The organism is Janthinobacterium sp. BCJ23 (genome assembly GCF_059617945.1).
This window is the reverse complement of the sequence record NZ_JCAQAW010000007.1, coordinates 224,371-282,041: the sequence shown is the minus strand read 5'-3', so window position 1 is coordinate 282,041 and position 57,671 is coordinate 224,371. Positions and strand designations below refer to the sequence as shown.

Genomic DNA, 57,671 nt, shown 5'->3' with positions numbered 1-57,671 from the left:
CGGTGGCGCCTGCGCTGGGCGGCATGCTGATCTTGTCGGGCACCGTGCTGACTGTGCAGCAGTTCGACCTGCTGCCGGCGGCCGAGCAACTGGCTTACCGCGCCAAGGAAGCGGCCTCCGTGCAGGGCCCGTACCTGGTGCTGGCCGCTACCCTGGTGATCCTGGCCGTGCTGTTCGCGCTGGCAAAACTGCCGAAGATTTCGCATGCCGACGATGCGGCCGCCCTGGCGCACGATGGCCACAAGGTCTCGATCTGGTCGCACCGCCACCTGGTGCTGGGCGCGCTGGCCATCTTCCTGTACGTGGGCGGTGAAGTCAGCATCGGCAGCTTCCTGATCAACTTCCTGGGCGAGAGCCATATCGCTGGCCTCAGCCACGCGGACGCCGCCTATTTCGTCAGCTATTACTGGGGTGGCGCCATGCTGGGCCGCTTCGTCGGCTTTGCCGTGATGCGCTATGTCAGCCCGGGCAAGACCCTGGCCTTCAACGCCGCCGTCGTGATCGCGCTGATCCTCGTCGCCGTGTTCTCCAGCGGTCACACAGCCATGTGGGCCTTGATCGCCGTCGGCCTGTTCAACTCCATCATGTTCCCGACCATCTTCAGCATGGCCCTGAACAAGCTGGGCGCGCAAACGGGACAAGGTTCGGGCATCCTGTGCATGGCCATCGTCGGCGGCGCCATCGTGCCGTTCATCCAGGGCTTCCTGGCAGACCACATCAACCTGCAACTGTCCTTCCTCGTGCCGGCCCTGTGCTACACCTTCATTCTGTACTTCGGCTGGAAGTACGCCAGCATGTACAACGACAGCGCCAAGTAAGCAAGGTGGCGTGATCAAGCAAAAGGGTGGCCTCGGCCACCCTTTTTTACGTCAATGCGCGAACGGCGTGCCCAGCACGTCCTGGCATACCTCGAGCCAGGCGCGCGCCGCGTGCGACAGATAGCGCCCGCTCCAGATATGCGCCACCTGCCACGCCACCTCCGGCTCGACGATGCGCACGGCCTCCAGCGGTTCGCCAGCCAGGCGGTGGATGAACGGCTCGGGCAGCAGGGCCACGCCCAGGCCCGCCGAGGCCATCGCCACCAGCCAGTCCCATTGCCCGCTCTGGGCCGCGATGGTCGGCGCGAAGCCCGCTTGCGCGAAATGCTGGCGCAGGCTGCGCGTGAGGGCGAAATCATCCTTTAACAGCACCAGCGGCAAGTCGGCCAGCGCCTTGAAGGGCAGGGTCGTGCGGTTTTTCTGGAACGTGCCCGGCTCGGCCAGGGCCCAGATCGGGTAGTTGGCCACTTCCACGGCCACGAGATCGAGTTCCGGGTCGGCCGGCAGCACCGTCAAGCCGATTTCCAGCTCGCCGGCCGCCACCTGGCGCTCGATCTGCTGGCCCGTGTCTTCCTGCAGCGTCAGGCTGATGTGCGGGTGGCGCGCGCGGAAGGCTTTTAACACAGGTGTGAACAGCACATTGATCATGGGCGGGATGCCGACCGTCAGGCTGCCGCGCTGCAAGGCCTGGGTGTCGCGCACTTCCAGCGTCAGCTGGCGCATATTGGCCAGCATTTCCTGGCCGTGCTGGTAGACGATGCGGCCCGTGTCCGTCAGGGTCAGCTTGCGCCCGTCGCGCACCAGCAGCTGCGCACCCACTTCATCTTCCAGCTGGCGCACCATTTTGCTGATGGTGGACTGGGTCAGGTGCAGCGATTCGGCCGCCTGCGTAAAGCTCGACAGGCGCACGGTTTCGACGAAATAGCGCAGGGAACGGATATCCACGAGGGTGCTCGGCGTTGACAAGACATGAAAATATCGACTGGATGTGGCGAAATTAATTCATGCCATGCATGTAACCGCGATTTTATACTGATTCCACTTATGGGGCTGGTGTATGACAGCCATCCAGTTTGAGAATATTGAGAATATCAGGAGCATCAGATGTACGAGGACCGTATCCGCCACCCAGGCTTGCTCGGCAAAATCATGAGCGCCGATGAGGCAGCCAAATTGTTCCACAACGGCATGCGTGTCGGCATGAGCGGTTTTACCCGTGCCGGCGACGCCAAGGCCCTGCCGCGCGCACTGGCCGAACGCGCCCTGCAAGATCCATTAAGCCTGACCTTGATCACGGGCGCTTCGCTGGGCAATGGCAGCGACGGCTTGATGGCCGAGGCGGGCGTGCTGGCGCGCCGCATGCCGTTCCAGGTCGACCCTGTCTTGCGCGGCAAGATCAACAACGGCGAAGTCATGTTCATCGACCAGCATCTGTCGGAAACGGCCGAGCAGCTGCGTTCGGGCAACCTGGCCGCCGTCGATATCGCCGTCATCGAAGCAACAGCCATCACGGCGGCTGGCGCTATCATCCCGACCATGTCGGTGGGTAACTCCGCCGCCTTTGCCCAGCAAGCCACGCAGGTGATCATCGAAATCAACCTGTCCACGCCGCTGGCGCTGGAAGGCTTGCACGACATCTATATTCCGCACACCTTACCGGGGCGCGAGCCGATTCCCCTCACGCGCGTGGACCAGCGCCTGGGCAGCACGGCCATCGCCATCGACCCGGCCCGCATTGCCGCCATCGTCATTACGGACAGCCCCGACAGCCCGTCGAACGCCTTGCCGCCCGATGCGGAAACGCAGGCGATCGCCGGCCACGTGATCGCCTTCCTGCAGGGCGAGGTGGCGGCCGGGCGCATGGGGCCGGAATTGCTGCCGCTGCAGGCGGGCATCGGCACCATCGCCAACGCCGTGCTGCATGGCCTGATCGGATCGCCTTTCCGCAACATGACGATGTATTCGGAAGTGCTGCAGGACAGCGCCATCGAGCTGCTCGATTCGGGCCAGCTGGCGTTTGCCTCGGCCTCGTCGATCACGCTGTCGGCCGCCGTGCATCAAAAGCTGATGGACAATATCGACCATTACCGCTCGAAAATCGTGCTGCGCCCGCAAGAGATCAGCAACCATCCCGAGATCGTGCGCCGCCTGGGCATCATCGCACTGAACACGGCGCTCGAGTTCGATATCTACGGCAACGTCAATTCCACGCACGTGTGCGGCACGCACATGATGAACGGCATCGGCGGCTCGGGCGACTTTGCGCGCAATGGGCAAGTGTCGATGTTCGTGTCGAAATCGGCGGCCAAGGGCGGACGCATTTCCAGCGTCGTGCCGATGGTCTCGCATGTGGACCATACGGAGCATGACGTCGACGTGCTGGTGACGGAGTGGGGTTTTGCGGACTTGCGCGGCCTGGCGCCGCGTGAACGGGCGCCGTTGATCATCGATCGCTGCACGCATCCCGATTACCGCGCGCAGCTGCGTGCCTATTACGACGCGGCATGCCAGCGTGGCGGCCACACGCCGCACATCCTGCAAGAGGCCCTGGCCTGGCACGTGCGCTACCAGGAAACGCAGAGCATGCTGGCAGCGCAGTAAGCTTCGCCAGCATCAAGACAGGGCAGGGCGGTGCGGCACCGCGCTGCCTTTTTACTTTCCTCAGTACATATGCAGCGCCTTGGCGCCCAAGCCCAGCAGGGCAAACGTGGTGGTGGCCTGTATGCCCATGAACCACAGGAAGTGGGTGTGCATGTGCTTGCGGATGTCGCCCAGTTCCGTGCGCAGGGCGCGGCAGTCGCCGCGCAAGTCGCCGCGAAATTGCGTCAGGTCGGCACGCAGCAGCTGTGATTCGTTGTGCAATTCCGTGCGTACCTTATCGAGGCCTTCGCCAAGACGCTGTTCCAGGGTCTTGAACCATAGCCGGTCATGTTCCCGGTCCGTTTCCAGTTTTGTCAGGCGCGCTTCCATGCGTACAGCATTGTTCGCGCTTTGCTGTTTGTCAAGCCGGTCCGTGGAATAGGCTTCGTTCATCTCGCACTCCTTCGCGCAAGCCGCGCTGCATCGGCGCAGGCGGCTTCACTCGACTGTCCGCCTTTTCCGTCCGCCTGGTTTGCGCTGGATCAAACGTCAGGAGGGCGGTGCGAAGCGCAGGCGGATGCCTGTCGTGACGACGGCGAGCAAGTCGTCGATATGCGCGTTCATTTCCGGGTGCGGCGTCCATGGGTCGCCCGCATCCATGACGATGCGCAGCGACACGAGGCCGTGCAGCGATTGCCAGAAGATTTGCGTCATCGTGTGCAGCGCCGGCTCGTCCTGGCGCACCTGTCCCGTTTGCGCCAGCTCGCCGAACAGGTGCAGCGCGTAGGCATACGGATCTTGCTCGATATTGCCGTGTTCCACGTCGACAGCGTCGACTTCCGCGTGCGGGCGCAGCTCCATGAAGATCAGCGAATACTCGTCGGGGTGCTGGAAGCCGTATTCGATGTAGGCGCGGCCGACCAGGCGGATGCGTTCCCATGGGTCAGTGCTGGTGTCGCAGGCCGTGCGCATGGCGCGTACCAGTTCCAGCAAGTCCTTGTCCATGGCCTGGGCGATCAGGGTGGCCTTGTCGCGGAACAGGGCGTACACGACGGTGGTGGAAAAGCCGGCCGCCTCGGCCACCTTGCGGATGGAGACGGCGCGCGCGCCGCCCTTCTTGATGAGGTCTTTGACGACGTCGATGATGTGCTCGCGCCGCGCCTGCGCCTCGCGTAATTTTCTTTCCTGAATATTGGTCAGCTTCTTGTCCACGACTCTTTCCTGGCGACTCTATGAAAGCAGGAATTATAGGGGGGCGAGGGGCCGCCAATGTTTCCGGCATTGTTACAATTCAGTTTTTTGTCCGGTAGATGCGACAGTGGACCGATTTTTCGCGCTTTTGCCCGGCGGTTTTCCATCGATGCCCCGGAATGGTGCATATATCACCGGACCAGGCTTTGCGAACGGGGCCAAAGGGCGGAAAATAGCGGGATAGCTTACACTGCGTTTTTTAGCGCGACGGCGGTGGCCCACGAGGCGGCGCCGGAACACTTACATTCGGACGGGATCATTACATGACCATTAAAATCAGCCAGAACTTCGACTCGGGCGCCATCGACGTGGTGAGCGCCACCAGCGCCGGCGCCATTGACCTGAACTTGCGCAAGGATAGCCACGCCGACATCCACCAGTGGTTCCACTTCCGCCTGCAGGGCGCGCGCGGCCAGGCATGCACGATGCGCTTCCTGAACGCGGGCCAGGCCACCTATCCGGCCGGCTATGAAGACTACCAGGCCGTGGCCAGCTACGACAGCGAAAACTGGTTCCGCGTGCCGACGGCGTTCGACGGCCAGGTCATGACGATCTCGCACACGCCTGAACTCGACAGCGTGTACTACGCCTACTTCGAGCCGTATTCGTGGGAGCGCCATCTGCGCCTGCTGGGCGAAGTGGCCGAGCACCCGCTGGCGCGCGTGTCCGACCTGGGCAGCACGGTCGACGGCCGCGACATGAACATGGTCACCATCGGCAATCCGCAGGCGGAAAAGAAGATCTGGGTCATCGCGCGCCAGCATCCGGGCGAATCGATGGCCGAATGGTTCGTCGAAGGCTTGATCGACTCGCTGCTTGACGACGCCAACCCGATCGCGCGCAAACTGCTGCAGCGCGCCGTGTTCCACATCGTGCCGAACATGAACCCGGACGGCTCCATCCGCGGCAACCTGCGCACTAATGCGGCCGGTGCCAACCTGAACCGCGAATGGATGACGCCTTCGCTGGAATCGAGCCCGGAAGTGCTGTGCGTGAAAAACAAGATCCACGAAACGGGCGTCGACATGTTCTTCGACATCCACGGCGATGAAGCGCTGCCGTACAACTTTGTGGCCGGCAATGAAATGCTGGAAAACTTCACGCCGGCGCAAGCGGCACACCAGAAGGCCTTCATCGAGCGCTACAAGCAGGCCAGCCCCGACTTCCAGGACAAGTTCGGCTACGCGGCCAGCAAGTACAAGTCGGACATGCTGACCCTGGCGTCGAAATACATCGGCCACCACTTTGGCTGCCTGGCGCTGACCCTGGAAATGCCGTTCAAGGAAAACGCCGACTTGCCGGACCCAAGCGTGGGCTGGAACGGCGCGCGCAGCGCGGCACTGGGCGCGGCCATGCTGCAGCCTATCCTGCTGTCGCTCGATTGAACGGCGTTGATCATGGGCGTCGAGATCGAGCGTAAATTCCTGCTGGCCGGCGATGCCTGGCGCGGCTTGGGGCAGGCGGTGCTGCTGCGCCAGGGCTATCTGTCGTCCGCGCGCGAGCGCGTGGTGCGCGTGCGCATCGAGGGCGAACAGGCGATGCTGACCATCAAGGGCGCCAACGTGGGCGCCACGCGCGGCGAGTGGGAGTATCCGATTCCGCTGGCCGACGCCGTCGAACTGCTCGACGGCCTGTGCGAACAGCCGCTGATCGAAAAGGTTCGCCACCGCATCGAACACGCGGGCATGGTATGGGAAGTCGACGAGTTCCTCGGCGCCAATGCGGGCCTGCTGGTGGCCGAGATCGAGCTGGCATCGGAAGACCAGCCCTTCGACAAGCCGGAATGGATCGGCGCGGAAGTGTCGGGCGACGCGCGCTATTACAACGCGAATCTGATTCGCCACCCGTTTTCAAAGTGGTGATGGCGCGTTAAGCGTGGCTTGAAATGCAAAAAGGCGGAACCTCGGTTCCGCCTTTTTTATGCGCCAACGCTGTTGTCGGATTACGCCGTTCCGGCTAATCCGACCTACGGCCCATACCGGCAGCGTAGGTCGGATTAGCGCGCAGCGCGTAATCCGACAAGCCTGTATTAATGGAAGTGTTCCGTACCCTGCGGCGTATCTTCCGGCATCTCCGCATGCGCCAGCTCGCCGACCGGATCGGCAAACAGGGGCGCGCCGCAATCGTCGCAGTATTCACCGACAAAACGTTCCGCGTGGCGCTTGATCTGCGTCACGCCAGCGGCGTTCAGGTGCTCGATGATTTCATCGACCGGCGTCTTTTGCTTGTCCAGCGCGGCGATGCCGACCTGGATCAGGCCTTCGATCGGCGTGCCATCCTCGTCTTCCTGGCCGTACAAAGGCCAGACGATGCCGTAGATGACGTCCGGCGCCTGGCGCAGGGTGAAGGCGATGCGGTACTCGTCCACCTGGCCATCGGCCGCTTCCTCGCCGAAGCCGGCGATGACGGCGCGCAGTTCCGATGGCTCGATGGCCAAGGTATGCGTCAGGTAGTGCACGGCGGCGCGCACGGAGACGGGGCGTATCAGCTTGTCCGCTTCGCGGCAGGCCACGTAATACGCTTCCGGCAGCAGCAATTCCAGGCCGCAGCCGGGCAGCAGGCGGGCGAACGTCGGCGTCGCCTGCGTGCGCCATTGTTCCAGGGCGGCGCTGCGTTCGGCGATGAAGTCGAGCTGGCTAGCTGGCGTCTGCCAGCGGAACAGCGGTGCGCCGGCGGGCGCCACCACGGCCACCAGCAGGTAGCGCGTGTCGGCCAGGAAGGGCGCCGTTTCCGCTTCTTTGCCCGAGGGCTTGACGGCCGTGCCTTTCAGCGCGGCCAGGGCCAGCTTTTGCGTCTTGGCATAGGTTTCGACATGGCTGCGCGGCAACTGGTCGATCGAGTAGAGCGTTGGCGCCATGGCCATCTTCGTGCCGTCGGCCAGCAGGTGGGCGGCGAAATGCGCCGACAGCACACCGTGCGCGTCGCCGGCCATGGGGCCCGAGGCGATGGAAAAGCGCGTCCACGCGAGGATGGGCACGGCGACGAGCAGGGCGTCGTAGCGTACGTCTTCATGCGTGACGACGGCCGATTCGCTGACGGCTTCAACGCAGTCCATCAGCACGTCATAGGCGTTCAAGTCATCCTTGAACAGGCTGCCCAGGGTGTTGTCGATGGTGTCCTGGTGGCCGGTTTTGAGTAATTTCTGGAGCTGCGTATCCAGGCTGTGTTCCCAGGACCGCTCTTCGAGACGGCTGGCTGCCTGTACGATCGCCTGGGCAAAGGTGACCAGGCGCTGGCTGTCGGCAGTCAGTTTATGGGATGAATCTTTGGAAGGACGACGCATAGCGGGATAAGAGTCTCGGAAAGTGAAAAAAATGGATCAGTCAAACAATGATAAACCCTTATAACCGTATTGTAGAGGATTCAGCCGCACGCAATACGTAAGCTGTCCTTAGATCATGCCAATAGTCGAAATTTCAAGTCGGAACGGGATGCAGGGACGAAAAAAAGCGCCGGTCGAAACCGGCGCTTTGATCTTGCATCACAGCTGGGCTGATTACTCGGCCAGCAGTTGACGCAGCACGAATGGAAGGATACCGCCATGCTTGTAGTAATCGACTTCGATCGGCGTATCGATGCGCAGCAGGACTTTGACTTCCTGGCTGGAGCCGTCGGCGCGGTGGATCACCAGGGTAGCCAGTTGCTGTGGCTTGATTTCGCCTTCGAGGCCTTTCAGGTCGAAGGTTTCCTTGCCGGTGATGCCCAGGGTTTGCACGCTGTCGTCGCCGATGAATTGCAGCGGCAGCACGCCCATGCCCACCAGGTTCGAGCGGTGGATACGCTCGAACGAACGGGTGATCACGGCTTTTACGCCCAGCAGTTGCGTACCTTTGGCTGCCCAGTCGCGCGACGAGCCCGTACCGTACTCTTCGCCGCCGAAGACCATGGTTGGCGTGCCTTCAGCAACGTATTTCATCGCTGCGTCGTAGATCGACATTTCTTCGCCGGAAGGCTGGTGGATCGTGATGCCGCCTTCGACCGCCGAACCGTCTGCCTTGGCAGGGATCATGCGGTTTTTGATACGCACGTTGGCGAACGTGCCGCGCATCATGATTTCATGGTTGCCGCGACGCGAGCCGTAGGAGTTGAAGTCCGCTTTCAGGACGCCGTTTTCCTTCAGCCATTTGCCTGCAGGACCGTTTTCCTGGATCGAGCCGGCTGGCGAGATGTGGTCGGTGGTGATGGAATCGCCGAACACGCCCAGTGCGCGCGCGCCTTCGATGCCGGTGGCCACTGCCGCTGGCGTCATCGAGAAGTTGTCGAAGAACGGAGGTTCCGCGATGTAGGTCGATTTCGGCCAGTTGTAGACTTGACCGGACACGGTCGTGACTTTTTCCCACAGCTTGCCTGGCGCGCCCTTGACGTCAGCGTAGTTGTCCTTGAACACCTTGGCGTTCATGGCGAACTTCATCATGGCCGATACTTCAGCCGAGGTCGGCCAGATGTCGCCCAGGTAGACGTCCTTGCCGCCCTTGCCTTTGCCGACAGGTTCCGTCATCAGGTCGCGCGTCATGTTGCCGGCGATGGCGTAAGCGACGACCAGCGGTGGCGAAGCGAGGAAGTTCGAGCGGATGTTCGGATGAATACGCGCTTCGAAGTTGCGGTTGCCCGACAGCACGGCCGACGCGACGATGTCGTGCGTGGCAATGGCTGCGTTCAGCTCAGGCGTCAGGTCGCCCGCGTTGCCGATACAGGTGGTGCAGCCGTAGGCGGTCACGCCGAAGCCCAGTTTTTCCAGGTATGGCAGCAGGCCGGCAGCGGTCAGGTACTCGGTCACGACGCGCGAGCCAGGGGCCAGCGAGGTCTTGATGTGCGGAGCGACTTTCAGGCCGGCTTCCACGGCTTTCTTGGCCAGCAGGCCGGCAGCCAGCATCACGCTCGGGTTCGAGGTGTTGGTGCACGAGGTGATCGCGGCGATCAGCACGTCGCCGTTCGACACTTTCACGCCGTTCGTCGTTTCGTACACGGCAGCCAGGTCGGCCGGATTCTTGTTGAAGCCGTTTTCCGTGGTTGGCTTGGCGAACAGCTCGGCGAAGTTGGCCTTGACGTTGCCGATTTCGATACGGTCTTGCGGGCGTTTCGGGCCGGCCAGCGACGGAGCGACCGATGCCAGGTCCAGTTCCACCACGCGGGTGTAGTCGATGTCGCCGGCTTTTGGCACACCGAACAGGTTTTGCGCCTTGAAGTAGCCTTCGAACGCGGCGATTTCAGCCTTGCTGCGGCCGGTGCCCTTGAAGTAATCGATGGTGGCTTCATCGACCGGGAAGAAGCCCATGGTCGCGCCGTATTCCGGTGCCATGTTGGCGATCGTCGCGCGGTCCGTCAGGGTCAGCGATTCGGTACCTTCGCCGAAGAATTCGACGAACTTGCCGACGACTTTCTCTTTGCGCAGCAGTTCGGTGATGGTCAGTACCAGGTCGGTGGCGGTGCAGCCTTCGCGCAGCGCGCCCGACAGGTTCACGCCGATGACGTCAGGCGTCAGGAAGTAGACCGGTTGGCCCAGCATGCCGGCTTCCGCCTCGATACCGCCCACGCCCCAGCCGACCACGCCGATGCCGTTGATCATGGTGGTGTGCGAGTCGGTGCCGACCAGGGTGTCCGGGTAGTACACGTCGCCGGCTTTCTTGCCTGCGTGGTGCACGCCGCGTGCCAGGTATTCCAAGTTGACCTGGTGGACGATGCCGAAGCCCGGTGGCACGACGCCGAAGGTGTCGAATGCCTGCATGCCCCATTTCATGAACTGGTAACGCTCGTTGTTACGCGAGAATTCCAGTTTCATGTTCAGGTCCAGCGCTTTCTTTTCGCGGTAGTGATCGATGGTCACCGAGTGGTCGACCACCAGGTCGACCGGTACCAGCGGTTCGATCTTCTTGGCGTTGATGCCCATCTTGGCGGCCACGTTGCGCATCGCTGCCAGGTCGGCCAGCAGCGGTACGCCGGTGAAGTCTTGCAGCACGACGCGCGCCACTACGAACGGGATCTCGTCGGTGCGCTCGGCGGTCGGGCCCCAGCTCGCCAATTGCTTGACGTGTTCTTCGGTGACTTTTTTGCCGTCGCAGTTGCGCAATACCGATTCGAGCACGATACGAATCGACACTGGCAGGCGGGAGACATTGATGCCCAGGCTTTTTTCCAGCGCAGGCAGGGAGTACAGCTTGCCCTTCTTGCTATCCGAAATATTAAAGTCCTTGAGCGTGTTCAGAGTGTTGCGGGACATGACCTCTCCTTGTTGGGTATCGTCTATTTATTGATTATTCAAATTACAAAACATGACTGAGCCCCCGAAGAGGCCCTTGCTACGCACATCAGCCGCCGGCGGCCGGTAGCACGCCCAGCGATGGCGCGGCTTCCACCACTGCCGCTGGCTTGGCTTGCTCCGCATCCTTGCATTCATTGGCCAGCTGGCGGCCCTGCTTGGAATCGAGCAGCATGCCTTTGGCCGGGATGCCGATCCACACGAGGCCGTACAGACGGTTCTCGAAGCGGTTGGCGCCGGTGGTGGTGCCAACGCGGCTCAGGCGGTGCAGGCGCTTCTTCCAGCGCAGGGCGATGTGTTTGTCGTCAGTAGCATTGGTGTAGATGGTAATTTTGTTACCAAGTTCACAATTGAAATCGGTGGAAGCCGAGCCTGCGGTGTCCGGCTCATCGGATTCTTCCTTGTCGGCGACCGACATGGCGAGCGGATGGGCTTCCTTGGCGGCTGCCTTGGCCTTGCTGGTCTTGGCCTTTGGCTTGGCCTTGACAGCCTTGACGGCCTTGGGATTTGCCTCTGCCGTGGCGGCGAAGCTGGCTGGCGCCAGCGTGAGGGTCATGGCGCCCAGCGCGACGCTGCAGGCAATTGCTAATTTGGAGAGGGACATCGTGTAATTCCTGTCAGTTTTCAGTGGTGCTGGAAGAGGGGGTGTTGAGTAATGCAGCGGCCGCCTCGGGCAGGCCGAGGCCTGCCAGTTTGGCGCGTTGCAAAACGGTCCAATAATATCGGTAGCTGGCGCGGTCGTGCAAGCGGCCATTTTGCGCAATCGGTCCCCAGTTGGCGCGCAGCGCTTCGTTGAGGATGTTGCTCGCTTCGTTGACTTCGGACAGGCGCGGCGTAAAGGCCTTGATGATGGGCTTGATCTGGTCCGGGTGGATGCTCCACATGCGCGTGTAGCCGAACTCGGCCGTCGCGCGCTGGGCATCATTCGCCACCACGGCCGAATCGCGCACGTCCGTCGTCACGTTGTGCGACGCCACCTTGCCGTGCGCATGGCAGGCGGCCGCCACTTCGAGCTTGGCGCGCACCACCAGCGGGTGTGTGAACTGGCCCGGCGTGCGCATGGCGGCGGCGGGAATGGCGCCGTAGTGGGCCGACACGAAATCCATGATGCCGAAGGACAGGCATTCGACCTGGGGCAGGGCGGCAATCGCGTAGGCGTCGCGCAGCGCGCCATGCGTTTCGATCAGGATGTGCACGGGCAGGTTGTCGCGGCCGGCGCGGCGCGCGTGCAGGTTGATCAGGTCGATGGCCAGCATGGCATCCTGCACGCCGGCCACCTTGGGCACGGCGATATAGGCCAGGCGGGACGCGGCGCTGCAGATGATTTCCACGTCGCGCGCGAAAAACGGGCTGTCGACGTCGTGCACGCGCACGCCGATACGGTTGAACTGGTTTTCGCCGCTGGCCAGCAGGCCGGCGATCATCAACGCGTGGGCTTCTTCGTTGCCGGCGCTGGCGCCGTCTTCGCAGTCGAACGTGATGTCGAACAGGGGGCCAAGCTCTTGTTGCAAAGCAATCGATTTACGCATCAGCTTTTCAGAGCCGGCGTAGTGGTCGCAAGCGGCGAGCAACAGCGGCTGGCGTTTGCCTTGGAATAAAACCTCGGAAGGGTGCATGCTTAAGGCATTTCTGCAGGTAAAGACTACTTGATAAAACAGCCGCGCCGCGACATGCGCGGGGCGGCCTTCTTTGGCGGGCGGCGCATTGCCGCGCCGCCAAAACTGGACTTAGGCCAGCAGGTGTTTCACGCCTTCGCGCTCTTCGGTCAGTTCTTTCAGGGTCAGGTTGATGCGCTCTTGCGAGAATGCATCGATTTCCAGACCTTGAACGATGGTGTACTCACCGTTGTCCGTGGTGACCGGGAAGCCGAACACGGTGCCTTCAGGGATGCCATACGAGCCATCCGAAGGAACGCCCATGGTGGTCCACTTGCCGGCCGTGCCCAGCATCCAGTCATGGATGTGGTCGATGGCGGCGTTCGCTGCCGACGCTGCCGACGACAGGCCGCGCGCTTCGATGATGGCCGCGCCGCGCTTGCCGACGGTAGGCAGGAACACGTTGGCGTTCCATTCCTGGTCGTTGATCAGGTCTTTGACAGCCTTGCCGTTCACGGTGGCGAAGCGGTAGTCGGCGTACATCGTTGGCGAGTGGTTGCCCCAGACGGTCAGCTTCTCGATGTCTTTCACGGCGGTGCCGGTCTTGGCAGCGACTTGCGACAGCGCGCGGTTGTGGTCCAGGCGCAGCATGGCGGTGAAGTTTTTCGCTGGCAGCGATGGTGCCGATTTCATGGCGATGTAGGCGTTGGTGTTGGCAGGGTTGCCGACCACCAGCACTTTGACATTGCGCGAAGCGACGGCGTCGAGCGCCTTGCCTTGTACCGTGAAGATCTGGGCGTTCGCTTCCAGCAGGTCCTTGCGTTCCATGCCTGGGCCGCGTGGACGCGCGCCAACCAGTACGGCCACGTCGACATCCTTGAATGCGGTCAGCGGATCGGAGTGGGCGGTCATTTCCGTCAGCAGCGGGAAGGCGCAGTCGTCGATTTCCATCATCACGCCCTTGAGCGCCTTCTGGGCTTTTTCGTCCGGGATTTCAAGCAGTTGCAAGATGACAGGCTGGTCTTTGCCGAGCATGTCGCCATTGGCGATGCGGAACAACAGGGCGTAGCCGATCTGGCCGGCGGCGCCGGTCACTGCAACACGCATTGGGGTTTTAGCCATGATGAATCTCCAAAAATGGGAAAGAAAACGGGCTTGAAGCTGGGCTTACGCTTATCCGGAAAAACTGTAATGATACCAAAACCGGCCCGCGCCACCGAATTGCTGGTGTACGCTGCCGTCACGCTTGTGCTGCACGAGGCCAGAGTGGCTGGCCGACAACATAAAACGCTGGCTCACAAGTTTTATCGAGGGCAGTTTAGGCCTCTGATCCCTATCTGTCAATCATATCTTATGTCTTATATAAGACAGATAACTACGTCTGTTTTACTGGACGCGGGCAGTGATTTGTGTTGAAATGTCGGACTATGAATTCCGCCTCGTCCAATCTGACCAACAATGCCACTGCTGCAAGCGGGGCGGTCAGTCCGACCGCGGGCACCCCGGCCACGCCTGCCGCCACTGCGGCCAGCACCCCTGTCGCCAGCATTAATACCACTGCCACCGCCGTGTCCGCGCCTGCCGCGACCGCTTCTCCCACCTTCAGTCCCCTGTACCAGCAGATCAAGGCGCTCATCACGCAGAGCCTGCAATCGGGCGAATGGAAGCCGGGCGAACTGATTCCCAGCGAAGTCGAACTGGCAGGCCGCTTCAAGGTCAGCCAGGGCACGGTGCGCAAGGCCATCGATGAACTGGCCGCCGAGAATCTCGTCATGCGCCGCCAGGGCAAGGGTACTTTCGTTTCCACCCACCATGAGGCGCGCGCGCATTTCCGCTTCCTGCGCCTGGTGCCGGACGAAGGCGTGCCGCATTATCCCGAAAGCAAGTTTATCGAAGTCAAGCGCGTGCGCGCGCCGGCCGACGTGGCGCGCCTGATGGACCTGAAGTCCGGCGACGCCGTCATCTTCATCAAGCGCGTGCAGTATTTCGACGGCGTGCCGACCATCGTCGAAGAGCTGTGGCTGCCCGGCCTGATCTTCAAGGGGCTCACGGCCGAGCGCCTGGTGGAATACAAGGGCCCCATGTACGGCCTGTTCGAAACGGAATTTGGCACGCGCATGATACGCGCGTCCGAACAGATCCGCGCCGTGTGCGCCGACGCGGGCGCCGCGCAATTGTTAAATATCGACCTCGGCACGCCCTTGCTCAGTTCCGAGCGCGTGTCGTTTACCTACGGCGACAAGCCGGTCGAACTGCGCCGGGGCTTGTACCTGACCAGTCGCCATCATTATCAGAATGAACTCAGCTGAAGCGGCGGGGCGCCTGCGGGCGTCCGAACAAGCAGCAAGGCTGAAGTGCATCGCTTGCAAGATGCCTGCCGCAAGGCGGGCAACGGAGACAACGGAAAGCGCAGCGACAGCATGGCCCGCCCCGGCGGGCCGTGTTTTGCCGGCGATTCTGTAATTAAATTACGTGAACTACGGAAAGTAGCGCGGTATTTTGTAGTAAAAAACCATTTTGGTTATATGTAACAATAGATATTGGTATGGGTTGCGAAAATCGGCGAAAATCGCGGCTTCAATATTTAGTTGAAATTCAAAGGGGAGGTTTTTGTTATGTCTGAAGCCGTAAGAGAAGTACCAAAAAAAGAACGGCCGCAATTCCGTAACATTCATGTTACCGAATTGTCGAACTACCGCATGGCTGTCGGCGCCATCGTCTCGATCCTGCATCGCATCAGCGGTTTCATCATTTTCGCCTTGCTGCCATGTATCCTGTACATGCTGGAACTGAGCCTGCGTTCCGAAATGTCCTACGCCTACTTCCAGGGCATCGCCTCGCACTGGTTCGTCAAGCTGATCACCCTGGGCCTCGTCTGGGCCTTCCTGCACCACTTCTGCGCCGGTATCCGTCACCTGTTCATGGACGTGCACGTTGCCATCGAAAAAGATTCGGCACGCAAGACCGCGTCGTCCGTGCTGGTCGTGAGCCTGGTGTTGACGGCCTTGGTCGCTTTGAAACTGTTTGGAGTATTTTAAACATGGCAGACAATAATATCGGACCGAAACGCCTCGTCGTCGGTGCCCATTACGGCTTGCGCGATTGGCTGGCGCAACGCGTTACCGCCATCGTCATGGTGGCCTATGTGGCCATCCTGCTTATTTCTTTCCTGACCGGCAGCAACTTCAGCTATGAAGGCTGGGCTGGTCTGTTCGCACAGCAGTGGTTTAAATTGTTCAGCCTGGTGACCTTCGTCGCCCTGTTCTACCACGCATGGGTCGGCGTACGCGACATCTGGATGGACTACGTGAAAAGCGCTGGCCTCCGTCTGACCCTGCAAATTGCCACCATGCTGTGGTTGATCGCTTGTGCCGGCTGGACGGTACAGATACTCTGGAGTGTGTAATCGTGGCAGCATATAAATCTGCAATCCCTACCCGCCGCTTTGATGCGGTTATCGTTGGCGCCGGCGGTTCCGGCATGCGCGCGTCGTTGCAGCTGGCTGAAGCCGGCCTGAACGTCGCTGTTCTGTCGAAAGTCTTCCCGACCCGCTCGCACACCGTTGCGGCGCAGGGCGGTATCGGCGCGTCGCTCGGCAACATGGCCGAAGACAACTGGTTCTGGCACATGTTCGACACCGTCAAGGGTGGCGACTATCTGGGCGACCAGGATGCCATCGAATTCATGTGCCGCGAAGCACCGAAGGTCGTGTACGAACTGGAACACTTCGGCATGCCATTCGACCGCAACCCTGACGGCACCATCTATCAGCGTCCATTCGGCGGCCACACGGCCCACTTCGGCGAAAAGCCGGTGCAGCGCGCTTGCGCGGCAGCCGACCGTACCGGTCACGCGCTGTTGCACACGCTGTACCAGCGCAACGTCCGTGCGCGTACGCACTTCTTCGTCGAATGGATGGCGCTCGATCTGATCCGTGATGCCGAAGGCGACGTGATCGGTGTTGTCGCGCTGGAAATGGAAACCGGCGAATGCATGATCCTGGAAGCAAAAACGACGGTCATGGCAACGGGCGGCGCAGGCCGTATCTTCGCCGCGTCGACGAATGCGTTCATTAATACCGGCGACGGCATGGGCATGGCGGCACGCGCCGGCCTGCCGCTGCAGGACATGGAATTCTGGCAATTCCACCCGACCGGCGTGGCCGGCGCGGGCGTATTGATCACCGAAGGCGTGCGCGGCGAAGGCGGCATCCTGATCAATAGCGAAGGCGAACGCTTCATGGAGCGCTATGCGCCGACCCTGAAGGATCTGGCGCCGCGCGACTTCGTCTCGCGTTCGATGGACCAGGAAATCAAGGAAGGCCGCGGCTGCGGTCCGAACAAGGACCACGTGATGCTGGACCTGCGCCATATCGGCGCCGACACCATCGCCAAGCGCCTGCCGTCGATCCTGGAAATCGGCCACAAGTTCGCCAACGTCGACGCGACCAAGGAACCGATTCCTGTCGTGCCGACGATTCACTACCAGATGGGCGGCATCCCGACGAACATCCACGGCCAGGTCGTCACCCCGACCGGTCCGGATAATTCGGCCAAGGTTGTCAACGGCCTGTACGCGATCGGCGAATGCGCCTGCGTGTCCGTGCACGGCGCCAACCGCCTGGGCACGAACTCGCTGCTCGACCTCGTGGTCTTCGGCCGCGCGGCCGGCAACCACATCGTCAACAGCGGCCTGAAAGCCAAGGAAAACAAGCCTTTGCCAGCCAATGCAGCCGAATTTGCCATGGGCCGCCTGGCGCGCCTGGAAAACTCGACCGGCACGGAAACCGTGCAGGGCGTGGCGAACGACATCCGCGCAACGATGCAGAAGTACTGCGGCGTGTTCCGTACCGACGAGATGCTGAACAAGGGCGTCGAAGAAATCATGAAGCTCGACGAGCGCCGCAAGCACGTCTCCTTCAAGGATAAATCGATGGTCTTCAACACGGCCCGCGTGGAAGCGCTGGAGCTGGACAACCTGATCGAAACGGCGAAAGCGACCATCGTTTCGGCGGCAGCGCGCAAGGAATCGCGCGGCGCCCACGCCCAGGACGACCATCCGCAACGTGACGACGACAACTGGATGAAGCACACTCTGTGGTATTCGGAAGGCAACCGACTGGAATACAAGCCAGTCGTGACCAAGCCGCTGACGGTTGATACCTTCAAACCGAAACCACGTACTTTCTAAGGCTATACCATGGCACGCACTCTTAAATTCAAAATCTACCGCTACGATCCTGACCAGGATGCCAAGCCGTACATGCAAGACCTGACGGTCGAACTGAAAGACACCGACAAGATGCTGCTCGACGCACTGCAGCGCATCAAGGCGGACGTCGATGACTCGCTGGCCCTGCGCCGCTCGTGCCGCGAAGGCGTGTGCGGTTCGGACGCGATGAACATCAACGGCAAGAACGGTCTGGCATGCACGACCAACCTGAACGAACTGTCGGAGCCTATCGTGTTGCGCCCGTTGCCAGGTTTGCCGGTCATCCGCGACCTGATCGTCGACATGACGCAATTTTTCAAGCAGTACGATTCGATCAAGCCTTTCCTGATCAACGATTCGATCCCGCCTGAAAAAGAACGCCTGCAATCGCCGGAACAGCGCGAAGAACTCGATGGCCTGTACGAGTGCATCCTGTGCGCATGCTGCTCCACGTCGTGCCCGTCGTTCTGGTGGAATCCGGACAAATTCGTCGGCCCGGCCGGCCTGCTGCAAGCCTACCGCTTCATCGCCGATTCGCGCGACGAAGCCACCGGCGCGCGTCTGGACAACCTGGAAGACCCGTACCGCCTGTTCCGCTGCCATTCGATCATGAACTGTGTCGACGTCTGCCCGAAAGGGTTGAACCCGAACAAGGCGATTGGCAAGATCAAGGAATTGATGGTCCGCCGCGCGATCTGATCCTCCTGATCGCATCCGCCGGGCGCCGTTTGCGGGAAGAGGGTATCCTCTCTTGCCTGCAGGCGGCGCCTGCAAAGCAGCACCGTGCCGCAAGGCACACGTAAAGTGGTAAACCAAATGACAGAATCAATTTTGTCCTCGCATCAGGCCGACCCGGCCAACCGCGCCCGCCTGCGCTGGCGTTCACGCCGTGGCCTGCTGGAAAACGACATTATCCTGACCCGTTTTCTCGATGCGTATGAAACCGAATTGACCGATGAAGAAGTTGACGCGCTGACGCGTTTGCTGGATTTATCGGACAATGCGTTAATGGATCTGGTACTGGCCCGTAAAGAGCCGGAAGGCGAAGTCGATCTGCCGCATGTGCGCGCACTGCTGCAACGACTGCGCATTGCCTAGACGCCTGGGCGATATATTGCAAACGGTGCGAGTGGCGCGCTGTAGCACTGCCGAGTGCGGTGCGAATTGCAGCCAGAATTTTTGATTTTAATTTCGACTCACTCCCGAGAAGGAAGAGCCCATGAATATCTCTGACACAAAAGCTACCCTGTCGTTCTCCGATGGCAGCCCATCGCTTGAATTTCCAATCTACAAAGGCACGGTTGGCCCGGACGTCATCGACATCCGCAAACTGTACGCCGGTAGCGGCAAGTTCACCTACGACCCAGGCTTTATGTCGACGGCCGCCTGTAACTCGTCGATCACCTACATCGACGGCGACAAGGGCGAGCTGCTGTACCGTGGTTACCCGATCGAACAGTTGGCCGTCAACGCCGACTTCATGGAATCGTGCTACCTGCTGCTGAACGGCGAACTGCCGAACGCGGCGCAAAAAGCCAAGTTCGTCGACACCGTCACCAAGCACACGATGGTGCACGAACAGATGCAATTCTTCTTCCGTGGCTTCCGCCGCGACGCGCATCCGATGTCGGTCCTGGTGGGCACCGTCGGCGCGCTGGCATCGTTCTACCATGACTCGCTGGACATCAACGACCCGCGTCACCGCGAAGTGTCGGCCATCCGCCTGATCGCCAAGATGCCAACCCTGGTCGCCATGACCTACAAGTACTCGGTCGGCCAGCCGTTCGTGTACCCACGCAACGACCTGTCGTACAGCGCCAACTTCATGCACATGATGTTCGCCAACCCGTGCGAAGAGTACAAGGTCAACGACGTGCTGGTGCGCGCCCTGGACCGCATCCTGATCCTGCACGCGGACCACGAGCAAAACGCATCGACATCGACCGTCCGTCTGGCCGGTTCGTCGGGCGCCAATCCGTTCGCCTGTATCGCTGCCGGTATCGCCTGCCTGTGGGGCCCTGCCCACGGCGGCGCCAACGAAGCGGCACTGAACATGCTGAAAGAAATCGGCACCGTCGAGAACATCCCTGCCTTCATCGCGCAAGTTAAGGACAAGAACTCCGGCGTCAAGCTGATGGGCTTTGGCCACCGCGTGTACAAGAACTTCGACCCACGCGCCAAGCTGATGCGTGAAACGTGCTACGAAGTGCTGCAGGAACTGGGTCTGCAAGACGACCCGCTGTTCAAGCTGGCGATGGAACTGGAAAAGATTGCACTGAACGACGAATACTTCGTTTCGCGCAAACTGTACCCGAACGTCGACTTCTACTCGGGTATCGTGCAATCGGCGCTGGGCATCCCTGTGTCGCTGTTCACCGGTATCTTCGCCATGGCCCGTACGATCGGCTGGATCGCCCAGTGGAACGAAATGATCGCCGACCCAGAGCAAAAAATCGGCCGTCCGCGCCAGCTGTTCGTCGGTTCGACCACGCGTGAAGTACTGCCACTGGACAAGCGTTAATCCAGAGCGGTATCAGCAAACAAAAAACGGGCTTCGGCCCGTTTTTTTATGCCGGGCTGTTATGCTCGGGCCCTGGTTCAACAGGAAACACAACGCGATGAATGAAGAAACCTGCGCCCCCGGCGGCGTGGCCCTCGGCGATACGGCATTCGGCTATACCTTGTCGCTGATCGGCGGCAAATACAAGCTGCTGATCCTGTATGCGCTCGCGGAAAACACGGTGCTGCGGCATAACGAACTCAAGCGCCATCTCGGCGGCATCGCCTTCAAGACCCTCAGCGTCGTGCTGAAGGAGCTGGAAGCGGGCGCGCTGATCGTCCGCAAGGAATATCCGCAAGTGCCGCCCAAGGTGGAATATTCGCTCTCAGGCAAGGGCGCCTCGCTGATCCCCGTGCTGCATACCCTGTGCGAGTGGGGTGAGCGGCACCAGCCAGTCTGACCCCGATATGCACGGCAAAGCGCCATTCGACGGTCGAGTAACTTACTTTTTATACTGTATGAGCAGTAAATGTGCGTACTTGTGAAAAGTACTCAGCATGGTTATGCTGTTTTTGCCTCTGCGGGCGCAACCACGCGCTACGGGGCAGGGTACCGGCTTGCCTGCTTTTCTGTGAACGCGGGGCCGGTGCATCCATCCCATTTCAGGAAAACAGCATGTTGAAAACCCTCGTTATCGTCTTCCATCCCTCCATCGGCACGTCGGTCGCCAACAAGCGCTGGCTGCAGGAGCTGGCGCAGTATCCCGACCGCTACACCATCCACGATGTGCACCAGGCTTACCCCGACGGCATCATCGACGTGGCGCGCGAGCAGGCGCTGGTGGAGGCGCATGCCAATGCGGTCTTGCAGTTCCCCATGTACTGGTTCAACTGCCCGCCCTTGCTCAAGCAGTGGCTCGACGAGGTGCTGGCGTATGGCTGGGCCTATGGCACGGGCGGCGATGCCTTCAGGGGAAGAAAAGTGGCGCTGGCCATCACGGCAGGCATCCGCCAGGAAGATTTCACGCCGCAAGGCAAGTGGAACGTCACCCTGGCGCAGCTGCTGGCACCGTTCGATGTGACCCTAGCGTATATTGGCGCAGACAACCGCCGCTTCTTTGCCTTCTATGGCGCGGAAGACGGGCCGAAGGAGCCGGACTATGCCGGGCGGCTGGCACGCAGTGCGCAAGAGTATGAGCGCTTCCTGGCCGCGCTGTAAGGCAGCGGGTCCAGCCGCAGTTCAATGCTGCTTGCCGCTGGCGGCGATGGTGTGCGCTAACTGCGCCGCACCGAAACGGTTTCCAGGGTACGGGCGCCGCGTGCAGGCATATTGTTCTTTATGTATTGAATGCTCTCCCGCCTTTCGACCAGGCGCGGCAAATAGGGTAGATTGCGGTATTAGTTGCATGGATCGGATGAATCAAGGGAGTATCACCGCATGGACCGTATCACCGCCGCACAAGTATTCGTCGCCATCGCCGAGCGGGGCAGCATGGTGGCTGCCAGCGAGACGCTCGATATGTCGCGCGCCATGGTGACGCGCTACCTGGCCGAGATGGAAGAGTGGGCGGGGGCGCGCCTGTTGCATCGCACCACGCGCCGTCTGAGCCTGACGGATGCGGGCGAAACCACTCTGGCGCGCTGCCGCCAGATGCTGGAAGTGGCCGGCGCCATGGCCGTCACGTCGCCCGAGGGTGTCGATACGCCGCACGGTTTGCTGCGCATCACCTGCTCGCAATCGCTGGCACAGACGGCGCTCGCTGGCGCAGTAACCGCTTACCTGCGGCGCTACCCGCGCGCCGCCGTCGACCTGCAGATGGAGAACCGCGCCGTCAACCTGGTGGAGCAGCGCATCGACCTGGCGATCCGCATCACGAACGCGCTCGAGCCGAACCTGATTGCGCGCCAGCTGGCCAGCTGCGCCTCGGTGGTGTGCGCCGCACCATCGTACCTCGCAGCGCACGGCACGCCGCGCCGGGCGCAAGACCTGGCCCTGCACAACTGCCTGACGTACACGTATTTCGGCAAGAGCCTGTGGCAATTTACGCATGACGGGGAAGCGCTCACTGTCCCCGTCAGCGGCCGCCTGTCGGCGAATGAGTCGCTGGTCCTGCTGGTGGCCACGGTGGCGGGGGCGGGCATCGCCTTGCAGCCGCGCTTTTCGGCCGCACCGCTGATCGCCAGCGGGCAGCTGGTGGAGCTGCTGCCCGCGTACCAGCCGCAGGACATGGGCATCTACGGCGTCTACACCTCGCGCCAGCACATGTCGCCCCTGCTGCGCACCATGCTCGACTTCCTGGTGCAATGGTTTGCCGGCGATGCCGAGTGGCTGGCCGCCATCGCGGCGCCGCCTTCGCCGGGCAGACCAGTTGGCCGCAAGCGGCACGCCGGCAGGGCCGCCGATGTGCCGTAAGCACAACAGTGACAGGCTTGCAAGCCCGGGAAAATCAACAACACAGCTTACATTTGCTTGCCAAATAAAATTCAACTAGTCGTTGTTGCGTTACAATACCGCGTGCTATTCTAAATGACGGTATGCAGAATGCTGGTGCAATAAAAAAGCCCTTCCCCACAACTTGATGTGCAATCCGCTAACCGGTCAGGCCGTGTCGCGGAAGGTTAGATTAACCCGCTAATTCCTCGCGAAGCGCGAAGAAAGGTGAGCAATATATGCAGCAATTAACGACCAACTCCTACCTGTTCGGTGGGAATGCTCCGTACGTGGAAGACCTGTACGAGGCATATTTGAACAACCCAGGCTCGGTACCCGATAACTGGCGTTCCTACTTCGACGCAATGCAGCACGTGCCTGCCGTCGATGGCACCAACAAGCCTGACGTGGCGCATGCCTCCGTCGTCGCCTCGTTCGCCGAGCGCGCAAAAGCTGGTCCGATCCGCACAGTGACCGCTTCCTTCGATGCTGAAATGGGCCGCAAGCGCGTCGCCGCCACGCAGCTGATCGCCGCTTACCGCTACCTCGGTTCGCACTGGGCCAACCTGGATCCGCTGCAACGCCAGGAACGTCCGATGATCCCTGAGCTTGAGCCGAGCTTCTACGGCTTCACCGACGCTGACATGGACACCGTGTTCAACATCAGCAATACCTATTTTGGCCCCGAGACCGCCACCCTGCGCGATCTGCTCAACTATCTGCGCGATACCTACACGCGTTCGATCGGCGCCGAATTCATGTACATCTCCGACCCGGCCGAAAAGCGCTGGCTGCAAGAGAAACTGGAATCGATCCGCTCCACCCCGAATTTCACCCCAGAGAAAAAAATCCACATCCTCGACCGCCTGACCGCGGCTGAAGGCCTGGAACGCTATCTGCACACCCGCTACGTGGGTCAGAAGCGCTTCTCCCTGGAAGGCGGCGAGACCTTCATCGCCTCGATGGATGAAACCATCCAGCGCGCCGGCGAAAAAGGCGTGCAGGAAATCGTCATCGGCATGGCCCACCGCGGCCGCCTGAACGTGCTGGTCAACACCCTGGGCAAGGCGCCGCAGGAACTGTTCGAAGAATTCGAAGGCAAGCATGGCGACGACCTGCCTGCCGGCGACGTGAAGTACCATCAAGGCTTCTCGTCGGACATCTCCACCGCAGGCGGCCCGGTCCACCTGTCGCTGGCGTTCAACCCGTCGCACCTGGAAATCGTCAACCCTGTGGTCGAAGGTTCCGTCAAGGCTCGCATGGATCGCCGCGGCGACGCGCAGGGCGCGCAAGTGCTGCCTATCCTGGTGCACGGCGATGCCGCTTTCGCCGGCCAGGGCGTGGTCATGGAAACGCTGAATCTGGCGCAAACCCGCGGCTACCATACCGGCGGCACGGTGCATATCGTGATCAACAACCAGATCGGTTTCACCACCTCGGATCCGCGCGATGCCCGCTCGACCCTGTACTGCTCGGACGTCGTCAAGATGATCGAAGCACCGGTCCTGCACATCAACGCCGATGATCCGGAAGCCGTGGTGCTGGCGACGCAGATCGCGCTCGACTACCGCATGGAATTCAAGAAGGACATCGTCCTCGACATCATCTGCTACCGCAAGCTTGGCCACAACGAGCAAGATACGCCGGCACTGACGCAGCCACTGATGTACAAGAAGATCGGCCAGCATCCAGGCACCCGCAAGCTGTACGCGGACAAGCTGGTAGCGCAAGGCGTGATCCCTGCCGATGGCGGCGACAAGATGGTGGCCGCATTCCGCGACGCCATGGACGCCGGCAAGCATACCGTCGACCCAGTCATCTCGAACTTCAAGAACAAGTACGCCGTCGACTGGCTGCCGTTCCTGAACAAGAAATGGACCGATTCGGCCGACACCGCCGTGCCGATGACGGAACTGAAACGCCTGGCCACCCGCATCACCACCGTGCCGGAAGACTTCAAGGTCCACTCGCTGGTTGAAAAAGTACTGGGCGACCGTGGCACCATGGGCCGTGGCGAAATGAACCTGGACTGGGGCATGGGCGAACACCTGGCCTACGCTTCGCTGGTATCGTCCGGCTATGCCATCCGCCTGACCGGACAGGATGCCGGCCGCGGCACCTTCGTGCACCGCCACGCCGTGCTGCATGACCAGAACCGCGAGCGTTGGGATGCAGGTACCTACATTCCGCTGCAAAACGTGTCGGACAACCAGGCGCCGTTTACCGTCATCGACTCGGTGCTGTCCGAAGAAGCCGTACTGGCCTTCGAATACGGCTACTCGACCGCTGAACCGAACACGCTGACGATCTGGGAAGCCCAGTTCGGCGACTTCGCCAACGGCGCGCAAGTGGTGATCGACCAATTCATCAGCTCCGGCGAAGTGAAGTGGGGCCGCGCTTCGGGCCTGGTCATGATGCTGCCGCACGGTTACGAAGGCCAGGGTCCTGAGCACTCGTCCGCACGTCCTGAACGTTTCCTGCAGCTGTGCGCAGACAACAACATGCAAGTGGTGCAGCCGACGACGGCTTCGCAGATCTTCCATTTGCTGCGCCGCCAGATGGTGCGCCAGTTCCGCAAGCCGCTGGTCATCCTGACGCCGAAGTCGCTGTTGCGCAACAAGGATGCCGGTTCGCCGCTGACCGACCTGGCCAAGGGCGGTTTCCAGACCGTCATCGGCGAAGTCGACGACAAAATCGACGCCAAGAAAGTCAAGCGCGTGGTCGCCTGCTCGGGTAAGGTCTATTACGACCTGGTCAACGCACGCAAGACCCGCGGCCAGACCGACACGGCCATCGTGCGGCTGGAACAGCTGTATCCGTTCCCGCACAAGTCGTTCGCTGCTGAACTGAAGAAGTTCCCGAACCTGGTCGAAGTCGTCTGGGCACAGGACGAGCCGCAAAACCAGGGCGCCTGGTTCCAGATCCAGCACAACATCTTCGAAGGCCTGGAATCGGGTCAGCGTCTGGCCTACGCCGGCCGTCCTGCTTCGGCGTCGCCTGCTGTCGGTTACTATGACAAGCACTACGCCCAGCAAAAAGATCTGCTGGAAACGGCATTCTCGAAGCTGAAGGGTTTTATCCTGACCAAGTAAGTGGCAGGATAAGGGGCGCCATGCACATGCATGGCGCCTGCTTGCATACATCATGACGGAGCGCCGCCCTTGCTACGCAGGGGCGGCGCCGCAATAACAAAATAAACGGAGTTTTACATGGCACAAATCGAAGTCAAAGTTCCCCAGTTGTCGGAATCGGTTGCAGAAGCGACCCTGCTGGCATGGCACAAGAAAGTCGGCGAAGCAGTTGCGCGCGACGAAAACATGATCGATATCGAAACCGATAAAGTCGTGCTGGAACTGCCGGCGCCAGCCGCTGGCGTGATCGTTCAAATCATCAAGGCTGACGGCGCCACCGTTGTCGCCGGCGAAGTCATCGCCATCATCGACACCGACGGCTCGGCCAAGGTCAGCCCGATGGAAGTGTCGGCCGTGCCTGCGCCAGCCCTGGCTGCCGCCGCCCAAGATACCGCTAGCGCTTCGGCGCCAGCCGTCGCGACCAAAGGCGATGTCGCCATGCCTGCCGCTGCCAAGATCCTGTCCGAAAAAGGCCTGTCCGCTGGCGACGTCGCCGGTTCGGGCAAAGACGGCCGCGTGACCAAGGGCGACGCCCTGGCCGCTTCCGCCAAGCCAGCTGTCGCGCCGCTGGCGCCAGCCGCTGCCAAGCCAGCGCTGCAACAAGTTGCCACGCCATCGGCCGCCAACCTGGGTGACCGTCCTGAAGAGCGCGTGCCGATGAGCCGCCTGCGCGCACGTATCGCCGAGCGCCTGCTGCAATCGCAATCGACGAACGCCATCCTGACCACGTTCAATGAAGTGAACATGCAGCCGGTCATCGACCTGCGCAACAAGTACAAGGACAAGTTCGAGAAAGAGCACGGCGTCAAGCTGGGCTTCATGTCCTTCTTCGTCAAGGCCGCCGTCGCCGCCCTGAAAAAGTACCCGATCATCAATGCCTCCGTTGACGGCAACGACATCGTCTACCACGGCTACTTCGACATCGGTATCGCTGTCGGTTCGCCACGCGGCCTGGTCGTGCCTATCATCCGCAACGCGGACCAGCTGTCGATCGCCGACATCGAGAAAAAAATCGGTGAATTCGGCGCGAAAGCCAAGGAAGGCAAGCTGACCCTGGACGACCTGACGGGCGGCACGTTCTCGATCTCGAACGGCGGTACCTTCGGCTCCATGCTGTCGACCCCGATCATCAACCCGCCACAATCGGCCATCCTGGGCGTGCATGCGACCAAGGACCGCGCTGTTGTCGAAAACGGCCAGATCGTGGTACGTCCGATGAACTACCTGGCCATGTCCTACGACCACCGCATCATCGACGGCCGCGAAGCCGTCCTGGGCCTGGTGGCGATGAAAGAAGCGCTGGAAGATCCTGCACGCCTGCTGCTGGACCTGTAAGCACTGTAGTCCCCCGGCGTAGCCGCCGGGGCAATGTAGCTGATACCCCTTGCCAGAAGACGCAGCTGGCTGATCTCAATGAAAGAGGATTCCTATGAACATCTCTGAAGAAATCAAGCGTCTGCACGAGTTGCACCTGGCGGGCGCTCTGAGCGACGCGGAATTCGCGCAAGCGAAAGCCAAGCTCCTGAGCAATATCAACCTGGACAAGCCGGGCAGCACGTCCGGCGCCGGCGCCGATGCGGCTGCCGGTCCGGCGAACGACCTGGTGCAGGAATTCAACCGCCTGCGCCGTTCGCGCAACGACCGCTGGCTCGGCGGCGTCTGCGGCGGCCTGGGACGCGCTTCCGGCATGGAAGCGTGGATCTGGCGCCTCGTCTTCGTCCTGTTTACATTGACCTTCGGCTTCGGCGTGGTGATTTACCTTCTATTGTGGATTTTCGTACCAGACGAAGAGATTGGAATAACAAAACATGAGTACTAAACAATTTGACGTAGTTGTCATCGGTGCGGGCCCTGGCGGCTACATCGCCGCCATCCGCGCAGCGCAGCTGGGCTTTTCCGTCGCTTGCGTCGACGAGTGGTCGAACGCCAAGGGCGGCGCCGCTCCTGGCGGTACCTGCACCAACGTCGGCTGCATCCCGTCGAAAGCGCTGCTGCAATCGTCCGAGCATTTCGAACACGCGGGCCACAGCTTCGCCGAGCACGGCATCGACGTCGCCGGCCTGAAGCTGAACCTGGGCCAGATGCTCAAGCGCAAGGACACCGTCGTCAAGCAAAACAACGACGGCATCCTGTACCTGTTCAAGAAGAACAAGATCGCCTTCTTCCACGGCCGCGCCGCTTTCGCCGCTGCCGCCGCTGGCACGTATGACATCAGCGTGACGGGCGAAGCCAACGAAACCCTGACGGCCAAGCACGTGGTCATCGCCACGGGTTCGAACGCGCGCGAACTGCCGGGCGCACCATTCGACGAGAAACTGATCCTGTCGAACACGGGCGCACTGGCCATCGACGCCGTACCAGCCAAGCTGGGCGTCATCGGTGCCGGCGTGATCGGTCTGGAAATGGGCAGCGTCTGGCGCCGCCTGGGTTCCGACGTCACCGTACTGGAAGGCCTGCCGGTCTTCCTGGGCGCCGTCGACGAGCAGATCGCCAAGGAAGCGTCGAAGCTGTTCACCAAGCAAGGCTTGAAGATCAACCTCGGTTGCAAGATCGGTGCGATCACGCCAGGCAAGAAAGACGTCACCGTGGAATTCGTGGACGCCAAGGGCGAAGCGCAAAAAGCCGTGTTCGACAAGCTGATCATCTCGATCGGCCGTACGCCGAACACCAACGGCCTGGGCGCTGACAAAGTCGGCCTGCAGCTGGACGAGCGCGGCTTCATCGCCGTCGACGGCGACTGCAAGACCAACCTGCCGAACGTCTGGGCTGTGGGCGACGTTGTGCGCGGCCCGATGCTGGCGCACAAGGCGGAAGAAGAAGGCGTTGCCGTGGCCGAGCGTATCGCCGGCCAGCATGGCCACACCAACTTCAACACGATTCCTTGGGTCATCTACACCTCGCCGGAAATCGCGTGGGTCGGCAAGACCGAGCAAACCCTGAAGGCGGAAGGCATCGCCTACAAGGCCGGCACTTTCCCGTTCATGGCCAACGGCCGTGCGCGCGCGCTGGGCGACACCTCGGGCATGGTGAAATTCCTGGCCGATGCGACCACCGATGAAATCCTCGGCGTGCACATCGTCGGCCCGATGGCGTCCGAACTGATTTCCGAAGCCGTCGTGGCGATGGAATTCAAGGCCTCGGCCGAAGACATCGCGCGCATCTGCCACGCCCACCCATCCCTGTCGGAAGCGACCAAGGAAGCGGCATTGGCTGTTGACAAGCGTACGTTGAACTTTTAATTGTAGTTAGTCCTGCAGGGGCGCTCGCGGATTTTTTCCGCCGGCGCCCTTGTGCGTTAAAGCGAATCCCATGAACGTAGAAGAGTTTTACCAGCACGCGCTGCAGAAGCGTGATTTCAAGGCCGATGCCGCCCAGCGGCGCGCGGTCGACCGCCTGCAGCTGTGCTATGACGAGTGGGTGGCCTACAAGGGCCAGCGCTCGAGCACCTTCAAGCGCCTGCTGAACCGTCCTGCCGTGCCGAAAGGCGTGTATATGTGGGGCGGGGTGGGGCGCGGTAAATCGTTCCTGATGGACAGTTTTTACTCGGTCGTGCCCCTCGTGCGCAAGACGCGTTTGCACTTCCACGAATTCATGCGCGGCGTGCACCAGCAGCTCGATGAATTGAAAGGCGTGGCCGACCCGCTCGACGAGGTGGCCAAGCGCATCGCCAAGAAATACCGCCTCATCTGTTTCGATGAATTCCACGTCTCCGACATCGCCGACGCGATGATCCTGTACAACCTGCTGTCGGCCCTGTTCGCCAATGGCGTGTCCTTCATCATGACGTCGAATTACGATCCGGACCTGCTGTATCCGGACGGCCTGCACCGCGACCGCATGCTGCCGACCATCGCGCTGCTCAAGGACAAGCTCGACGTGATGAACGTCGACGCCGGCGTCGATTACCGCGGCCGCGCGCTGGAACAGGTGGAAAGCTACTATACCCCGCTGGGCGCGGAGACCGACAAGGCCCTGCGCGACGCCTACACGCGCATCGCCGAGACGGCCGACGAAGACGCGCGCATCCGCATCGAGAGCCGCGAAATCCATTGCCTGCGCCGCGCCGGCGGCATCATCTGGTTCGATTTCGCCACCTTGTGCGGCGGCCCCCGTTCGCAAAATGATTACCTGGAAATCGCCAGCCGCTTCCATACGGTGATATTGTCCGGCATACCGGCCATGTCGGCGGCGCAGTCGTCCGAGGCGCGCCGCTTCACGTGGTTGATCGACGTGTTTTATGACCAGAAGGTCAAGCTGATCATGTCGGCCGAAGTGCCGCCGGATGAGCTGTACACGAACGGCATGCTGGCCAACGAGTTTCACCGCACCGTTTCGCGTATCATCGAGATGCAATCGCGCGAATACATGGAAAAAGAACAGCGCGGCGCGGCCGACGCGATCGTTTGAGGCAGGGATAATGAACATGATGGCAAATACACTATACAAGCTGGGTGCGGCGCTGGGCCTGGTCCTGGCGTTGTCCGCCTGCGCGCACCAGGGCGCCGCGGCATTGGATGAGGTCGGCGCACCGCAAGTGCCCGCCACCCTGTCAGTGGAAGAGGCGGACGCCAAGCTGAAGCAGTCGGCCAGCGAGCGCGAAGCGGCGGAAAACGAGTTTGCCGCGCGCGAACTCGCGTGCTACGACAAGTTTTTCGTGAATAACTGCCTCGACAAGGCCAAGGAAAAGCGCCGCCTGATCCTCGTGCGCCTGCGCGCCGTCGATGCGGAAGCGAATTACTTCAAGCGCGCCGAATCCGTGCGCCTGCGCGATATCGACCTGGCCAGGACGCAGGAAAGTGCGCGCCTCGACGCCGAGCAGCGGGCCGCCGCCGTGCCCAAGCCCGTGAAAGTGGTTACGCCCGAGCCGGCGCCGCCCAAGCCGCAAGGCAAGAGCCTTGCCGAACGCGAGGCCGAGCAAGCGGCGAAGGTGGCGAAACAGGCTGCCGACGATGCGGCCGAAGCGCCGCGCCGCGCTGCCCGTGAAGCCGCCTATGCGAAAAAACAGGCGGATGCTGTGGAGCGCCAGAAACGAGTGGCGCAACGCCTGGCCGAGCGCCAGGCCGAAGCGCAGGCCAAGGCTGCCAAGGCGGCGGCCGCCGCTGCCAGCGCGCCGGCCGTTGTGCCTGTGCCGCCGGCCAATTAAGACTGCCGTGCAAGGGTGCGCCGGAAATGGCGTGCCCTAAGGCGCGCGGCAGGTTAAACTACGCACCATGGCTGCCTGCGCGCGCCGGTTTCCCAACATTGTTACTAACACTGCCTGGAACGCAACACATGAGCGATGCACAGCAAATAGAGCGGCGCCTGATTGAACTCAACGTGGAACACCGCGACCTCGATGCCGTCATCGAGTTGCTGATACTCGATGGCCACCATGACGAGCTGCAGCTGCGCCGCCTGAAAAAGCGCAAATTGCAATTGAAGGATCACATCACCTTGCTGAAAATGCAGTTGGTGCCCGACGTTCCCGCCTGAGGGGCGCCAGTAGCGTCCAGTCCAGCCTTCACCTAAGTATATTTTGACCGATCACAATTCATTGCCAGTAAACCCAGATGGCCAGCCGGCCGATCTGCAAGCCAGTCTGCCAGCCGAACCGCAGGCGGCGCCTGGCAAGCACGATGCCGACATCGAGCGCCTGTTCGGCGCCGGCGGCCCGCTCGGTCCGGCCGTGGGCAGCTACAAGCCGCGCCGTTCGCAAACGGAAATGGCGAAAGCCATCGCCAGCGCCATCGACAGCCAGACGACCCTGATCGCCGAGGCGGGCACGGGCACCGGCAAGACCTTTGCCTACCTGGTGCCGGCCCTGATGTGGGGCGGCAAGACCATCGTGTCCACGGGCACGAAGAACTTGCAGGATCAATTGTTCCTGCGCGATATCCCCACCGTGCGCGCCGCGCTGCAGGCGCCCGTTTCCGTTGCCTTGCTCAAGGGCCGCTCGAACTACGTCTGCCACTATCACCTGGAACGCACCCTGCAGAACGGGCGCATGACGTCGCGCGACGACGTGGGCCATCTGCGGGAAATCTCGCGCTTCATCAAGATGACCAGTTCCGGCGACAAGGCCGAGCTGGCCAAGGTGCCGGAAAACGCCATGATCTGGAACCTGGTGACGTCCACGCGCGACACCTGCATGGGCGCCGAATGCCAGTACTACCAGGATTGCTTCGTGATGAAGGCCCGCAAGGAAGCACAGCAGGCTGACGTGGTGGTGGTCAACCATCACTTGTTCTTTGCCGACGTGGCCCTGAAGGACACGGGTGTGGCGGAGTTGCTGCCATCGGCCAATACCATCATCTTCGATGAGGCGCACCAGCTGCCCGATACGGCGACCTTGTTCTTCGGTAACACGGTGTCGACCTCGCAAATCCTTGAGCTGTGCCGCGACGTGCTGGCCGAAGGCCTCGCGCACGCGCGCGGCATCGACTGGGCCAAGACCGTCACGGTGGTGGAAAAGGCGGCGCGCGACCTGCGCCTGACCTTCCCGCAAGACATCGTGCGCATGTCCCTGCCGCAGATCGCCCCGTCAAGCGACTTTTTCCCCGCGCTCGACACCCTCAAGGATGAGCTCGACGGCATGGTGGCCGTGCTGGAAACCCAGGCGGAACGGGCGGAAACGCTGGAGCAGTGCCGAGTACGCGGCGTCGAGCTGGCGCAGCAGCTGAGCGGCTGGAAGTTCGATCCGAAGGCGAAAGTGGCGGCTGGCGAGGAAGCCGTGTTCTGGGTGGAAGCGTTTTCCAGCTCCTTGCAGTTGCATAAAACGCCATTGTCGATCGCGCCGATCTTCAACAACCAGCGCGAAGGCACGCCGCGCAGCTGGATTTTCACGTCCGCCACCCTGGCCGTGAAAAACGATTTCAAGCATTTTTCCGAACAGATGGGCTTGACGGGCGAGCCGTCGCATACGTGGCCGTCGCCGTTCGACTATGGCCAGCAGGGCTTGCTGTTCGTGCCGCAAAACCTGCCGCAACCGAACTCGCTCGGCTACACGGACGCCGTCATCGACTGCGCCTTGCCCATCATCGAGGCGGCGGGCGGGCGCACCTTCTTCCTGTGCACGACCTTGCGCGCCGTGAAACGGGCCGCCGAGCGCCTGGCCGACGAATTCAAGCAGCGCGGCCTGAACTTCCCCCTGTTCGTGCAGGGAGAAAAGGGCCGCACGGAATTGCTCGACCAGTTCCGCGCGGCCGGCAATGGCGTGCTGATCGGTAGCCAGAGCTTCTGGGAAGGCGTCGACGTGCGCGGCGATGCGCTGTCCCTCGTCATCATCGACAAGCTGCCGTTCGCACCGCCCGACGACCCCGTGCTGGCCGCGCGCATCGAAGTGATGGAAAAGCAGGGCAAGAACGGCTTCATGCACCACTCGCTGCCGGAAGCCATCATCAACCTGAAGCAGGGCGCGGGCCGCCTGATCCGCGACGAGGGCGACCGGGGCGTACTGATGATCTGCGATCCGCGCCTCATTTCCAAACCATACGGCAAACGCATCTGGCAAAGCCTGCCGCCGTTCAAGCGCACGCGCGATACCGCCGAAGTGGTGGAGTTCTTCCGCAACCTGCCCGCCAAGGGCGCTTAAGTTCGGCTTGCCGGCGCCATCCGCGCGCCGGCTTATTTCCCTTTGTTATCAAGCGAGTAGCGTTTTTCGCGCGCTGCTGGCTTGCGCGCTTGCCATGCCAGAAAGCGGCGCAATCACGCCAGTTTCTGGCATTGTGACGCATGTCCAGGACGCCAGACACATCTTTGCGCCAGCGCAAAAAGGTTGTTGCTGAGCGGTCTACAGTGAGCCCATGCCTTACAGGGGCAAGGCGCGGCGATGGCAGGGCCGCACGGGGAACAGGGGGATGCCATGGAGATCCGCTACGGCTGTTTCTTGAGTTATGCACACGGCCAATATGCGTTCATGAACAAGTTCAAGAATGACCTCATCGAGGCGCTGGCGTGCTATCTGGAGCCGCACCTGGACCGCGAGGAGGTCCTGTTCATCGACAGCGAGCAGCTGGGCGGCGGCGACGATATCGACTTGCGCGTGGCGCGCGCCATGTGCCAGAGCGTCTGCATGATCGTGCTGTACACGCCCAAATATGAAGCGCACGGCTATACGCGGCGCGAATTTGCCGCCATGCAGCTGATCGAACAGGAGCGGCGCGCCTGGTATGAACTGCCCAGCCACCTGATCATTCCCATCATCATGACGCGCCATCCGGACGGCTTGCCGCCGCAAATCACCGAGTCGGGCCTGTACGTCGATTTTTCCGGCTATACGCTGGCCAGCGGCGACCTGAAGTCAAACCCTCAATATCTGCCCGACATCGAACGCATCGTGCAGCGCATCGCCACGCATTACCACTTGCTCAAGCGGTCAACACCGCCCGGCCACGATTGCAGCCGTTTCGTGTTGCCCGATATTCCACCGGAATGGCGCGCCATTCCGCCTCCCCACTTTCCACGTTAATCACGTAAAAGGTCCTGTCATGGAATGCCAACGCCTCTCCCTGCCGCCTTTGAGCGCCCCTGGCGAAGTCGTCACTTTCTATTCCTACAAGGGCGGTACCGGCCGCACCATGGCCCTGTCGAATATCGCCGTCTTGCTGGCGCGCCGTGAAAACGCCAGCGTGCCCGTGCTGATGCTGGACTGGGACATGGAAGCGCCGGGCCTGCACCATTATTTCGAGCAGCACGAGGAGCGACCGGGCGTGCTCGAGTTCTTCGAAGCGTGCCGCCAGCAGCTCGAACGCATCAGCCTGGAAACGGCGGGCGGGCGCGCCGGCGGTCAGGGGACTGGGCGCGAGGATGCGGCGCTGGCCCAGCGCGTGCTCGACGCCATCGACTGGCAGCAGTACGTGGTGCGTGTCGACCAGGGCAGTCCGCTGTACCTGATGCGCGCGGGGCGCTTCGACGCCAGCTACAGCGAGCGCCTGGCGCAGATGCGCTGGGATCAATTGTTCGACACGTGCCCGGCCCTGTTCCGCTGCTTCGCCGATACCCTGGCCCAGCATTTCCGCTACGTGCTCGTCGATTCGCGCACGGGTCGCACGGACAGCGCCGGCATCTGCACCACCTTGCTGCCGAAAAAGCTCGTGGTGGTCTTCACGCCGAACCGGCAAAGCCTGGAAGGCGTCGACGCGCTCGTCACGCGCGCCATCGAGTACCGCCGCAGCCATGAAGACGAACAGCGTCCGCTGCTCGTGTATCCCTTGCCCTCGCGCATAGAAATGGGCGATGGCGCGCAGCGCGCCGAGTGGCGCCGCGGCGACGCGCACAAGGGCATCGCCGGTTTCCAGCCCATGTTCGAGCGCCTGCTGCGCACTTCCTATGGTTTGCCGCAGATCGCCCTCGACAGCTATTTCGACGAAGTCCAGCTGCAGCAGACGAAAACCTTTGCCTATGGCGAGCAGCTGGCCGTGCGCATCGACCAGGGCGGCGACCGCTTTTCCCTCACGCGCACCTTCGAAGCCTTTTTGCAGTGGCTGACGGGCGGCTACTTCCCCTGGCAGTCGAGCCGTGAAATCGCCTTGCTGGGCGCCATCAGCGAAGCGCGCCAGGCCTTGCTGGCCGAGCCGGGCCGCGCCGTGGCTTTGCCGCTGGCGCGCGACCTGGCCCGTTTGGGCGAGCTGTACCGCAAGGATGGGCGCAGCGCCCAGGCGCTCGATGCCTTCCGCCAGAGCGTCGAGATCCGCGTACGCCTGCTCGGCGAGGAGCATCCCGACAGCCTGGCGTGCAAGAGCGGCATGGCGCGCCTGCTGCGCCAGCTGGGCAAGTTCGATGAAGCCCGCTTCCTGGAAGAAGACGTGCTCGACGTGCGCGAGCGCGTGCTGGGCAGCGAACATCCCGACACCCTGGCCGCCCGGGCCTGCCTGGCGCAAACCCTGTTGCTGCAGGGCGAACTGGCGGCGGCGCTGCTGCTGCAGGATACGGTGCTGGCCACCTACGCGCGCCAGCTGGGCGGCGAGCATCCGCTGACCCTCGATGCGATGGATGGCCGCGCCGCCACCTTGCTGCGCATGGGCCGGCTGGCGCAGGCGCAGCAAGTGCTGGGCACTGTGGTGGCGGCGCGCGAGCGCCTGTTTGGCGCCGAACATGGCGATACCTTGCGCAGCAAGCTGGCTCTGGCGCAGGCGCTGGGGCGAGAAGGCGACCTGGAGGGTGCGCGGCGCTTGCTCGCCGCCGTGCTGCAGGTACAGGAGCGGCGCCTGGGCAGCGACCATGCGGCCACCTTGTCCACGCGCGACTTGCTGGCCGACGTCGTGGCCGGGCAGGGCGACTGGGCCGGCGCGCGCCAGCTGCACGAAGACCAGGTGGCGGCGCGCGAGCGCACGCGCGGGCTCGACCATCCGGAAACTCTGATGAGCCAGCGCAAGCTGGCCGAGGCGCTGCTGCGGCGCGGTGAACTCGATGCGGCGCGCAGCGTGCAGGAGCAGGTGCTGGAAGTGCATGCGCGCCTGCTGGGCGAAGACCACCTCGACACCTTGCACAGCAAGACGCAATTGGCCGGCACCCTGCAGCAGCAGGGCGACAGCGAAGCGGCGCGCCTGCTCGAAGATGCCGTGCTCAGCGGCAGCGACCGGCTGTTGAACGCCCCCGTCACCGGGCATGCGGACAGCGTGCTCGACGGCGCGCGGCATTTGCAGGAAACCATCCTGGCCGGCCGCGCCAACGGCCACGAAGGGGCCGAGCCGGACACTCTGGCCAGCATGATCTCGATGTTGCAAGGCATGATCGAGCGGGAACAGTATGCGCAGGCGGGCGAACTGGCCGAACATTTGAAGTCTTGCCTGCTGCGCCCAGGCGTGCCAGGCAAGCTGCGCCGGCGCGGCATGGCGCAGCTGAAAAGAATGTACAAGTTGCAAGGCGACCTGAATGCCTTGCTGGCCTTGCAGGAAGATGAAGTGCAGGCGCTGGAAGGGGCGTTGTCGGAAGCGCGCATCGAGCAGCGCTGACCTGGGTGCGCCATCTTCGCGCGGCGGCACAAAAAATGCTGCCTATCGGCGTGCGGCATGCGCAGTGTGGGCATTGCTTCAGGTAAAATCTCGTTATGAGAATTCTTATCAGTAACGACGACGGTTACCTGGCGCCCGGCCTGGCGGCATTGGCCGACGCGCTCGCACCCATCGCCGACATCGTCGTGGTGGCGCCCGACAGCAACCGTTCGGGCGCGTCCAATTCGCTGTCCCTGGACCGGCCCTTGTCCGTGCACAAGGCCGCCAACGGCTTTTACTTTGTCAATGGCACGCCCACCGATTGCGTGCACGTGGCGCTGACTGGCATGCTCATCGAGCGCCCCGACCTGGTGGTCTCCGGCATCAACAACGGCCCCAACATGGGCGACGACACCCTGTATTCGGGCACCGTCGCGGCCGCCACGGAAGGCTATCTGTTCGGCATTCCCGCCATCGCCTTTTCCCAGTCGCAGTTCGGCTGGGCCAATCTGGACGCGGCCGCGCGCGTGGCCAGGGAAATCGTCGAGCGCCAGTTTGACGCCCTGCAAAAACCGTATCTGCTGAACGTGAACATCCCGGCCATCCCTTACGAGCAATTGCAAGGCGTGGTGGCCACGCGCCTGGGCAAGCGCCATTCGGCCGAGCCAGTCATCCGCGCGCTCGACCCGCGTGGCCGTGAAATCTTCTGGATCGGCCCGGCCGGCGCGGCCAAGGAAGGCGGTCCGGGCACGGACTTCCATGCCGTTGAACATGGACAAGTATCGATCACGCCGCTGCAGATCGACCTGACCCATACCACCCAACTCGATGCACTGGCAAAAGGCCTGGCATGACCGCTCACTATGACTGACAAGCCGCGTACCTTCCCCCTTTCCCTCGATTCGCTGGCCGGCAAGCCCGCCAGGCAGGGCGGGGGGCAGTCGCTGGCCCAGTCCCGGATCGCCACGCCGCAGACGGCCACGCAGAATGCGGCGCAGAACGCGGCGCGCGGCGTCGCGCAGCCGTATGGCGCGCATGCGGCCATCGCGCCGTCGCGCGCGCAAGCGATCGCCAATGAGCGGGCGCAGCCGGCCGTCGTGTCGCCGCCGCGGCAAAACCCGCTCGTCTCGGAAGCTGTGCGTCGGGCCATGGTGGCCCGCGTGGCGAAGCAGGGCGTCAAGGACCAGGTCGTGCTCGACGCGCTGCAAGCTGTGCCGCGCCATATGTTCATGGACGAGGCGCTGGCGTCGCAGGCGTATATCGACGCCTCCTTGCCCATCGGCCACCACCAGACCATTTCGCAGCCGTACATCGTGGCGCGCATGATCGAAGTGATGCGCCAGGGCGGCAAGCTGCAGCGCGTGCTGGAAATCGGCACCGGTTGCGGCTACCAGGCGGCGGTGCTGTCGCTGGTGGCGAAGGAGGTGTATTCGATCGAGCGCATCCGGCCTCTGCACGAGCTGGCGAAGGCCAATCTACGCCCGCTGCGCGTGTCGAATCTGCGCTTGCAGTACGGAGATGGTATGCTTGGCCTGCCGCAGGCGGCGCCCTTCGACGGGATCATCCTTGCCGCAGCCGGCCTGGAAGTCCCGCAAGCCTTGCTGGAACAGCTGGCGCCCGGCGGGCGTCTGGTTGCGCCGGTGGGGGCTAAATTGCAACACTTACAACTCATTACCCGGGTGGGGAAAATGGAATGGACCAGCCAGACCCTGGAAGATTGCCATTTCGTGCCTTTGCGCCCGGGCACCATATGATCCCCGGATCAGCTAGCAAGCAGGACATACAATTACATGCGAATGATTAAGAAAAGTAACATACTTCTATGTAGCATCACCTTGGCCGCGCTGTTGAGCGGTTGCGGCACGACCGGCGTCCAGGCGCCCGTCGTGGAGCGCCACCCATCGAGCAGCAGCGCCGCCGCCAGCGATCCGCGCGACCGTGACCCGGCCTATTACACGGTCAAGCGCGGCGACACCCTGTTGCGCATCGCCCTCGAGCACGGGCAGAATTACCGTGACCTGGTGACCTGGAACGACTTGAGCAACCCGAACGACATCAAGGTCGACCAGGTGCTGCGCGTGCTGCCGCCAACTGGCGACACGGGCGGCGCGCAAACGTCGGCCATCGTCATGCCGCCGTCGACGGAAATCAAGCCGGCCGCGCCTGTCGTGCCGAAGAAAACGGGTCCGCGCGGCGAGAAGCGCGCCTATTCCGACGCCACCCTGGCCGAGCTGCGCGCCGATGGCGGCACCAGCGACGCCAAACCGGCGCCAGCGCCGGCGGCAACTGTCGCCGCTGCACCGGCCGCCGCCGCCGCGGCAGCCCCTGCGGCATCGGCGCCTGGCGAAGACAAGATCAGCTGGATGTGGCCTTCCGAAGGCAAGGTCATCGGCACTTTCGACGAAGGCAAGAACAAGGGCGTCGATATCGCCGGCAAGGCGGGCCAGCAAGTGGTGGCCGCCGGCGCGGGAAAAGTCATGTATGCCGGGAGCGGAATCCGTGGTTATGGTAATCTTGTCATCGTGAAGCACAGTAATAGTTTATTGTCGGCGTATGCGCATAACCGCAGCATCCTGGTGAAGGAAGGGCAGAACGTCAACAAAGGCCAGGCCATCGCTGAAATGGGCGATTCCGATGCCGACCGCGTGAAGCTGCACTTTGAAATCCGCCAGCAGGGCAAGCCTGTCGACCCTTCGAAATTCCTGCCTAACCGTTAGGTAAAGCAATGACACACGCGCCGCACGATCAGCTGGAAGATGACCCGGAACTGCCGGAAGACGGGGCAGACGAAGTCGTGACGGACGATATCGGCGAGCTCGACGGCATTGACGCCGTCGACGCGGGCGAGGGCGGCGAGGTGGCCAGCGTCAGCGTGGTGGTCGAAAGTGTCGATGAACTGAAAAAAGTGCTGGCGGCCGAGCTGTCGACCGATACCACGCAGCACTATCTGAACCAGATCGGCACGCGGCCCCTGCTGACGGCGCCGCAAGAGGTGCATTACGCCACCCTTGCCAAGCAGGGCAATTTCGAAGCCCGGCAAACCATGATCGAGCACAACCTGCGCCTCGTCGTGTCGATCGCCAAGCATTACATCAACCGCGGCGTGGTCTTGCTCGACATGATCGAGGAGGGCAATATCGGCCTGATGCGGGCCATCGACAAGTTCGAGCCGGAACGCGGTTTCCGCTTTTCCACGTACGCCACCTGGTGGATACGCCAGAGCATCGAGCGCGCCATCATGAACCAGGCGCGCACGGTGCGCCTGCCCGTGCACATGGTGCGTGAACTGAACCAGATCCTGCGCGGCAAATACCACCTGGAAGCCCAGCACCACGACGGCAAGGATGCCACGGCGGAAGACATCGCCCATCTGGTGGGCCGTCCCGTGGAGGAGGTGCAGGATATCCTGGCCCTGTCCGAGCACGCCACCTCGCTCGACGCGCCGCTCGACAACGACCCGCAGTCGTCGCTGATGGACATGCTGCCCGGCGCCAGCGAAGACAGCCCCGACGCGCGCGCCGAACACCATGAAATGACGGTGCTCGTGCGCGACTGGCTGACCAAGCTGCCCGACAAGCAGCGCGTCGTCATCATGCGCCGTTTCGGCCTCGACAACGACGATCCGGCCACCCTGGAAACCCTGGCCGAGGAGATGGGCGTGACGCGCGAGCGCGTGCGCCAGATCCAGCAGGAAGCCTTGATCAAGCTCAAACGGGCCATGGCCGCACGCGGCGTCGTGCGCGACTCATTATTGTAGGACGCCCGGTCCCGGTATTTCCGGGGCCGCATCTGCTATCATACGCCCCGCTCGCGGCGCCTGACCTTTCCCCCATTCTTTCAAGTTCCAGCGCGGCCCTGCGTCCTGGCCCACTCTTACCTATTGATCGCTATGCAAGAAAATATCATCGAAATCAAATCGCTCGACATGGACGCCCGTGGCGTTGGCCATATTGAGAACGAAGACGGCTCGCCGGGCAAGGTCGTGTTTGTCGAAGGCGCATTGCCGGGCGAGCGCGTGAGCTTTGTGACGTTCAAGAAAAAGAAGAACTGGGAAATGGCCCGCATGACGGCGCTGCACCGCGAATCATCGATGCGCGTGACGCCCAAGTGCAAGCATTTCGACAATTGCGGCGGCTGCTCGATGCAGCACCTGGAACCGTCGGCGCAGGTGGCGATCAAGCAGCGCGTGCTGGAAGACAATCTGTGGCATATCGGCAAGGTGCGTCCGCAAAGCATCATGCGCCCCATGTATGGCCCGACCTGGGGCTACCGCTACCGCGCGCGCCTGTCCGTGCGCCACGTCAAGAAGAAAGACGCTGTGCTGGTGGGTTTCCATGAAAAGAAATCGGCGTTTGTCGCCGACATGGATAGCTGCGAAATCCTGCCGCCGCATATCTCGGCCATGCTGCTGCCCCTGCGTGGATTGATTGCTTCGCTGTCCATCTTCGACCAGATGCCGCAGATCGAGCTGGCCGTGGGCGAAGACGTGACCGCCATGGTCTTGCGCATCATGGCGCCGTTGACGGCGGACGACGAAACGAAATTGAAAGCCTTTGCCGACGAGTACGGCGTGCAATGGTGGTTGCAGGTGAAAGGCCCGGAAACGGCCGTGCCGTTCTACCCGCTCGACAAGCAATTGCACTACCTGCTGCCGGAATTCGGCGTCAAGATGCCATTCAAGCCCGTCGATTTCACGCAGGTGAACCACCACATCAACCGCGTGCTCGTGTCGAAAGCGCTGCGTCTGCTGGAAGTGCAGCCGACGGACCGCGTGGCCGACCTGTTCTGTGGTCTGGGCAATTTTACCTTGCCGCTGGCCACGCAAGGCAGCGAAGTGGTCGGCATCGAAGGCAGCACCACCCTGACGGAGCGGGCGCTGGAAAACGCGCTGGCCAATGGCCTGGCGGAAAAAACCTCGTTCTCGACGCGTAACCTGTTCGAAGTGACGACGGACGATCTGATCGCGCTGGGCAAGTTCGACCGCATCCTCGTCGACCCGCCGCGCGACGGCGCCATGGCCCTGTGCCAGGCGCTGGTCGGCCTGTCGCAAGTGCGTCCCGATCTGATGCCGAAACGCATCGTCTACGTCTCGTGCAGCCCGTCGACCCTGGCGCGCGACGCCGGCATCCTGGCGCTGGAAGCGGGTTATGTGCTGAGCAAGGCGGGCGTGGTCAACATGTTCCCCCATACTTCCCACGTGGAGTCGATGGCCGTATTTGATCTGCTCTGATGGCACACCTGAGAAAACGTCCATAGCTGCGTTGCCTTGCCTAGCCGTACTATTCGTACTGTCTTCGGCAAGGCGCCTTGCTCTGAACGTTTTTCAGGCGCGCCGAGGGTATCCCGGCCGCTTGCACAGGTTCCACCCTTTGTTCTGCCTCCACCCCAATACCACTTACACCGTGTTATAAAACTGGTCTGTCTTTTCCCGTTCCAGCGTCTTTTTTCATCCTCCCTCTGCCGTTTTTTCATTGTCCAGTAGGACAACACGCCGTTTGCACCCTCCGCTGCGCTTTCTGTTCGAAGTGGTATTGCTCACTTTGATGCCACTTCAAAACCACTTGACCGCCTATTTTTTCAGCAGCATGCTGTTCTTGCAACTGCAAAAAAACAAGATCACAGGGTAGTTATTTACAAAGCAGAGTGGCATTTCTGCAAACCTGAACAGGAGACAACGTGGAAAATTTAATACTCAAAAAAACAATCAGGAACATGATGGTATGTCTGGCCAGCGGTGGCGTGCTGGCGGCATGCGGCGGTGGCGGCGGTGACGCCGGCGCACCTGCTGGTTCGCAATTGCTGGCGGCCAGCACGGTCGTCGCTTGCGTGCCGTGGCAGGAGGGCGGCACGTACAACGCGGGCACGGTGGTCACGTACCTGGGGGCCAACTACACGGCCCTGGTGACGCAGACCGATCACGTGGGCTCGGGCTGGAATCCCGTCTCCACGCCGAGCCTGTGGAGCGCCGGCGGCACTTGCGACGGCGGCACCACACCGACCCCGACGCCGACTCCCACCCCGACGCCGACGCCCACCCCGACACCGGAACCAACGCCGACCCCAACGCCTACGCCGACCCCGACGCCAACCGGCGGCACCTGCGCACTGGCGTGGGCGGCCGGCACGGCTTACAGTGCGGGCGCCACTGTCAGCTATGCTGGCACGAATTACCGCGCCAATTACTGGACGCAGGGCGACAACCCGTCGACCAGCAGCGGCGGCGCCGGCACAGGTAAGCCGTGGACCAGCCAGGAGATCTGCAGCACCACGCCGACTCCGACTCCGACGCCTACTCCAACGCCAACACCGACTCCGACACCTACACCGACACCTACTCCAACCCCAACGCCGACGCCGACGCCGACGCCAACCCCAACGCCGACCCCAACGGGCCGCGAAGTCGGTTCCTATTTCGCGCAGTGGGGCGTGTATGGCCGCGACTATGAAGTGGCGAACGTGCACACGAGCGGCGTGGCTGACAAGCTGACCTTCATCAACTACGCCTTCGGCAATATCTACCCGAAAAACGGCGGTTATGAATGCGGCATGATCACCAAGGCCGAGCCGGGCGCGACAAATCCGAATTCGCCCGATGCGGGCACGGGCGGCGATGCCGAGGCCGACTACATCCGCACGCCGAAGCGCACCGTCGATGGGCAGGTCATTCCATGGGACGCTCCATTGTCGGGCAACTTCCTGCAGCTGAAAAAGTTGAAGGCGGCGCACCCGAACCTGAAGCTGTTCATTTCGCTGGGCGGCTGGAGCTGGTCGAAGAACTTCTCCGTCGGTTCGGCCACGGATGCGCTGCGCAAGCAGATGGTGCGCTCGTGCATCGACATCTACATCAAGGGCAACCTGCCGGTGCAGGGCGGTCGCGGCGGCGTGGGCGCGGCAGCCAACATCTTTGACGGCATCGACATCGATTGGGAATATCCGGTCGGCGGCGGCCAGCCGTACAACACGGTCAGCCCGAATGACAAGCGCAACTTCACCTTGCTGATGGCGGAATTCCGCAGCCAGCTCGATGCGCTCGGTGCGGCCAACGGCAAGCGCTACCTGTTGACGGCGGCTGTCGGCGCCGGCAAGGACAAGATCGACAACACGGAACCGGCCCTGTACTCGCAGTACATGGACTGGATCAACCTGATGACCTACGACTTCCACGGCGGCTGGGAAACGAGCACCAACTTCAACGCCCAGCTGTTTGCCGACCCTGCCGATCCGTCGACGGGCATGGCGCGCGAATACGTGGGCGACAAGGCGGTGCAGTACATGATTGCCGCCGGCGTTCCGCGCGACAAACTGCTGCTGGGCATACCGTTCTATGGCCGCGGCTGGACGGGCGTGGCGCCAGGGCCGAACGGCGATGGCCTGTACCAGGCGGCCACGGGCACGGCGCCGGGCACGTACGAGTCGGGCATCGAGGACTACAAAATCCTCGTCGCCAAGGCCGGTACGCGCTACTACCATCCCGTGACCAAGCAGCTGTACCTGTACACGGGTGCGGGTGGCCAGTGGTGGAGCTATGACGATCCGACCGTCATTGGCACCAAGGTGAAATATGTGAAGGACCAGGGCTTGCGCGGCGCGTTCTCGTGGGAACTCGATGGCGACGCGAATGGCGTGCTGGCGACCGAGGTGTGGAAAGTGCGGTAACACTGGAGTAGAGTAAGACGCGGCCGGGCGGCATTGCTGCCCGGCCGCTTGTTCACATAAAAAACAGGAGACGGGCGATGGCGGCGGTATCGACATTCGGAGTAAAACATCCGGAACAGGAACTGAGCCGCGAGTGGCGCAGCTGGATTGCGGAAAACCTCATGCTGGGCAGCCACCCGTCGGCGCTGATGCCGGTGCTGCAACAGGCCGGCATCGCGGAGCCCCTGGCGCGCCGCGAAATCGAGCTGGCGCTGCAAAGCCCGTATCTTGCCGGCGCCGTGCGCCTGTCGAACCGCCTGGCCAAGCGCGACTGGGTGATCGATATCCAGCGCAAGCTGAACCAGCTGCGCGACCCCGAGATCCCCCGCCGCGACAAGCTCTCCGCGCAGGAATTCCTGGATGAATACTACTCCACCAACCAGCCCGTCATCATCACGGGCATGATGGACGACTGGCCCGCCATGGCCAAGTGGAGCCCCGCCTATTTCCGCGAGCATTACGCGCAGCGCGAAGTGGAAGTGCAGTTCGGCCGCGAGGCGGACGATCAGTACGAGATGAACAGCGTGGCCCACAAGCGCAAGATGGCGTTTGGCGAGTACGCCAGCCTGGTTGAGGGCAGCGGCGCGACCAACGATTTCTACATGACGGCGAATAACGATTCGCAGAACCGGCAAGCCTTGCGCGAGCTGTGGGACGATATCGGCCAGCTGCCCGAATACCTGAAGCAGGATGGCGGCCGCACGGGCTTTCTGTGGTTCGGCCCGGCCGGCACCGTGACGCCATTCCACCACGACCTGACGAACAACTTCATGGCGCAGGTCAAAGGGCGCAAGCGGCTGCGCATCATGGCCGCCTGCGAGGTGGCGCGCGTGTACAACCAGCGCCACTGTTTTACGCCAGTCGACGGGCGCGACATCGACGTGCGGCGCTATCCGCTGATGGCCGACGTGCAGGTGCGCGAATGCGTGCTGGCGCCGGGCGAGATCCTGTTTTTGCCCGTCGGCTGCTGGCATTTCGTCGAAGCGCTCGACGTATCGATGACGGTGGCGTTTACCAACTTCAAATGGGATAACGATTTTTACAGCAAGTATCCATCGAATCACGACTTCTGATGGCGCGGCCAAGATGCCGCGAACAGCCGCCTTATGGGCGGCTTTTTTCATGCTACGGTGCGCTTCTTGTATAAGATATTTCCATAAAATAATTGATTCAAGTCATTTTGCAGCAATTATTTTGATATGAATGGCCATGATGTTTCATTATCCAGATAGCGGTGGCGGGCGGATAATTTGATGGCTGGCGCGGCGCCAGTACCAACCATCTGGAGGCGGCAGGGCATGAACACGCAGCACATGACACAGTTACAGCAAGCACCAGCAGATCGTACTGAACTTCGGCTCGACACAAGGCTGACCCGCGAAGCGGCCGAGCTGCTGGCCAGGGCCGATATCCATTTGAATGGCCGCGCCGCGTGGGACATGCAGCTGCGCAAGCCGGGCGTGCCCGAGCGCGCCTTTGCCAGCGGCAACCTGGGCCTGGGCGAAGCCTACATGGACGGTGACTGGGATGCGCAGCAGCTCGATGAATTCTTTTGCCATTTGCTGCGCGCCAGGGTGGCCGATGACGTGCGCCCCATGCGCCTGGCTTTCCACGCGCTGACCGCGCGCCTGTTCAATCTGCAGACGGAACGCCGTGCCTGGATGGTGGGCAAGGAGCACTACGACCTGGGCAACGCTTTCTATGCGGCCATGCTCGACCCGCGCATGACGTACACGTGCGGCTACTGGAAGGATGCGGCCAACCTGGCCGAGGCGCAGGAGGCCAAGCTCGATCTGGTCTGCCGCAAGCTGCGCCTGGAGCCGGGCATGCGCGTGCTCGATATCGGCTGCGGCTGGGGCAGTTTCATGCGCTATGCGGCGGAAAAATACCAGGTGCGGTGCGTGGGCGTGACGATCTCGCAAGCGCAGGCAGAGTATGCGCGCGCCATGCCGGGCGGCGAGCAGCTGGACTTCCGCCTGCAGGATTACCGCGACACCGATGAGAAATTCGACCGCATCGTCAGCATCGGCATGTTCGAGCACGTGGGCCACAAGAATCACCGCACCTTCATGGAAGTGGCGCACCGCTGCCTGGAAGACGACGGCCTGTTCCTGCTGCACACGATAGGCAAAAACAAGCGCCATTCCACGTGCGATCCGTGGATCGACAAATACATCTTTCCGAATGGCGACCTGCCATCGGTCGGCCAGATCGGCGACGCCATGGACGATCTGTTCGTGGCCGAGGACTTGCACAACTTCGGCGCCGACTATGACAAGACCCTGATGGCCTGGCATGCCAATTTTGAGCTGGCGTGGCCGCGCTTTGCCGCCCAGCTGGGCGAGCGCTTCCACCGCATGTGGTCCTACTATCTGCTGTCCTGCGCCGGTGCTTTCCGCGCGCGCGACCTGCAACTGTGGCAGTGGGTGCTGTCGAAGCAGGGCGTATTGGGCGGCTATGAACGTGTCAGCTGATATCATGGATTGATGGATATCAATCAAGCGCGTACCTTCCTCGAAGTGGCGTCCTGCGGCAGCTTCATCATGGCCGCCGAGCGCATGCACGTGACGCAGACGGCCGTCAGCGCCCGCATCCGCACCCTGGAGCAGCAGCTGGGGCGCCAGCTGTTCGTGCGTAACAAGGCGGGCGCGCGCATGACGCCGGCCGGGGAGCGCTTCATGCGCCATGCGGCCACGATGGTGCAGGTGTGGGAGCGGGCGCGCCATCAGGTGGCCTTGCCGCCGGGGCGCGACGACGCCGTCAGTATCGGCTGCGAACTGAGCTTGTGGCCGCCGCTGCTCGGCGACTGGCTGATACGCATGAGCCGCGACTGTCCCGAGATCGCCTTGCGCGCGGAAGTTGACAGTCCCGCGCGCCTGCTCGACGCCGTGCACGACGGCTCGCTCGACCTGGCCGTTCTGTACAACCCGCCCCAGCGGCCGGGCCTGGCCAGCGAATTGCTGGCCGAGGAAAAGCTCGTGATGGTGACCACGCGCGCGGACGGGCAGATGCATGCCGATACCTATGTGTACGTGGACTGGGGGCCGGCGTTTGCCGCGAACCACCAGGCGGCCTACCCGGAGCTGAGCAGCCCGCCCGTGTCGATCTCGCTGGGCCCGCTGGCCCTCGTCTACCTGCTGGAAGTGGGCGGCGCCAGTTACTTCCGCATCGGCAGCGCGCAACCCTATCTCGATGCGGGCTTGCTGCACCGCGTGCGCGACGCGCCCGAATTCTCGCATTCCGCCTACGCCGTCTACGCAGCCCAGCGCGACAACCCGACCCTGGACCGCGCCCGCGCCTGCCTGCTCGAGGTGGCGGAGAGAATCAAGTAAATGCTGTGGACGTAAAAAAGCCGACCCGAGGGTCGGCTTTTCGTTTAAGCGCAATGCTTAGTCGCGGCTGCCGCCGGCGAAGCCCAGCAAAGAGAGCAGGCTGGTGAAGATGTTGTACACGTCCAGGTAGATGCGCAGGGTGGCCGAGATGTAGTTGGTCTCGCCGCCGTTGATGATCTGCTGCACGTCATACAGGATGTAGGCCGAGAAGATGGCGATGGCGACCATGGAGATCACGATCGACAGTGCCGACAGGCCCAGGAAAATGTTTGCCACCGATGCGAGGATCAGCACGATCACGCCGGCGAACAGCCATTTGCCCATGGCCGAGAAGTCGCGCTTCGAGACCGTGGCGATCGTCGCCATCACGGCCAGGATGGTGGCCGTGCCGCCGAATGCCGTCATGATCAGCATGCCGCCGTTCGAGTAGCCGAGCGTGCGCGTCAGGATAGGCGTGAGCATCAGGCCCATGAAGAAGGTGAAGCCCAGCAGGACGGCGACGCCGAGGCCCGAGTTCTTCGTCTTTTCAATCGCGTACATGAAGCCGAATGCGACGGCCATGAAGATGATGAAGCCCATGCCGCCGGTCAGCATCGGCAAATGCATTTGCACGCCGATGAAGGCGCCCAGCACGGTCGGGATCATGGACAGCGCCAGCAGCCAGTAAGTGTTGCGCAAGACCTGATGGCGGACTTGCTGCATGCCCCCCGACAGGTCAAAGGTGCGTTGCATGTTCTGATTCATAGTGCCTCCGTGTTGTCAATTCAAATTACTGCTTTACTCAAGGATAGCATGAGGGCCGGAATTTGCCAAAAAAGCAGCTTAAGATTTCATTAAACAGGGGGAGGGCGGCAAGATGCCCCCTGCCTGTCTGGGTGATATGGGGTGGAGTATGGTAAAATCAAAGGTTGATTGAGTTCTCAATTTACCGTTTTAAACCTTTCTTTTTATTGGAGTTTTCACACATGGCAATCGAACGCACCCTGTCGATCATCAAACCAGACGCAGTTGCAAAAAACGTAATCGGTCAAATCTACTCGCGTTTTGAAAACGCTGGCCTGAAAATCGTTGCAGCACGCATGACCCAACTGTCGCGCGAACAAGCTGAAGGCTTCTACGCAGCGCACAAAGAACGCGGCTTCTTCAAGGATCTGGTCGACTTCATGGTTTCCGGTCCAGTCATGATTCAAGCCCTGGAAGGCGAAAACGCCGTTCTGGCCCACCGTGACCTGATGGGCGCGACCGATCCGAAGAAAGCAGAAAAAGGCACGATCCGCGCCGATTTCGCCGATTCGATCGACGCAAACGCCGTACACGGTTCCGACGCTGTCGAAGCTGCTAAAGTGGAAATCGCTTACTTCTTCCCAGAACTGAAGGCTTAATTGCCTTAGATAACGTTATTTCCTGGCGTTATCTGTGAAATAACTTATCACCCCCTGTTCCCGCTGCGCTGTGGAGTTTTCGCTCCGGATGCGCGCGGGGACGGATTTTTAGAATAGACAAGATCATGAATACGACGACCCTCACCAACTTGCTGGACCTCGATCCCGCGCAACTCATCGCCTACTGCGCCGAGTTGGGAGAGAAACCGTTTCGTGCGAAACAATTGCAACGCTGGATACACCAGTTCGGCGCCTCCGACTTTGACGCCATGACGGACCTGGCCAAGTCGCTGCGCGACAAGCTGGCCACGCGCGCCGAAGTGCGCGCCCCGGCCATCATCAGCGACCATACGTCGACGGATGGCACGCGCAAGTGGCTGGTCGACGTGGGCAATGGCAATGCCGTGGAAACCGTGTTCATTCCGGAAGAAAACCGCGGCACCCTGTGCATCTCGACCCAGGCCGGCTGCGCCGTGAACTGCCGTTTCTGCTCGACGGGCAAGCAAGGCTTCAACCGCAACCTCAGTGTGGGCGAAATCATCGGCCAGCTGTGGATGGCGGAATTCGAATTGCGCCGCACCAAGGGCATCGAACCGGGCCCGAAAGGCGAACGCCAGATCACCAACGTGGTCATGATGGGCATGGGCGAGCCCCTGCTGAACTTCGAGCCGACCGTCACGGCCCTGAAATTGATGCTCGACGACAATGCCTACGGCCTGTCGCGCCGCCGCGTGACCCTGTCGACGTCGGGCGTCGTGCCGATGATGGACAAGCTGTCGCAGGAAGTGCCGGTGGCCCTGGCCGTCTCGCTGCACGCCTCGAACGATGCCTTGCGCGATGGCTTGATTCCACTGAACAAGAAATACCCGCTGAAGGAATTGATGGCGGCCTGCAAGCGCTACCTGGAATTCGCCCCGCGCGATTTCATCACGTTTGAATACTGCATGCTCGACGGCGTCAATGACAGCGACGAGCATGCGCGCGAACTGCTGGCGCTGGTGCAAGACCGCGAGTTCGGCGTGAACTGCAAGTTCAACCTGATCCCGTTCAACCCCTTCCCCGAGTCGGGCCTGTTCCGTTCGAAAAACCCGCGCATCAAGGCGTTCGCCCAAGTGCTGATGGATGGCGGCATCATCACCACCGTGCGCAAGACGCGCGGCGATGATATTGATGCGGCCTGCGGCCAGCTGGCCGGCGAAGTCAAGGACCGCACCCGGGTGCAGGAGCGCATGGAAAAGATGACTGAGTATCAACAGAAATTTGGCGCCAATTTCGGCAAGATCGTGGAGATCCGCTCCTGATGAGGGAAGGCATGGCTTACCAACGCTCGCTTGCTGTGGCCGCTGTTTGCCTGGCCGTGCTGCTGGTCGGCTGTGCCTCTTCCACGCCGCAGACTATCGCCAAGGACGTGCAGGCGGGTGCGCCGGAGCGTGCCGCGCTGCGCTTGCAGCTGGCCAGCGCGTACTATGCGCAAGGCCAGCTCGACGTGGCCCTGGCCGAAGCGCAGCAAGCCGTGCAACTGGCGCCGAACGATGCGCAAGCATATGGCGTGCGCGCCCTGATCCTTGCGGCCCAGCGGCAAACTGCGTCTGCCGAGAAAGATTTCCTTTACGCTTTGCGCCTTGCGCCCCACAATCCTGAGTTGAGCAATAATTACGGCCTGTTTTTGTGCCAGACGGGACGCGCCGCGCAATCGCTGGCGTATTTCGATGCGGCATTGGCGGATGCGACGTATGTGTCGCCGGAAAAAGCGCTCAACAATGGGGGCGCCTGCAGCCTGGCCCTGAACGATTACCCGCGTGCGGGCGCGTATTGGATGCGCGCCGTACGCATCGCACCGGACGTGGCAGTGACGAACGCCGGCCTGGTGCGCGTGTATTACCAACAGCAAGACTACCGACAGGCGGCTTATTATTTGCAGCGGCTCGGTAAGATAGTAACAATGGAGAGCCAGTCGGCCGATGTGCTGTGGCTCGGGATCAAGGTGCAGCATAAGCTCGGGGATGCGGGTGCGGAAGCTGGCCTGGGGGCGCATTTGCGCAACCACCATTCCGGCTCCCCCGAATATGCTGCTTATCAAAATGGGGCGTTTGATGAGTGAGACAGGGATACCAATGAATTCAGAGTGGGCAGAAACGCCTCAGCAGCAGCCCCAGGGCAATCTGGCGTTGGCAGGCGCGCAGTTGAAGGCGCAGCGCGAAGCGCTGGGCTGGCCGGTGGAGCAGGTGGCCGACCAGCTCAAGCTGGCGCCGCGCCAGGTGGTCGCGCTGGAAGAGGGCGACATGGCGGCCTTGCCGAACCTGGCCGTGGTGCGCGGTTTCGTGCGCGCCTACGCCAAGGTCGTGCGTCTCGACGCGGCACCGCTGGTGGCCATGATCGAAGTCCACCCGGCGCCGGCGCAAGACCCGGCCGCGCCCGTACGGCGTGAAATTTCCGCCACGTTTTCCGAATCGCGCTTCCCGTCGATGACGCAGCGCTCGTCGAACCAGACGCCCCTGTGGATCGCCGGCGCCGTGGCCGTCGTCGTGGCGGCCGCCTTTGGCGCGTATAAACTCGGTTATGTGCCGGCCAGCCTGCTGTCCTCGCAGGCCGGGAAGGAAACATCGCATGCGGAAGTGGGCCCCGTGGAAACGACCCTGGTCAAGCCGGGCCAGGACTTGACGCCCGTGCAGTCGCCGTCCGTGCCCCTGATTTCCGTACCGCCGCCACCAGGCAACGATACGCAGACGGGCGCTCCGGCTGCCGCCATCGCTTCGGCGCCGGCCGCCGCCGTGCCGCCAGCCGCCGTGCCAGCCCCTGCGACAGCTGCGACGGCCGCCGTCACGCCGCCTGCGTCTACCGCTGCCCCTGCCGTGGGCGCGAATGCGCTGGTGCTGAAAGTGGAGCAGGATTCCTGGGTGGAAATCCGCCGCCCTGGCAGCACGCCGCTGATTTCGCGCATGGTCAAGGCGGGCAGCACGGAAACGTTCGATATCACGGGCCCGGCCACCCTGGTGGTGGGCAAGCCCGGTGTGGTGCAGGCAACCTTGCGCGGCGCCAAGCTGGAGCTGCCGACCGTTGCCGGCGGCACGATCTCGCGCGTCAGCATCAAATAATTGCAGTAACCGTTCAAGCAAACTCAGAAGATAATATTATGGCTACCTCGAAAACAGCGATCGGCTCCGGTCCATCCGGCCGGCGCGACAGCCGCAAGGTGCTGATCGCGCACGGCCAGCGCCAGATCTGGGTGGGCGGCGACGCCCCCGTGGTGGTGCAGTCGATGACGAACACGGATACGGCCGACGCCATCGGCACGGCGATCCAGATCAAGGAACTGGCGCGTGCCGGTTCGGAACTGGTACGCCTGACGGTGGACCGTCCGGAAGCGGCTGCGGCCGTGCCCTACATCCGCGAGCAGCTCGACAAAATGGATATCGACGTGCCGCTGGTCGGCGATTTCCATTACAACGGCCATACCCTGCTCAACGACTACCCCGATTGCGCGCGTGCGTTGTCGAAGTACCGCATCAATCCGGGCAACGTGGGCAAGGGCGCCAAGCGCGACACGCAATTTGCGCAGATGATCGAAGCGGCTTGCCGCTACGACAAGCCGGTGCGCATCGGCGTGAACTGGGGCAGCCTTGATCAAGCCTTGCTGGCACGCATCATGGATGAAAACGCGGGCCGCGCCGAACCGTGGCCGGCGCAAGCCGTCATGTATGAAGCGCTGGTGACGTCGGCGATTGAAAACGCCGTGCGCGCCGAAGAACTGGGCCTGGCGCGCGACAAGATCATCCTGTCGTGCAAGGTCTCGGGCGTGCAGGACCTGATCGCCGTGTACCGCGAACTGGCGCAGCGCTGCGATTATCCGCTGCACCTGGGCCTGACGGAAGCGGGCATGGGCAGCAAGGGCATCGTCGCTTCGACGGCGGCCCTGGCCGTGCTGCTGCAGGAAGGCATCGGCGACACCATCCGCATTTCGCTGACGCCCGAACCGGGCGGCGACCGCACGCGTGAAGTCATCGTCGGCCAGGAAATTTTGCAAACCATGGGCTTGCGCAAGTTCGCGCCCATGGTCATCGCCTGTCCCGGTTGCGGCCGCACGACGTCGACCACCTTCCAGGAGCTGGCCGACAACATCCAGACGTATCTGCGCGAGCAGATGCCGGAGTGGAAGAAATCGTATCCGGGCGTGGAAGCGATGAACGTGGCCGTCATGGGCTGCATCGTCAACGGTCCCGGCGAATCGAAGCATGCGAACATCGGCATCAGCCTGCCCGGCACGGGCGAGTCGCCTGCCGCGCCCGTGTTTGTCGACGGTGAAAAAGTCGTCACCCTGCGCGGCGAACGCATCGTCGAGGAATTCCAGGACATCGTCCTCAATTATGTTAAAAGCCATTACGGCGCCGCCGCTACGGCAACGGCGTAGGTCGGATTAGCGCTGTGCGCGTCATCCGGCAATCAAGTTAAAGCAAAGAAGAACACTATGTCCGAAAATAAAAAGCTCGACAAAATCACCGCCGTCAAAGGCATGAACGATATCCTGCCAGCTGACGCCCCGCTGTGGGAACTGTTTGAAAACACGGCGCAATCCGTACTGCAAAGCTATGGCTTCCAGCAGATCCGCACGCCGATCGTGGAAGAAACGAAATTGTTCGCGCGCGCCATCGGCGCCGTGACCGATATCGTGGAAAAGGAAATGTATTCGTTCACCGATTCGATGAACGGCGACAACCTGACCCTGCGTCCTGAAGGCACGGCCGGCGTGGTGCGCGCCGTTGTCGAGCACAACCTCGTCTACGAAGGCCCGAAACGCCTGTGGTACAAGGGCCAGATGTTCCGCCACGAGCGTCCGCAAAAGGGCCGCTACCGCCAGTTCCACCAGTTCGGCGCGGAAGCCATCGGCTTCACGGGCCCGGACATCGACGCCGAGCTGATCATGATGACGCGCCGCCTGTGGGATGACCTGGGCCTGGAAGGCATCCGCCTGGAACTGAACTCGATCGGCGACGCGGCCGAGCGCCTGCGCCATCGCGCCGACCTGATCGCCTACCTGGAAAGCCACAGCGAGCTGCTCGACGAAGAAGCCAAGCGCCGCCTGCACAGCAATCCGCTGCGCATTTTGGATACCAAGAACCCTGCCATGCAGGACCTGGTTAATGGCGCGCCGAAGCTGCTCGAGTACCTGGGCGAGGAATCGCTGGCCCATTTCCACGACGTGCAGAAGATTCTGAACCACAACAATATTCCCTTCATCATCAATCCACGCCTGGTGCGCGGCCTCGATTACTACAACCGCACGGTGTTCGAGTGGGTCAGCGACAAGCTGGGCGCGCAAGGCACGGTCTGCGCCGGCGGCCGCTATGACGGCATGGTGGAAATGTTTGGCGGCAAATCGACGCCCGCCGTCGGTTTCGGCATGGGCGTCGAACGCCTGGTGCTGCTGATGAAGGACGCGGCCGAGCCGGAGCAGCCAGCCCAGTGCGACGTCTACCTGGTGCACCAGGGCGAGCAGGCAGGCTTGCAAGCGTTCGTGCTGGCCGAGCGGATTCGCGATGCCGGCCTGGACGTTGTGCTACATTGCGCAGCGAGCAACGGTGGCGGCAGCTTCAAGACGCAAATGAAAAAGGCGGACGCCAGCGGTGCGGCGTTTGCCGTGATCATGGGCGACGATGAAATCGCCAACCATGTCGCGACGGTGAAAGCCCTGCGCGAAGCCGATGCGGGCGCGCAGCAGAACACGGTGCCGTTCGACGATGTCGTCGATTACGTGGTGGACCAGATCATCGGCGACCACGATTGCGGCCATGACCACGGTCCTGGCGGCCACGTGCATCATCACCACTGATTTGACGCAAGACCGTTCTACCCTCGATCAACTACTCATTAAAACTGACGACCCATGGCATACGATCACGAAGAACAAGAACAACTGGCAACCCTCAAGGCCTGGTGGCAGCGCAATGGCAATCTGACCACCTGGGTCCTGATCGTGGCGCTGGCAGGCTACAGCGGCTGGGCTGGCTGGCAGTACTACCAGCGCACGCAGGCTGCGCAAGCGGGCCAGCTGTACGACGAACTGCAGAACGCCATCGCCGCCAAGGACACGGCCAAGGTGATGCGCGCGGCTGGCGACATGCAATCGCGTTTCAGCGGCACGGCGTATGCGCAGATGAGCGCCCTGGCCGCGGCCAAGGTGGCGTTCGACGCGAACGACCTGAAAACGGCCAAGACCCAGCTGCAATGGGTGGCCGAGCATGGCACGGAAGAGTACAAGGCCATCGCCAAGCTGCGCCTGGCCGGTGTCCTGCTGGATGAAAAAGCCTACGATGAAGCGCTGAAAGTGCTGGCAACGGCTTCCGTGGCGCAATTTGCCGGTGCCGTGGCCGACCGCAAGGGCGACATCCTGGTGGCGCAAAACAAGCTGGCCGATGCCCGCACGGCTTATCTGGCCGCTCTGGCCGCGACGGACAAGAACAATCCAGGCCGTCAGCTGATCCAGGTCAAACTGGAAGCGATCGGTGGTACGGTACCGGAAGACAAGGCCAAGGCTGACAAGGCCGCCGCCTGACAGGAACACTGATGGCGGGGCCGGGTGGCGTTGTGCGCCGCCCGCCTTGCCCTTACAAGTACAAGAAAAAGGTTGGATAACACTTATGCGTGTCACTGAAAAGCTGGTAGCTGCAAGTCTGTTGGCCCTGATGGCCGGTTGCTCGTCCTGGAACCCGTTCGCCTCGAAAGATCCGAAAGCCGAGCCGGCCAAGCTGGTCGAGTTAAAATCGAGCATCGCCGTGCGCGACGCCTGGAAGTATTCGATCGGCAAGGCTGGCGTGTACGCGTTTACGCCTGCGCTGGCTGGCAGCAGCCTGTACGTGGTCAGCGCCGATGGCGCGCTGGCGCGCCTCGATGCGGCCAGCGGCCGTGAAACGTGGCGCGTCAAGGCCGGCAGCGACATCACGTCGAGCCCGGGCAGCGATGGCACGGTCGTGGCCGTCGGCGCCGCCAAGGGTGCCGTGCTGGCGTTTGACGCCGATGGCAAGCAGCTGTGGAAGGCGCAGGCGTCCAGCGAAGTATTGACGGCGCCCGTCGTGGGACAGGGCGTGGTCGTCGTGCGCAGTGTGGACAACCGCATCGTCGGCTTCGACGCCAAGACGGGCGAGCGCAAGTGGACGGTGCAGCGCGTCACGCCGGCATTGACCTTGCGCAATGCGCCGGGCATGGCGCTGGGCGGCGCGAACATCTACGTGGCCCAGCCGGGCGGCAAGCTGCTGGCACTGACGGCGGCCACCGGTGTGGTACGCTGGGAAGTCGTCGTCAGCGAACCGCGCGGCGCAACCGAACTGGAGCGCGTCTCCGACATCGCCGGCACGCCGGTGGTGTACGAAGGCGAAGTGTGCGCCGTCACGTACCAAGGCAAGGCGGGTTGTTTCGATGCCGCCACGGGCGTGCCGCGCTGGACCAAGCCGATCTCGTCCGATGTGGGCGTGGCCGTCGACCAGCGTTTCGTGTTCACCGCCGATGACCAGGGCGCCGTCGTGGCGTTCAGCCGCGAAGGCGGCCAGAGCGCCTGGAAGAATGACGCGCTGGCGCGCCGCCGCCTGTCGACGCCGGCCTCCTACGGCCGCAGCGTCGCCGTTGGCGATTATCAAGGTTACATCCACTTCCTGTCACGGGAAGATGGTGCATTAATAGGTCGTGTCAGCACCGACGGTAGCCCGATTGTTTCGGCTCCCGTTGTTGCCGGTTCGAATTTGATTTTTCAAACCCAATCAGGGACAGTGACCGCTCTCGCGGTCGAGTAATACAATGAAGCCGGTAATTGCACTAGTAGGTCGACCCAATGTTGGGAAATCGACTTTATTCAATCGTCTGACCCGCTCGCGCGATGCGCTGGTGGCGGATTTGCCTGGGTTGACGCGCGATCGTCACTATGGCGAAGGCCGTGTCGGCGAACGTCCCTTCCTCGTCATCGATACGGGTGGTTTCGAACCCGTCGCCAAGGAAGGCATCATGCACCAGATGGCACTGCAGACCAAGCAGGCCGTGGCCGAGGCCGACGTGGTGGTATTCATCGTGGACGGCCGTCAAGGCCTGACCCCGCATGACAAGACCATCGTCGACTTCCTGCGCAAGAGCGGCCGTCCGGTCTTGCTGGTGGTCAACAAAAGCGAAGGCATGCGCTACACGGCCGTCGTGTCCGAATTCTATGAATTGGGCATGGGCGATCCGTATGCGATCTCGTCGGCGCACGGCGACGGCGTCAACGACCTCGTCGAAGTGATGCTGGACCTGGCGTTCGCGCAGCGTCCGGATGAGCCTGAAGAGCTGGAAAAGACCGACCGCGGCATCAAGATCGCCCTCGTCGGCCGTCCGAACGTGGGCAAGTCGACCTTGATCAATACCTTGCTGGGCGAAGAGCGCGTGATCGCCTTCGACATGCCGGGCACGACGCGCGATTCGATCGAAATCCCGTTCGAGCGCGATGGCCAGCAATACACCTTGATCGACACGGCCGGTATCCGCCGCCGCGGCAAGGTGTTCGAAGCGATCGAGAAATTCTCTGTCGTGAAAACGCTGCAGTCGATTTCCGAAGCCAACGTG

The 57,671-nt window shown here is 62.1% G+C and carries 51 protein-coding genes (2 of these 51 only partly in view); 42 read left to right on the top strand and 9 right to left on the bottom strand.

Annotation, left to right across the window (positions count from 1 at the left end):
- Positions 1 to 818: the 3' portion of an L-fucose:H+ symporter permease gene (gene fucP, locus AC54AG_RS21555; RefSeq protein WP_070301562.1), read on the top strand. It extends 484 nt beyond the left edge of the window; only the last 818 of its 1,302 coding nucleotides appear in the window; the start codon falls outside the window, past its left edge; the stop codon is at positions 816 to 818.
- Positions 819 to 869: 51 nt separating this feature from the next.
- On the opposite strand, the gene AC54AG_RS21550 is transcribed toward fucP, so the two are convergent.
- Positions 870 to 1,763 (bottom strand): LysR substrate-binding domain-containing protein, encoded by an 894-nt coding sequence (locus tag AC54AG_RS21550; protein WP_496631541.1) that lies wholly within the window; start codon positions 1,761 to 1,763, stop codon positions 870 to 872.
- A gap of 159 nt (positions 1,764 to 1,922) precedes the next feature.
- Here AC54AG_RS21550 and scpC point away from each other — a divergent pair, with 159 nt between their 5' ends.
- Entirely contained in the window at positions 1,923 to 3,419 is a 1,497-nt protein-coding gene (gene scpC / locus AC54AG_RS21545) for a succinyl-CoA:acetate CoA-transferase ScpC (protein WP_070301545.1), read from the top strand.
- A gap of 60 nt (positions 3,420 to 3,479) precedes the next feature.
- On the opposite strand, the gene AC54AG_RS21540 is transcribed toward scpC, so the two are convergent.
- Together AC54AG_RS21540 and AC54AG_RS21535 are read right to left on the bottom strand one after the other, a co-directional pair.
- On the bottom strand, positions 3,480 to 3,851 hold the full coding sequence (locus AC54AG_RS21540) for a hypothetical protein (protein ID WP_496631540.1): 372 nt from the start codon (positions 3,849 to 3,851) through the stop codon (positions 3,480 to 3,482).
- 96 nt (positions 3,852 to 3,947) lie between these two features.
- Positions 3,948 to 4,610: a TetR/AcrR family transcriptional regulator gene (locus tag AC54AG_RS21535; RefSeq protein ID WP_496631539.1), complete on the bottom strand. Its 663-nt coding sequence runs from the start codon at positions 4,608 to 4,610 to the stop codon at positions 3,948 to 3,950.
- 302 nt (positions 4,611 to 4,912) lie between these two features.
- On the opposite strand from AC54AG_RS21535, the gene AC54AG_RS21530 reads away from it, so the two are divergent.
- The gene (locus tag AC54AG_RS21530; protein ID WP_070301543.1) at positions 4,913 to 6,034 is read left to right on the top strand and encodes a M14 family metallopeptidase; all 1,122 of its coding nucleotides are present in this window, start codon (positions 4,913 to 4,915) and stop codon (positions 6,032 to 6,034) included.
- Between the two features lie 12 nt (positions 6,035 to 6,046).
- Positions 6,047 to 6,511, top strand: coding sequence for a CYTH domain-containing protein (locus AC54AG_RS21525; RefSeq protein ID WP_456130348.1), 465 nt, complete (start codon positions 6,047 to 6,049; stop codon positions 6,509 to 6,511).
- A gap of 167 nt (positions 6,512 to 6,678) precedes the next feature.
- Here the strand turns inward: AC54AG_RS21525 and AC54AG_RS21520 are convergent, their stop codons facing one another.
- The 5 genes from AC54AG_RS21520 to AC54AG_RS21500 form a co-directional block, all read right to left on the bottom strand.
- Entirely contained in the window at positions 6,679 to 7,932 is a 1,254-nt protein-coding gene (locus AC54AG_RS21520; protein WP_128142386.1) for a DUF2863 family protein, read from the bottom strand.
- A gap of 213 nt (positions 7,933 to 8,145) precedes the next feature.
- On the bottom strand, positions 8,146 to 10,866 hold the full coding sequence (gene acnA / locus AC54AG_RS21515) for an aconitate hydratase AcnA (RefSeq protein WP_128142387.1): 2,721 nt from the start codon (positions 10,864 to 10,866) through the stop codon (positions 8,146 to 8,148).
- Positions 10,867 to 10,954: 88 nt separating this feature from the next.
- Positions 10,955 to 11,509 carry a hypothetical protein gene (locus tag AC54AG_RS21510; protein WP_070301541.1) on the bottom strand — a complete coding sequence of 185 codons (555 nt, stop codon included), beginning with the start codon at positions 11,507 to 11,509 and terminating at the stop codon, positions 10,955 to 10,957.
- A gap of 13 nt (positions 11,510 to 11,522) precedes the next feature.
- Positions 11,523 to 12,521, bottom strand: coding sequence for an HpcH/HpaI aldolase/citrate lyase family protein (locus AC54AG_RS21505; RefSeq protein ID WP_034752086.1), 999 nt, complete (start codon positions 12,519 to 12,521; stop codon positions 11,523 to 11,525).
- Between the two features lie 111 nt (positions 12,522 to 12,632).
- A complete protein-coding gene (locus AC54AG_RS21500) occupies positions 12,633 to 13,622 on the bottom strand; it encodes a malate dehydrogenase (protein ID WP_034752084.1) in 990 nt (329 codons plus the stop codon).
- Positions 13,623 to 13,927: 305 nt separating this feature from the next.
- Between AC54AG_RS21500 and AC54AG_RS21495 the strand changes: the two genes are divergently transcribed.
- From AC54AG_RS21495 to AC54AG_RS21355, 29 genes are all read left to right on the top strand, one after another.
- Entirely contained in the window at positions 13,928 to 14,809 is an 882-nt protein-coding gene (locus tag AC54AG_RS21495) for a GntR family transcriptional regulator (RefSeq protein ID WP_081367944.1), read from the top strand.
- A 306-nt stretch (positions 14,810 to 15,115) separates the two neighbouring features.
- A complete protein-coding gene (gene sdhC / locus AC54AG_RS21490; protein ID WP_034752080.1) occupies positions 15,116 to 15,538 on the top strand; it encodes a succinate dehydrogenase, cytochrome b556 subunit in 423 nt (140 codons plus the stop codon).
- Positions 15,539 to 15,540: 2 nt separating this feature from the next.
- Complete coding sequence (gene sdhD / locus AC54AG_RS21485) at positions 15,541 to 15,906, top strand: succinate dehydrogenase, hydrophobic membrane anchor protein (protein WP_034752078.1); 366 nt, start codon at positions 15,541 to 15,543, stop codon at positions 15,904 to 15,906.
- A gap of 2 nt (positions 15,907 to 15,908) precedes the next feature.
- Positions 15,909 to 17,690, top strand: a complete 1,782-nt coding sequence (sdhA, locus tag AC54AG_RS21480; protein ID WP_496631538.1) for a succinate dehydrogenase flavoprotein subunit — start codon at positions 15,909 to 15,911, stop codon at positions 17,688 to 17,690.
- A 9-nt stretch (positions 17,691 to 17,699) separates the two neighbouring features.
- Positions 17,700 to 18,410, top strand: coding sequence for a succinate dehydrogenase iron-sulfur subunit (locus tag AC54AG_RS21475; RefSeq protein WP_034752075.1), 711 nt, complete (start codon positions 17,700 to 17,702; stop codon positions 18,408 to 18,410).
- 117 nt (positions 18,411 to 18,527) lie between these two features.
- On the top strand, positions 18,528 to 18,809 hold the full coding sequence (locus AC54AG_RS21470; protein ID WP_034752073.1) for an FAD assembly factor SdhE: 282 nt from the start codon (positions 18,528 to 18,530) through the stop codon (positions 18,807 to 18,809).
- Between the two features lie 121 nt (positions 18,810 to 18,930).
- Complete coding sequence (gene gltA / locus AC54AG_RS21465) at positions 18,931 to 20,232, top strand: citrate synthase (RefSeq protein WP_034752071.1); 1,302 nt, start codon at positions 18,931 to 18,933, stop codon at positions 20,230 to 20,232.
- 97 nt (positions 20,233 to 20,329) lie between these two features.
- Positions 20,330 to 20,671: a winged helix-turn-helix transcriptional regulator gene (locus tag AC54AG_RS21460; RefSeq protein WP_496631537.1), complete on the top strand. Its 342-nt coding sequence runs from the start codon at positions 20,330 to 20,332 to the stop codon at positions 20,669 to 20,671.
- A 215-nt stretch (positions 20,672 to 20,886) separates the two neighbouring features.
- On the top strand, positions 20,887 to 21,429 hold the full coding sequence (locus AC54AG_RS21455; RefSeq protein WP_496631536.1) for an NAD(P)H-dependent oxidoreductase: 543 nt from the start codon (positions 20,887 to 20,889) through the stop codon (positions 21,427 to 21,429).
- 219 nt (positions 21,430 to 21,648) lie between these two features.
- On the top strand, positions 21,649 to 22,623 hold the full coding sequence (locus tag AC54AG_RS21450; protein ID WP_496631535.1) for a LysR family transcriptional regulator: 975 nt from the start codon (positions 21,649 to 21,651) through the stop codon (positions 22,621 to 22,623).
- A gap of 257 nt (positions 22,624 to 22,880) precedes the next feature.
- Complete coding sequence (locus tag AC54AG_RS21445; protein ID WP_034752063.1) at positions 22,881 to 25,733, top strand: 2-oxoglutarate dehydrogenase E1 component; 2,853 nt, start codon at positions 22,881 to 22,883, stop codon at positions 25,731 to 25,733.
- A gap of 117 nt (positions 25,734 to 25,850) precedes the next feature.
- A complete protein-coding gene (gene odhB / locus AC54AG_RS21440) occupies positions 25,851 to 27,107 on the top strand; it encodes a 2-oxoglutarate dehydrogenase complex dihydrolipoyllysine-residue succinyltransferase (RefSeq protein WP_072452587.1) in 1,257 nt (418 codons plus the stop codon).
- Between the two features lie 94 nt (positions 27,108 to 27,201).
- Positions 27,202 to 27,591, top strand: a complete 390-nt coding sequence (locus AC54AG_RS21435) for a PspC domain-containing protein (protein ID WP_034752060.1) — start codon at positions 27,202 to 27,204, stop codon at positions 27,589 to 27,591.
- Positions 27,581 to 29,011: a dihydrolipoyl dehydrogenase gene (gene lpdA / locus AC54AG_RS21430; RefSeq protein WP_034752057.1), complete on the top strand. Its 1,431-nt coding sequence runs from the start codon at positions 27,581 to 27,583 to the stop codon at positions 29,009 to 29,011. The genes AC54AG_RS21435 and lpdA overlap by 11 nt, the downstream gene beginning before the upstream one ends.
- 70 nt (positions 29,012 to 29,081) lie before the next feature.
- The gene (zapE, locus tag AC54AG_RS21425; protein ID WP_034752052.1) at positions 29,082 to 30,179 is read left to right on the top strand and encodes a cell division protein ZapE; all 1,098 of its coding nucleotides are present in this window, start codon (positions 29,082 to 29,084) and stop codon (positions 30,177 to 30,179) included.
- A 16-nt stretch (positions 30,180 to 30,195) separates the two neighbouring features.
- Positions 30,196 to 30,915 (top strand): hypothetical protein, encoded by a 720-nt coding sequence (locus AC54AG_RS21420; protein ID WP_219327454.1) that lies wholly within the window; start codon positions 30,196 to 30,198, stop codon positions 30,913 to 30,915.
- Between the two features lie 128 nt (positions 30,916 to 31,043).
- Positions 31,044 to 31,244, top strand: a complete 201-nt coding sequence (locus AC54AG_RS21415; protein WP_034752051.1) for a YdcH family protein — start codon at positions 31,044 to 31,046, stop codon at positions 31,242 to 31,244.
- Between the two features lie 43 nt (positions 31,245 to 31,287).
- A complete protein-coding gene (gene yoaA, locus AC54AG_RS21410) occupies positions 31,288 to 33,342 on the top strand; it encodes a DNA repair helicase YoaA (protein ID WP_413774586.1) in 2,055 nt (684 codons plus the stop codon).
- A 270-nt stretch (positions 33,343 to 33,612) separates the two neighbouring features.
- Positions 33,613 to 34,218, top strand: a complete 606-nt coding sequence (locus AC54AG_RS21405) for a toll/interleukin-1 receptor domain-containing protein (protein WP_034752049.1) — start codon at positions 33,613 to 33,615, stop codon at positions 34,216 to 34,218.
- 19 nt (positions 34,219 to 34,237) lie between these two features.
- A complete protein-coding gene (locus tag AC54AG_RS21400; protein WP_080698580.1) occupies positions 34,238 to 36,703 on the top strand; it encodes a tetratricopeptide repeat protein in 2,466 nt (821 codons plus the stop codon).
- A 95-nt stretch (positions 36,704 to 36,798) separates the two neighbouring features.
- Complete coding sequence (gene surE / locus AC54AG_RS21395) at positions 36,799 to 37,536, top strand: 5'/3'-nucleotidase SurE (protein WP_456130354.1); 738 nt, start codon at positions 36,799 to 36,801, stop codon at positions 37,534 to 37,536.
- 9 nt (positions 37,537 to 37,545) lie between these two features.
- Positions 37,546 to 38,436, top strand: a complete 891-nt coding sequence (locus AC54AG_RS21390; protein WP_219327453.1) for a protein-L-isoaspartate(D-aspartate) O-methyltransferase — start codon at positions 37,546 to 37,548, stop codon at positions 38,434 to 38,436.
- Between the two features lie 42 nt (positions 38,437 to 38,478).
- Positions 38,479 to 39,399 carry a peptidoglycan DD-metalloendopeptidase family protein gene (locus AC54AG_RS21385; protein WP_496631552.1) on the top strand — a complete coding sequence of 307 codons (921 nt, stop codon included), beginning with the start codon at positions 38,479 to 38,481 and terminating at the stop codon, positions 39,397 to 39,399.
- A gap of 8 nt (positions 39,400 to 39,407) precedes the next feature.
- A complete protein-coding gene (rpoS, locus tag AC54AG_RS21380; RefSeq protein WP_034752045.1) occupies positions 39,408 to 40,439 on the top strand; it encodes an RNA polymerase sigma factor RpoS in 1,032 nt (343 codons plus the stop codon).
- 132 nt (positions 40,440 to 40,571) lie between these two features.
- On the top strand, positions 40,572 to 41,912 hold the full coding sequence (rlmD, locus tag AC54AG_RS21375) for a 23S rRNA (uracil(1939)-C(5))-methyltransferase RlmD (protein ID WP_496631534.1): 1,341 nt from the start codon (positions 40,572 to 40,574) through the stop codon (positions 41,910 to 41,912).
- 482 nt (positions 41,913 to 42,394) lie between these two features.
- Positions 42,395 to 44,338, top strand: coding sequence for a glycosyl hydrolase family 18 protein (locus AC54AG_RS21370; protein WP_496631533.1), 1,944 nt, complete (start codon positions 42,395 to 42,397; stop codon positions 44,336 to 44,338).
- Positions 44,339 to 44,415: 77 nt separating this feature from the next.
- Positions 44,416 to 45,450 carry a cupin-like domain-containing protein gene (locus AC54AG_RS21365; protein WP_496631532.1) on the top strand — a complete coding sequence of 345 codons (1,035 nt, stop codon included), beginning with the start codon at positions 44,416 to 44,418 and terminating at the stop codon, positions 45,448 to 45,450.
- A gap of 240 nt (positions 45,451 to 45,690) precedes the next feature.
- The gene (gene cfa, locus AC54AG_RS21360) at positions 45,691 to 46,851 is read left to right on the top strand and encodes a cyclopropane fatty acyl phospholipid synthase (protein ID WP_496631551.1); all 1,161 of its coding nucleotides are present in this window, start codon (positions 45,691 to 45,693) and stop codon (positions 46,849 to 46,851) included.
- Between the two features lie 12 nt (positions 46,852 to 46,863).
- On the top strand, positions 46,864 to 47,709 hold the full coding sequence (locus tag AC54AG_RS21355) for a LysR family transcriptional regulator (protein ID WP_496631531.1): 846 nt from the start codon (positions 46,864 to 46,866) through the stop codon (positions 47,707 to 47,709).
- Between the two features lie 57 nt (positions 47,710 to 47,766).
- Here AC54AG_RS21355 and AC54AG_RS21350 read toward each other — a convergent pair whose 3' ends face one another.
- The gene (locus AC54AG_RS21350; protein WP_034752039.1) at positions 47,767 to 48,453 is read right to left on the bottom strand and encodes a Bax inhibitor-1/YccA family protein; all 687 of its coding nucleotides are present in this window, start codon (positions 48,451 to 48,453) and stop codon (positions 47,767 to 47,769) included.
- A gap of 221 nt (positions 48,454 to 48,674) precedes the next feature.
- On the opposite strand from AC54AG_RS21350, the gene ndk reads away from it, so the two are divergent.
- From ndk to der, 9 genes are all read left to right on the top strand, one after another.
- Entirely contained in the window at positions 48,675 to 49,091 is a 417-nt protein-coding gene (ndk, locus tag AC54AG_RS21345) for a nucleoside-diphosphate kinase (protein ID WP_034752036.1), read from the top strand.
- Positions 49,092 to 49,216: 125 nt separating this feature from the next.
- Complete coding sequence (rlmN, locus tag AC54AG_RS21340; protein WP_034752035.1) at positions 49,217 to 50,392, top strand: dual-specificity RNA methyltransferase RlmN; 1,176 nt, start codon at positions 49,217 to 49,219, stop codon at positions 50,390 to 50,392.
- Between the two features lie 11 nt (positions 50,393 to 50,403).
- On the top strand, positions 50,404 to 51,192 hold the full coding sequence (gene pilW / locus AC54AG_RS21335; protein WP_496631530.1) for a type IV pilus biogenesis/stability protein PilW: 789 nt from the start codon (positions 50,404 to 50,406) through the stop codon (positions 51,190 to 51,192).
- 13 nt (positions 51,193 to 51,205) lie between these two features.
- Positions 51,206 to 52,186, top strand: a complete 981-nt coding sequence (locus tag AC54AG_RS21330; protein ID WP_496631529.1) for a RodZ domain-containing protein — start codon at positions 51,206 to 51,208, stop codon at positions 52,184 to 52,186.
- 38 nt (positions 52,187 to 52,224) lie between these two features.
- Positions 52,225 to 53,499: a flavodoxin-dependent (E)-4-hydroxy-3-methylbut-2-enyl-diphosphate synthase gene (gene ispG / locus AC54AG_RS21325; protein WP_070301527.1), complete on the top strand. Its 1,275-nt coding sequence runs from the start codon at positions 52,225 to 52,227 to the stop codon at positions 53,497 to 53,499.
- Positions 53,500 to 53,556: 57 nt separating this feature from the next.
- Complete coding sequence (gene hisS, locus AC54AG_RS21320; protein ID WP_496631528.1) at positions 53,557 to 54,918, top strand: histidine--tRNA ligase; 1,362 nt, start codon at positions 53,557 to 53,559, stop codon at positions 54,916 to 54,918.
- A 54-nt stretch (positions 54,919 to 54,972) separates the two neighbouring features.
- Positions 54,973 to 55,641, top strand: coding sequence for a YfgM family protein (locus AC54AG_RS21315; protein WP_496631527.1), 669 nt, complete (start codon positions 54,973 to 54,975; stop codon positions 55,639 to 55,641).
- 85 nt (positions 55,642 to 55,726) lie between these two features.
- A complete protein-coding gene (gene bamB / locus AC54AG_RS21310; RefSeq protein WP_034752030.1) occupies positions 55,727 to 56,872 on the top strand; it encodes an outer membrane protein assembly factor BamB in 1,146 nt (381 codons plus the stop codon).
- A 4-nt stretch (positions 56,873 to 56,876) separates the two neighbouring features.
- On the top strand, positions 56,877 to 57,671 hold the 5' portion of the coding sequence (gene der / locus AC54AG_RS21305) for a ribosome biogenesis GTPase Der (protein WP_034752028.1). 552 nt of this gene lie beyond the right edge of the window; 795 of the gene's 1,347 nt are visible here — the first part of the coding sequence; it begins with the start codon at positions 56,877 to 56,879; its stop codon lies beyond the right edge, outside the window.

Excerpts from the sequence above, each read along its gene's own strand:
- scpC (WP_070301545.1), top strand. The coding sequence starts at position 1,923 with ATGTACGAGGACCGTATCCGCCACCCAGGCTTGCTCGGCAAAATCATG.
- AC54AG_RS21540 (WP_496631540.1), bottom strand. The coding sequence starts at position 3,851 with ATGAACGAAGCCTATTCCACGGACCGGCTTGACAAACAGCAAAGCGCG.
- AC54AG_RS21530 (WP_070301543.1), top strand. The coding sequence starts at position 4,913 with ATGACCATTAAAATCAGCCAGAACTTCGACTCGGGCGCCATCGACGTG.
- AC54AG_RS21525 (WP_456130348.1), top strand. The coding sequence starts at position 6,047 with ATGGGCGTCGAGATCGAGCGTAAATTCCTGCTGGCCGGCGATGCCTGG.
- AC54AG_RS21520 (WP_128142386.1), bottom strand. The coding sequence starts at position 7,932 with ATGCGTCGTCCTTCCAAAGATTCATCCCATAAACTGACTGCCGACAGC.
- acnA (WP_128142387.1), bottom strand. The coding sequence starts at position 10,866 with ATGTCCCGCAACACTCTGAACACGCTCAAGGACTTTAATATTTCGGAT.
- AC54AG_RS21510 (WP_070301541.1), bottom strand. The coding sequence starts at position 11,509 with ATGTCCCTCTCCAAATTAGCAATTGCCTGCAGCGTCGCGCTGGGCGCC.
- AC54AG_RS21505 (WP_034752086.1), bottom strand. The coding sequence starts at position 12,521 with ATGCACCCTTCCGAGGTTTTATTCCAAGGCAAACGCCAGCCGCTGTTG.
- AC54AG_RS21500 (WP_034752084.1), bottom strand. The coding sequence starts at position 13,622 with ATGGCTAAAACCCCAATGCGTGTTGCAGTGACCGGCGCCGCCGGCCAG.
- AC54AG_RS21495 (WP_081367944.1), top strand. The coding sequence starts at position 13,928 with ATGAATTCCGCCTCGTCCAATCTGACCAACAATGCCACTGCTGCAAGC.
- sdhC (WP_034752080.1), top strand. The coding sequence starts at position 15,116 with ATGTCTGAAGCCGTAAGAGAAGTACCAAAAAAAGAACGGCCGCAATTC.
- sdhD (WP_034752078.1), top strand. The coding sequence starts at position 15,541 with ATGGCAGACAATAATATCGGACCGAAACGCCTCGTCGTCGGTGCCCAT.
- AC54AG_RS21475 (WP_034752075.1), top strand. The coding sequence starts at position 17,700 with ATGGCACGCACTCTTAAATTCAAAATCTACCGCTACGATCCTGACCAG.
- AC54AG_RS21470 (WP_034752073.1), top strand. The coding sequence starts at position 18,528 with ATGACAGAATCAATTTTGTCCTCGCATCAGGCCGACCCGGCCAACCGC.
- gltA (WP_034752071.1), top strand. The coding sequence starts at position 18,931 with ATGAATATCTCTGACACAAAAGCTACCCTGTCGTTCTCCGATGGCAGC.
- AC54AG_RS21460 (WP_496631537.1), top strand. The coding sequence starts at position 20,330 with ATGAATGAAGAAACCTGCGCCCCCGGCGGCGTGGCCCTCGGCGATACG.
- AC54AG_RS21455 (WP_496631536.1), top strand. The coding sequence starts at position 20,887 with ATGTTGAAAACCCTCGTTATCGTCTTCCATCCCTCCATCGGCACGTCG.
- AC54AG_RS21450 (WP_496631535.1), top strand. The coding sequence starts at position 21,649 with ATGGACCGTATCACCGCCGCACAAGTATTCGTCGCCATCGCCGAGCGG.
- AC54AG_RS21445 (WP_034752063.1), top strand. The coding sequence starts at position 22,881 with ATGCAGCAATTAACGACCAACTCCTACCTGTTCGGTGGGAATGCTCCG.
- odhB (WP_072452587.1), top strand. The coding sequence starts at position 25,851 with ATGGCACAAATCGAAGTCAAAGTTCCCCAGTTGTCGGAATCGGTTGCA.
- AC54AG_RS21435 (WP_034752060.1), top strand. The coding sequence starts at position 27,202 with ATGAACATCTCTGAAGAAATCAAGCGTCTGCACGAGTTGCACCTGGCG.
- lpdA (WP_034752057.1), top strand. The coding sequence starts at position 27,581 with ATGAGTACTAAACAATTTGACGTAGTTGTCATCGGTGCGGGCCCTGGC.
- zapE (WP_034752052.1), top strand. The coding sequence starts at position 29,082 with ATGAACGTAGAAGAGTTTTACCAGCACGCGCTGCAGAAGCGTGATTTC.
- AC54AG_RS21420 (WP_219327454.1), top strand. The coding sequence starts at position 30,196 with ATGATGGCAAATACACTATACAAGCTGGGTGCGGCGCTGGGCCTGGTC.
- AC54AG_RS21415 (WP_034752051.1), top strand. The coding sequence starts at position 31,044 with ATGAGCGATGCACAGCAAATAGAGCGGCGCCTGATTGAACTCAACGTG.
- AC54AG_RS21405 (WP_034752049.1), top strand. The coding sequence starts at position 33,613 with ATGGAGATCCGCTACGGCTGTTTCTTGAGTTATGCACACGGCCAATAT.
- AC54AG_RS21400 (WP_080698580.1), top strand. The coding sequence starts at position 34,238 with ATGGAATGCCAACGCCTCTCCCTGCCGCCTTTGAGCGCCCCTGGCGAA.
- surE (WP_456130354.1), top strand. The coding sequence starts at position 36,799 with ATGAGAATTCTTATCAGTAACGACGACGGTTACCTGGCGCCCGGCCTG.
- AC54AG_RS21390 (WP_219327453.1), top strand. The coding sequence starts at position 37,546 with ATGACTGACAAGCCGCGTACCTTCCCCCTTTCCCTCGATTCGCTGGCC.
- AC54AG_RS21385 (WP_496631552.1), top strand. The coding sequence starts at position 38,479 with ATGATTAAGAAAAGTAACATACTTCTATGTAGCATCACCTTGGCCGCG.
- rpoS (WP_034752045.1), top strand. The coding sequence starts at position 39,408 with ATGACACACGCGCCGCACGATCAGCTGGAAGATGACCCGGAACTGCCG.
- rlmD (WP_496631534.1), top strand. The coding sequence starts at position 40,572 with ATGCAAGAAAATATCATCGAAATCAAATCGCTCGACATGGACGCCCGT.
- AC54AG_RS21370 (WP_496631533.1), top strand. The coding sequence starts at position 42,395 with ATGATGGTATGTCTGGCCAGCGGTGGCGTGCTGGCGGCATGCGGCGGT.
- AC54AG_RS21365 (WP_496631532.1), top strand. The coding sequence starts at position 44,416 with ATGGCGGCGGTATCGACATTCGGAGTAAAACATCCGGAACAGGAACTG.
- cfa (WP_496631551.1), top strand. The coding sequence starts at position 45,691 with ATGACACAGTTACAGCAAGCACCAGCAGATCGTACTGAACTTCGGCTC.
- AC54AG_RS21355 (WP_496631531.1), top strand. The coding sequence starts at position 46,864 with ATGGATATCAATCAAGCGCGTACCTTCCTCGAAGTGGCGTCCTGCGGC.
- AC54AG_RS21350 (WP_034752039.1), bottom strand. The coding sequence starts at position 48,453 with ATGAATCAGAACATGCAACGCACCTTTGACCTGTCGGGGGGCATGCAG.
- ndk (WP_034752036.1), top strand. The coding sequence starts at position 48,675 with ATGGCAATCGAACGCACCCTGTCGATCATCAAACCAGACGCAGTTGCA.
- rlmN (WP_034752035.1), top strand. The coding sequence starts at position 49,217 with ATGAATACGACGACCCTCACCAACTTGCTGGACCTCGATCCCGCGCAA.
- pilW (WP_496631530.1), top strand. The coding sequence starts at position 50,404 with ATGGCTTACCAACGCTCGCTTGCTGTGGCCGCTGTTTGCCTGGCCGTG.
- AC54AG_RS21330 (WP_496631529.1), top strand. The coding sequence starts at position 51,206 with ATGAATTCAGAGTGGGCAGAAACGCCTCAGCAGCAGCCCCAGGGCAAT.
- ispG (WP_070301527.1), top strand. The coding sequence starts at position 52,225 with ATGGCTACCTCGAAAACAGCGATCGGCTCCGGTCCATCCGGCCGGCGC.
- hisS (WP_496631528.1), top strand. The coding sequence starts at position 53,557 with ATGTCCGAAAATAAAAAGCTCGACAAAATCACCGCCGTCAAAGGCATG.
- AC54AG_RS21315 (WP_496631527.1), top strand. The coding sequence starts at position 54,973 with ATGGCATACGATCACGAAGAACAAGAACAACTGGCAACCCTCAAGGCC.
- bamB (WP_034752030.1), top strand. The coding sequence starts at position 55,727 with ATGCGTGTCACTGAAAAGCTGGTAGCTGCAAGTCTGTTGGCCCTGATG.